51 protein-coding genes, 3 tRNA genes and 1 pseudogene (1 of these 55 running past the window's edge) are annotated in these 57,671 nt (G+C 44.1%); 20 read left to right on the top strand and 35 right to left on the bottom strand.

Annotation, left to right across the window (positions count from 1 at the left end):
* Nucleotides 1-206 carry the 3' portion of a GIY-YIG nuclease family protein gene (locus QZX97_RS01815; protein WP_295649006.1) on the top strand. The gene continues 91 nt to the left of window position 1, outside the view, so 206 of the gene's 297 nt are visible here — the last part of the coding sequence; the start codon falls outside the window, past its left edge; it ends in the stop codon at nucleotides 204-206.
* 137 nt (nucleotides 207-343) lie between these two features.
* Here the strand turns inward: QZX97_RS01815 and QZX97_RS01810 are convergent, their stop codons facing one another.
* The 7 genes from QZX97_RS01810 to QZX97_RS01780 all read right to left on the bottom strand — a co-directional run bounded on the left by QZX97_RS01810 (nucleotide 344) and on the right by QZX97_RS01780 (nucleotide 4,676).
* The gene (locus QZX97_RS01810) at nucleotides 344-934 is read right to left on the bottom strand and encodes a 50S ribosomal protein L25/general stress protein Ctc (protein WP_295649004.1); all 591 of its coding nucleotides are present in this window, start codon (nucleotides 932-934) and stop codon (nucleotides 344-346) included.
* A 110-nt stretch (nucleotides 935-1,044) separates the two neighbouring features.
* Nucleotides 1,045-1,989, bottom strand: coding sequence for a ribose-phosphate pyrophosphokinase (locus QZX97_RS01805; RefSeq protein ID WP_295649001.1), 945 nt, complete (start codon nucleotides 1,987-1,989; stop codon nucleotides 1,045-1,047).
* A 155-nt stretch (nucleotides 1,990-2,144) separates the two neighbouring features.
* Nucleotides 2,145-2,215 (bottom strand) — tRNA-Gln (locus tag QZX97_RS01800).
* Nucleotides 2,216-2,327: 112 nt separating this feature from the next.
* Complete coding sequence (locus QZX97_RS01795; protein WP_295648998.1) at nucleotides 2,328-2,699, bottom strand: hypothetical protein; 372 nt, start codon at nucleotides 2,697-2,699, stop codon at nucleotides 2,328-2,330.
* A gap of 169 nt (nucleotides 2,700-2,868) precedes the next feature.
* Entirely contained in the window at nucleotides 2,869-3,078 is a 210-nt protein-coding gene (locus QZX97_RS01790; RefSeq protein WP_295648995.1) for a hypothetical protein, read from the bottom strand.
* A gap of 109 nt (nucleotides 3,079-3,187) precedes the next feature.
* Nucleotides 3,188-4,144: an acetyl-CoA carboxylase carboxyltransferase subunit alpha gene (locus QZX97_RS01785; RefSeq protein WP_295648993.1), complete on the bottom strand. Its 957-nt coding sequence runs from the start codon at nucleotides 4,142-4,144 to the stop codon at nucleotides 3,188-3,190.
* 40 nt (nucleotides 4,145-4,184) lie between these two features.
* A complete protein-coding gene (locus tag QZX97_RS01780) occupies nucleotides 4,185-4,676 on the bottom strand; it encodes a hypothetical protein (RefSeq protein WP_295648991.1) in 492 nt (163 codons plus the stop codon).
* A gap of 151 nt (nucleotides 4,677-4,827) precedes the next feature.
* Here QZX97_RS01780 and QZX97_RS01775 point away from each other — a divergent pair, with 151 nt between their 5' ends.
* Nucleotides 4,828-5,199: a response regulator gene (locus QZX97_RS01775; RefSeq protein WP_295648990.1), complete on the top strand. Its 372-nt coding sequence runs from the start codon at nucleotides 4,828-4,830 to the stop codon at nucleotides 5,197-5,199.
* Here the strand turns inward: QZX97_RS01775 and QZX97_RS01770 are convergent.
* From QZX97_RS01770 to cls, 3 genes are all read right to left on the bottom strand, one after another.
* Nucleotides 5,196-5,507 (bottom strand): hypothetical protein, encoded by a 312-nt coding sequence (locus QZX97_RS01770; protein ID WP_295648988.1) that lies wholly within the window; start codon nucleotides 5,505-5,507, stop codon nucleotides 5,196-5,198. The genes QZX97_RS01775 and QZX97_RS01770 overlap by 4 nt on opposite strands.
* A gap of 75 nt (nucleotides 5,508-5,582) precedes the next feature.
* Nucleotides 5,583-7,028 carry a tetratricopeptide repeat protein gene (locus tag QZX97_RS01765; protein ID WP_295648986.1) on the bottom strand — a complete coding sequence of 482 codons (1,446 nt, stop codon included), beginning with the start codon at nucleotides 7,026-7,028 and terminating at the stop codon, nucleotides 5,583-5,585.
* Nucleotides 7,029-7,193: 165 nt separating this feature from the next.
* On the bottom strand, nucleotides 7,194-8,645 hold the full coding sequence (gene cls / locus QZX97_RS01760; RefSeq protein WP_295648983.1) for a cardiolipin synthase: 1,452 nt from the start codon (nucleotides 8,643-8,645) through the stop codon (nucleotides 7,194-7,196).
* Nucleotides 8,646-8,861: 216 nt separating this feature from the next.
* Between cls and QZX97_RS01755 the strand changes: the two genes are divergently transcribed.
* The 3 genes from QZX97_RS01755 to QZX97_RS01745 are packed head-to-tail and all read left to right on the top strand — an operon-like array spanning nucleotide 8,862 to nucleotide 11,292.
* The gene (locus tag QZX97_RS01755) at nucleotides 8,862-9,446 is read left to right on the top strand and encodes an XRE family transcriptional regulator (protein ID WP_295648981.1); all 585 of its coding nucleotides are present in this window, start codon (nucleotides 8,862-8,864) and stop codon (nucleotides 9,444-9,446) included.
* 27 nt (nucleotides 9,447-9,473) lie between these two features.
* Nucleotides 9,474-10,211 (top strand): hypothetical protein, encoded by a 738-nt coding sequence (locus tag QZX97_RS01750; protein ID WP_295648979.1) that lies wholly within the window; start codon nucleotides 9,474-9,476, stop codon nucleotides 10,209-10,211.
* 43 nt (nucleotides 10,212-10,254) lie between these two features.
* Nucleotides 10,255-11,292, top strand: a complete 1,038-nt coding sequence (locus QZX97_RS01745) for a tetratricopeptide repeat protein (RefSeq protein WP_295648976.1) — start codon at nucleotides 10,255-10,257, stop codon at nucleotides 11,290-11,292.
* 2 nt (nucleotides 11,293-11,294) lie between these two features.
* Here the strand turns inward: QZX97_RS01745 and QZX97_RS01740 are convergent, their stop codons facing one another.
* The 4 genes from QZX97_RS01740 to QZX97_RS01725 all read right to left on the bottom strand — a co-directional run bounded on the left by QZX97_RS01740 (nucleotide 11,295) and on the right by QZX97_RS01725 (nucleotide 16,778).
* The gene (locus tag QZX97_RS01740) at nucleotides 11,295-12,215 is read right to left on the bottom strand and encodes a hypothetical protein (protein WP_295648974.1); all 921 of its coding nucleotides are present in this window, start codon (nucleotides 12,213-12,215) and stop codon (nucleotides 11,295-11,297) included.
* 123 nt (nucleotides 12,216-12,338) lie between these two features.
* On the bottom strand, nucleotides 12,339-14,690 hold the full coding sequence (locus tag QZX97_RS01735; RefSeq protein ID WP_295648971.1) for a phosphoketolase family protein: 2,352 nt from the start codon (nucleotides 14,688-14,690) through the stop codon (nucleotides 12,339-12,341).
* Entirely contained in the window at nucleotides 14,680-15,888 is a 1,209-nt protein-coding gene (locus tag QZX97_RS01730; protein WP_295648968.1) for an acetate/propionate family kinase, read from the bottom strand. Before QZX97_RS01730 ends, QZX97_RS01735 begins: the two co-directional genes overlap by 11 nt.
* 41 nt (nucleotides 15,889-15,929) lie before the next feature.
* On the bottom strand, nucleotides 15,930-16,778 hold the full coding sequence (locus QZX97_RS01725; RefSeq protein WP_295648965.1) for a universal stress protein: 849 nt from the start codon (nucleotides 16,776-16,778) through the stop codon (nucleotides 15,930-15,932).
* Between the two features lie 221 nt (nucleotides 16,779-16,999).
* Between QZX97_RS01725 and QZX97_RS01720 the strand changes: the two genes are divergently transcribed.
* Nucleotides 17,000-18,523: an acetylxylan esterase gene (locus tag QZX97_RS01720; protein WP_295648963.1), complete on the top strand. Its 1,524-nt coding sequence runs from the start codon at nucleotides 17,000-17,002 to the stop codon at nucleotides 18,521-18,523.
* A gap of 179 nt (nucleotides 18,524-18,702) precedes the next feature.
* Here QZX97_RS01720 and QZX97_RS01715 read toward each other — a convergent pair whose 3' ends face one another.
* From QZX97_RS01715 to QZX97_RS01700, 4 genes are all read right to left on the bottom strand, one after another.
* Nucleotides 18,703-19,305, bottom strand: a complete 603-nt coding sequence (locus tag QZX97_RS01715) for a DUF1684 domain-containing protein (protein WP_295648961.1) — start codon at nucleotides 19,303-19,305, stop codon at nucleotides 18,703-18,705.
* 128 nt (nucleotides 19,306-19,433) lie between these two features.
* Nucleotides 19,434-19,607 carry a DUF3606 domain-containing protein gene (locus tag QZX97_RS01710; protein ID WP_295648958.1) on the bottom strand — a complete coding sequence of 58 codons (174 nt, stop codon included), beginning with the start codon at nucleotides 19,605-19,607 and terminating at the stop codon, nucleotides 19,434-19,436.
* A gap of 127 nt (nucleotides 19,608-19,734) precedes the next feature.
* On the bottom strand, nucleotides 19,735-22,113 hold the full coding sequence (locus QZX97_RS01705; RefSeq protein WP_295648956.1) for a glycosyltransferase: 2,379 nt from the start codon (nucleotides 22,111-22,113) through the stop codon (nucleotides 19,735-19,737).
* The gene (locus QZX97_RS01700) at nucleotides 22,110-23,150 is read right to left on the bottom strand and encodes a hypothetical protein (RefSeq protein WP_295648954.1); all 1,041 of its coding nucleotides are present in this window, start codon (nucleotides 23,148-23,150) and stop codon (nucleotides 22,110-22,112) included. The genes QZX97_RS01705 and QZX97_RS01700 overlap by 4 nt, the downstream gene beginning before the upstream one ends.
* Nucleotides 23,151-23,555: 405 nt before the next feature.
* Between QZX97_RS01700 and QZX97_RS01695 the strand changes: the two genes are divergently transcribed.
* Nucleotides 23,556-23,744 carry a hypothetical protein gene (locus tag QZX97_RS01695; RefSeq protein ID WP_295648953.1) on the top strand — a complete coding sequence of 63 codons (189 nt, stop codon included), beginning with the start codon at nucleotides 23,556-23,558 and terminating at the stop codon, nucleotides 23,742-23,744.
* A 68-nt stretch (nucleotides 23,745-23,812) separates the two neighbouring features.
* Here the strand turns inward: QZX97_RS01695 and QZX97_RS01690 are convergent, their stop codons facing one another.
* The 3 genes from QZX97_RS01690 to QZX97_RS01680 form a co-directional block, all read right to left on the bottom strand.
* Entirely contained in the window at nucleotides 23,813-24,454 is a 642-nt protein-coding gene (locus QZX97_RS01690; RefSeq protein WP_295648951.1) for an START domain-containing protein, read from the bottom strand.
* A 314-nt stretch (nucleotides 24,455-24,768) separates the two neighbouring features.
* Entirely contained in the window at nucleotides 24,769-25,107 is a 339-nt protein-coding gene (locus QZX97_RS01685) for a zinc ribbon domain-containing protein YjdM (protein ID WP_363151743.1), read from the bottom strand.
* Nucleotides 25,108-25,293: 186 nt separating this feature from the next.
* Nucleotides 25,294-25,366 (bottom strand) — tRNA-Phe (locus QZX97_RS01680).
* 171 nt (nucleotides 25,367-25,537) lie between these two features.
* Here QZX97_RS01680 and QZX97_RS01675 point away from each other — a divergent pair.
* Both QZX97_RS01675 and QZX97_RS01670 read left to right on the top strand, forming a co-directional pair.
* Nucleotides 25,538-26,836, top strand: coding sequence for a (Fe-S)-binding protein (locus tag QZX97_RS01675; RefSeq protein WP_295648946.1), 1,299 nt, complete (start codon nucleotides 25,538-25,540; stop codon nucleotides 26,834-26,836).
* Between the two features lie 61 nt (nucleotides 26,837-26,897).
* Complete coding sequence (locus tag QZX97_RS01670; protein ID WP_295664073.1) at nucleotides 26,898-27,689, top strand: (Fe-S)-binding protein; 792 nt, start codon at nucleotides 26,898-26,900, stop codon at nucleotides 27,687-27,689.
* A 60-nt stretch (nucleotides 27,690-27,749) separates the two neighbouring features.
* Here QZX97_RS01670 and QZX97_RS01665 read toward each other — a convergent pair whose 3' ends face one another.
* Complete coding sequence (locus QZX97_RS01665) at nucleotides 27,750-28,232, bottom strand: DUF2953 domain-containing protein (RefSeq protein ID WP_295648941.1); 483 nt, start codon at nucleotides 28,230-28,232, stop codon at nucleotides 27,750-27,752.
* A 58-nt stretch (nucleotides 28,233-28,290) separates the two neighbouring features.
* On the opposite strand from QZX97_RS01665, the gene QZX97_RS01660 reads away from it, so the two are divergent.
* Both QZX97_RS01660 and QZX97_RS01655 read left to right on the top strand, forming a co-directional pair.
* Nucleotides 28,291-28,776, top strand: a complete 486-nt coding sequence (locus tag QZX97_RS01660; RefSeq protein WP_295648938.1) for an ABC transporter ATPase — start codon at nucleotides 28,291-28,293, stop codon at nucleotides 28,774-28,776.
* Nucleotides 28,777-28,820: 44 nt separating this feature from the next.
* Nucleotides 28,821-29,354, top strand: coding sequence for a hypothetical protein (locus tag QZX97_RS01655; RefSeq protein ID WP_295664068.1), 534 nt, complete (start codon nucleotides 28,821-28,823; stop codon nucleotides 29,352-29,354).
* A 7-nt stretch (nucleotides 29,355-29,361) separates the two neighbouring features.
* On the opposite strand, the gene QZX97_RS01650 is transcribed toward QZX97_RS01655, so the two are convergent.
* From QZX97_RS01650 to QZX97_RS01635, 4 genes are all read right to left on the bottom strand, one after another.
* Entirely contained in the window at nucleotides 29,362-30,003 is a 642-nt protein-coding gene (locus QZX97_RS01650; RefSeq protein WP_295648934.1) for an START domain-containing protein, read from the bottom strand.
* A 307-nt stretch (nucleotides 30,004-30,310) separates the two neighbouring features.
* Nucleotides 30,311-32,914, bottom strand: a complete 2,604-nt coding sequence (locus QZX97_RS01645; protein ID WP_295648931.1) for a M1 family metallopeptidase — start codon at nucleotides 32,912-32,914, stop codon at nucleotides 30,311-30,313.
* Nucleotides 32,915-33,072: 158 nt separating this feature from the next.
* A complete protein-coding gene (locus tag QZX97_RS01640) occupies nucleotides 33,073-34,074 on the bottom strand; it encodes a type IX secretion system membrane protein PorP/SprF (RefSeq protein ID WP_295648929.1) in 1,002 nt (333 codons plus the stop codon).
* A 1-nt stretch (nucleotide 34,075) separates the two neighbouring features.
* Nucleotides 34,076-38,515, bottom strand: a complete 4,440-nt coding sequence (locus tag QZX97_RS01635; RefSeq protein WP_295664065.1) for a gliding motility-associated C-terminal domain-containing protein — start codon at nucleotides 38,513-38,515, stop codon at nucleotides 34,076-34,078.
* Nucleotides 38,516-38,855: 340 nt separating this feature from the next.
* Between QZX97_RS01635 and chrA the strand changes: the two genes are divergently transcribed.
* Nucleotides 38,856-39,983 carry a chromate efflux transporter gene (chrA, locus tag QZX97_RS01630; protein ID WP_295648924.1) on the top strand — a complete coding sequence of 376 codons (1,128 nt, stop codon included), beginning with the start codon at nucleotides 38,856-38,858 and terminating at the stop codon, nucleotides 39,981-39,983.
* Here chrA and QZX97_RS01625 read toward each other — a convergent pair.
* Both QZX97_RS01625 and QZX97_RS01620 read right to left on the bottom strand, forming a co-directional pair.
* Nucleotides 39,980-41,449 (bottom strand): TonB-dependent receptor, encoded by a 1,470-nt coding sequence (locus QZX97_RS01625; protein WP_295648921.1) that lies wholly within the window; start codon nucleotides 41,447-41,449, stop codon nucleotides 39,980-39,982. The genes chrA and QZX97_RS01625 overlap by 4 nt on opposite strands.
* Before the next feature lie 176 nt (nucleotides 41,450-41,625).
* Nucleotides 41,626-41,699: transfer RNA gene (locus QZX97_RS01620), tRNA-Pro, on the bottom strand.
* Nucleotides 41,700-41,922: 223 nt separating this feature from the next.
* Here QZX97_RS01620 and QZX97_RS01615 point away from each other — a divergent pair.
* From QZX97_RS01615 to QZX97_RS01595, 5 genes are all read left to right on the top strand, one after another.
* Nucleotides 41,923-45,255, top strand: a complete 3,333-nt coding sequence (locus tag QZX97_RS01615; RefSeq protein ID WP_295648918.1) for a DUF4175 family protein — start codon at nucleotides 41,923-41,925, stop codon at nucleotides 45,253-45,255.
* Nucleotides 45,245-45,679: an ATP-binding protein gene (locus tag QZX97_RS01610; protein WP_295648915.1), complete on the top strand. Its 435-nt coding sequence runs from the start codon at nucleotides 45,245-45,247 to the stop codon at nucleotides 45,677-45,679. The genes QZX97_RS01615 and QZX97_RS01610 overlap by 11 nt, the downstream gene beginning before the upstream one ends.
* Nucleotides 45,651-46,109 (top strand): rRNA maturation RNase YbeY, encoded by a 459-nt coding sequence (gene ybeY / locus QZX97_RS01605; protein ID WP_295664062.1) that lies wholly within the window; start codon nucleotides 45,651-45,653, stop codon nucleotides 46,107-46,109. Before QZX97_RS01610 ends, ybeY begins: the two co-directional genes overlap by 29 nt.
* Before the next feature lie 71 nt (nucleotides 46,110-46,180).
* Entirely contained in the window at nucleotides 46,181-46,690 is a 510-nt protein-coding gene (locus tag QZX97_RS01600) for a glutathione peroxidase (protein WP_295648910.1), read from the top strand.
* A gap of 113 nt (nucleotides 46,691-46,803) precedes the next feature.
* Nucleotides 46,804-48,678 (top strand): M1 family metallopeptidase, encoded by a 1,875-nt coding sequence (locus QZX97_RS01595; RefSeq protein WP_295648908.1) that lies wholly within the window; start codon nucleotides 46,804-46,806, stop codon nucleotides 48,676-48,678.
* A gap of 2 nt (nucleotides 48,679-48,680) precedes the next feature.
* Here QZX97_RS01595 and QZX97_RS01590 read toward each other — a convergent pair whose 3' ends face one another.
* The 4 genes from QZX97_RS01590 to QZX97_RS01575 are packed head-to-tail and all read right to left on the bottom strand — an operon-like array spanning nucleotide 48,681 to nucleotide 51,308.
* Nucleotides 48,681-49,343: a phosphatidylserine decarboxylase family protein gene (locus QZX97_RS01590; RefSeq protein WP_295648907.1), complete on the bottom strand. Its 663-nt coding sequence runs from the start codon at nucleotides 49,341-49,343 to the stop codon at nucleotides 48,681-48,683.
* Between the two features lie 24 nt (nucleotides 49,344-49,367).
* The gene (locus tag QZX97_RS01585) at nucleotides 49,368-50,174 is read right to left on the bottom strand and encodes a phosphatidate cytidylyltransferase (RefSeq protein ID WP_295648905.1); all 807 of its coding nucleotides are present in this window, start codon (nucleotides 50,172-50,174) and stop codon (nucleotides 49,368-49,370) included.
* On the bottom strand, nucleotides 50,171-50,386 hold the full coding sequence (locus tag QZX97_RS01580; protein WP_295648902.1) for a DUF2007 domain-containing protein: 216 nt from the start codon (nucleotides 50,384-50,386) through the stop codon (nucleotides 50,171-50,173). The genes QZX97_RS01585 and QZX97_RS01580 overlap by 4 nt, the downstream gene beginning before the upstream one ends.
* Complete coding sequence (locus tag QZX97_RS01575; RefSeq protein WP_295648899.1) at nucleotides 50,349-51,308, bottom strand: CPBP family intramembrane glutamic endopeptidase; 960 nt, start codon at nucleotides 51,306-51,308, stop codon at nucleotides 50,349-50,351. Before QZX97_RS01575 ends, QZX97_RS01580 begins: the two co-directional genes overlap by 38 nt.
* 41 nt (nucleotides 51,309-51,349) lie before the next feature.
* On the opposite strand from QZX97_RS01575, the gene dusB reads away from it, so the two are divergent.
* Both dusB and apaG read left to right on the top strand, forming a co-directional pair.
* A complete protein-coding gene (gene dusB, locus QZX97_RS01570) occupies nucleotides 51,350-52,342 on the top strand; it encodes a tRNA dihydrouridine synthase DusB (RefSeq protein ID WP_295648896.1) in 993 nt (330 codons plus the stop codon).
* A gap of 129 nt (nucleotides 52,343-52,471) precedes the next feature.
* Nucleotides 52,472-52,858 carry a Co2+/Mg2+ efflux protein ApaG gene (apaG, locus tag QZX97_RS01565; RefSeq protein WP_295648892.1) on the top strand — a complete coding sequence of 129 codons (387 nt, stop codon included), beginning with the start codon at nucleotides 52,472-52,474 and terminating at the stop codon, nucleotides 52,856-52,858.
* Between the two features lie 73 nt (nucleotides 52,859-52,931).
* Here the strand turns inward: apaG and gmd are convergent, their stop codons facing one another.
* From gmd to QZX97_RS01550, 3 genes are all read right to left on the bottom strand, one after another.
* Nucleotides 52,932-54,044: a GDP-mannose 4,6-dehydratase gene (gene gmd, locus QZX97_RS01560; protein ID WP_295648890.1), complete on the bottom strand. Its 1,113-nt coding sequence runs from the start codon at nucleotides 54,042-54,044 to the stop codon at nucleotides 52,932-52,934.
* Nucleotides 54,045-54,137: 93 nt separating this feature from the next.
* Nucleotides 54,138-55,406, bottom strand: coding sequence for an NAD(P)-binding protein (locus tag QZX97_RS01555; RefSeq protein WP_295648888.1), 1,269 nt, complete (start codon nucleotides 55,404-55,406; stop codon nucleotides 54,138-54,140).
* A gap of 128 nt (nucleotides 55,407-55,534) precedes the next feature.
* Nucleotides 55,535-56,923 carry a nucleoside-diphosphate sugar epimerase/dehydratase gene (locus QZX97_RS01550; RefSeq protein WP_295648884.1) on the bottom strand — a complete coding sequence of 463 codons (1,389 nt, stop codon included), beginning with the start codon at nucleotides 56,921-56,923 and terminating at the stop codon, nucleotides 55,535-55,537.
* A 311-nt stretch (nucleotides 56,924-57,234) separates the two neighbouring features.
* On the opposite strand from QZX97_RS01550, the pseudogene QZX97_RS01545 reads away from it, so the two are divergent.
* Nucleotides 57,235-57,671, top strand: a pseudogene (locus QZX97_RS01545) (gliding motility protein RemB); the annotation flags it as partial.

Raw genomic sequence — 57,671 nt, 5'->3', positions numbered from 1 at the left:
TTTGGGAGCATAAAAACGGCGTACATCCCGGTTTTACAAAGAAATATAGGTATAACAAGTTAGTCTACTACGAAGAATACCAATGGATTCATGATGCCATTGATCGCGAAAAACAATTGAAGGCTGGTTCACGGCAAAAGAAAATTGATTTAATAAATAAAGACAATCCTGAATGGACAGATTTAAGTGGGGGATGGTATGATTAACGACTTGCGTGTCGGTTACCTGTCCGCAGAGATTGCCACGCTTCGCTCGCAATGACAGAAAAAGTTAGTCACAAAAAAAAACCCGTCCGATAACTATCGGAACGGGGCTTTTCAAATTCAATGTAGCTTTCGCTAAATTATTTTTTACCTGCAGCGGCAGCAGCTTCCTGCTCAGCCTGACGCAATGCACGTGAGGTAGTTACCGAAACAATGGTATCTTCCATGGCATTGGTAATGGTCATGTTTTTAACTGTTAAGTCGCTAACACGTACCGATTTGCCAACCTCTAAAGTTTCGATGCTCACATCGATGTTATCGATATGGTCTTGCGGTAAAGCTTTGATACGCAGTTTACGTAATTTTTGTACCAGTTTACCACCGGTTTTAACACCCGGCGAAGTACCTGTCAAACGCACTGGTATCTCAATAGTTACCGGTTTTTTTGGATCCAGTTTCAAAAAGTCAACATGGATGATCATTTCAGTCAACGGATGGAACTGAATGTCTTTAATAATTGCCTGTGTTTTTTTACCGGCAATGTCTAAGTCGATGAAATGAACAACGGGAGTATAAACCACCGGTTTCAAATCAGCTACGGACACCGCGAAGTGGGTTTGTGTTTCCCCACCATACAGCACTGCAGGCACAAGGCCATCATAACGCAGTTGCTTGGCGTCTCTTTTCCCTACGTTCTCTCTTAAAGAACCGCTAATAGTAATTGATTTCATTGTTTTTATTTATTTATTGTTAAGTCGATAGACTATACGCCATGGGCCATAGTCTATCTTTTGTATTCTCTTTTATTTACCATGGTCTATCGACCATTGTATATGGACTATCAATCCACCCTAAACAAGTTACTGATCGACCCGTGCTCGTTAACATTCGTTATCGCCTGGGCAAACAGGTCAGCCGTCGATAATACCCTGATCTTGCTGCTTGGCTCCCTCAACTGTATAGTATCGGTAACAATCAGTTCGCTCAATACCGAGTTTTCAATGGTTTCGTATGCCTTGCCCGATAATACAGCATGTGTACAAACCGCCCTTACACTTCGCGCGCCCTTATCCATTATTAAACCGGCAGCTTTTGTTAAAGTACCTGCCGTATCGCAAATGTCATCTATCAGCACTATATCCTGGTCGGTAACATCACCAATCACCGTCATTGATTCAATCTCATTTGCACGCTTACGGCGTTTATCGCAAATCACCACCTCGGCATTAAAAAACTTGGCAAAACCACGTGCCCTGTACGAGCCACCCATATCGGGCGATGCAATGGTTAAATTGCCCAGCTTTAAGCTTTTTATATAAGGCACAAATATTACCGAGGCGTCCAAATGGTCAACCGGTACATCAAAAAAACCTTGTATCTGCGCTGCGTGCAAATCCATGGTCATTATACGGTTGATGCCGGCTGCTACTAATAAGTTAGCCACAAGTTTCGAGCCTATGGCCACACGTGGCTTGTCCTTACGATCTTGCCGGGCAAGCCCAAAATAAGGGATAACCGCTGTAACATAATGTGCCGATGCCCTGCGTGCGGCATCGATCATCATCAACAGTTCCATCAAATTGTCGGTCGGCTGGTTGGTGCTCTGTATCAAAAACACATCGCTCCCCCGTATCGACTCATCAAACGATGGCTGGAACTCCCCGTCGCTAAACCTTGATAAAGTAACACTGCCCAACTCCCTGCCATACGCATCCGCAATTTTATGTGCCAGTGGTTGCGTAGCGGTACCGGCAAATAATTTTACAGGATTGAATTGTAAAGGCATGGTGGGTGTTTATTTCGAAATTCGAAATTTCAATTTCGGATTTTTGAATTTTCATTCAACCCCCAATTTCAAAATAACGATGTCGGATTTATGTTACGCTATTAAAAAAAATTTCGGACTTCGAAATTGTAAATCCGAAATCCGAAATTAAATTGTTGCCCGACCAGGATTCGAACCTAGACAAACGGTACCAAAAACCGTCGTACTACCATTATACTATCAGGCAATCTCCTTCCGTTTCCGAAATGGAGTGCAAATATAAGATGAAATTTCAAAACTTAAAACTAAAGTTCAAAAAAGTTGGGGTCAAGTTTTTGTTATTTGATGCTTAAAAGCAGTTATTGCTTTATATCCACCGAATCTTTCGGCATAATTTTTAAAGTCTCTTTTGCCATGTCGGTTATTTTTATCCATTGCGGGTCTTTTAATAATTGCTCATGTGTTAGTTTCGAGCCGTCATAATGGTCAATCGCATCTATAATTTTTTTTAGTTCGATAGTTTGCAAATATGTTAATCCAGCCTTTACAGCATAGTTTGCAATGAAATTATTGACGTCCGAATCATCAAAAAGCCTTGACATCGTTTCAATATAACTGTCCTGTATATTGGCATTGCTCCCCTTTACCCAATTTTCGTATTGGTAGTCCAGGTCTGATATTGTTTGAATGTTTTCTAATACCAGATGTAACCATAAGTTAATGGGTATCATAGCACTAATTGGGTTTTCTTCTTATTTACGAAATAAACTATCAGGCTAATAATCCAAACAATCAAAAAAGGGATCAATAAAAATGCGATAATTAAGTTCCAAATTGCGTAAAGCATCACAAAAAACAAGGGGACAAAAATCAATAACTCTTTGAAAAATCTTTTATTTGTCAAAAAGGCAAGGAAACCACACCCGCATGTGCAATTAACAATACTATCCATTCTATTAAATTGATTCTTGTTATTCGCCCTGTTTTTATGAGGTAAAAAGCATCTGTAAATTCAGCTCCGTATAAAGAATACCAACCCTTGTCTCCACCATTCAACGGAATAGTAATCACTATTGATAGAAGAATCATTAGCACCAAAAGTACCTTCATAGCTTATAATTAAAACTAAAGCTACAAAAAATATGGATTGAATAAATAGGCGGTTGCTTATTCTTACTGGAAATGCATGCCTCAATTCCCCCTTTAGCGGGTTAGGGGGCTATCCCTCAACCACCACCCCCATACTGCAAAATTTCTCTATACGCTCGCTCACCAGTTCGTCCACATTTTTCTCTTTCAGCGTTTTCAGGTCCTTCAACAGTTGTTTTTTTAACGTAGCGGCCATGGCTATAGGGTCCTGGTGGGCGCCGCCAAGGGGTTCTTTTATTACGCCGTCAACCAGTTTGTTTTTAAACATATCAACCGAGGTCAGTTTCAATACTTCGGCGGCTTTTTCTTTGTTTTCCCAGGTCTTCCATAATATGGTCGAGCAGTTCTCCGGCGATATCACCGAGTACCAGGAGTTCTCCAGCATCAGTACCCGGTCGCCAATGCCAATGCCCAATGCACCGCCCGACGCGCCTTCGCCTATCACGACGCAAATAACAGGCACTTTTAATACCGACATTTCCAACAGGTTCCTTGCAATAGCCTCGCCTTGTCCGCGCTCTTCGGCTTCCAGTCCAGGGAATGCACCGGGAGTATCGATTAGCGTAACTACAGGTTTACCAAACTTCTCGGCTGTTTTCATCAGGCGTAAAGCCTTGCGGTAACCTTCGGGGTTGGGCATACCAAAGTTTCGGTACTGCCTCATTTTAGTGTTGATCCCTTTTTGATGACCGATAAACATTACCGTTTCGCCGTTCAGGCTACCAAAGCCCCCTACAATGGCTTTATCGTCGCCTACTGTACGGTCGCCATGCATCTCAATAAAATCATCGCACATCAGCTCTAAATACTGCAGGGTATAGGGTCTTTCGGGGTGGCGCGATATCTGTACCCGCTGCCAACCGGTCAGGTTGCTGAATATTTTCTTTTTGGTCGTTTCAAATTTCTCTTCCAGCTCGGCCAGTGTTGCGCTCATGTCAACCTTGGTCTTCTCTTCTACCTGTTTTATCTTGTCGATCTGTGTTTGCAGGTCGGCTAAAGGCTTTTCAAAATCGAATGTTATTTTCATCTCTTCAAATAATGGCCAAAAGTAAATAATTCAAACCGTATTATGGTTGTTGTAATTGCTCGTACTTTTTTAATTGTTCGGGTGTCAGCAGGTCTTTCGTTTTTAAATACGTTTGCAGCATGGCATTGCGCAATTCGCCAATATCGCCGCCATAGCGGTTGGCATAAAAAATCAAAGCGCCATCGGTAATTTGTTTCGTCCTGAAAAGTTCGTTCAACGTATTCTCGTTTTTGATGATCAGACTCCCCATCTCCTTCATTTTGCGTGCCAACTCCTTGTTCATGGCGGTTATTTGCGTTGCTTGGTCAGCAGTAAGTGCCAATTCCTTTTTCAGGATGATTACTTTTTTTGGCGAAGGATAATGGTTAAGTATAGCTATACGGTCCAGGTTGTTGATATCAACACCATCATAAAAGCCCTTATATTGTTCGTATCCTAACGATTTTGCCGATGCCGACAGACTATCTGCCGATGTCTGAGCAAAACAGGTTGTAGCAAAAACGATAAAAAAACAGGTCACAATTAGCTTCATTGCGGTAAGGTAATATGCCCCAAATATAACCGATTAACCAATTAATCAAATGATAGGGCCTAAAAAGCCCTGTTTTGCTTTAAGCATTAAGAATTTTTTTATCGTGGCACATTAGTTGCCTTGTATATATTACTAATTTAAGTGAGAAAGAATGATGTGTAAGAGAATATTAGTACTTGATGATGATGTGCATATCCTATCGGCACTGCGCGATGTTTTGGAATACAGCGGCTACGAAGTGAGTACATTGAACAGGGGGGACGAGGTGTTTGAAAAAATACAGGCATTTCATCCCGACCTGATCTTGCTCGACGTAATGCTTGCCGAAATGGACGGGCGCGACATTTGCCGAAACATTAAACAAAAAGCCGGCACCGAAAATATCCCTATTATCCTTATTTCGGCCACGCATAACCTGTCCGAATGTTTACATAGCGCTGCCCCGCCCGATGATTTTATTGCAAAACCTTTTGATGTGATTACGCTGCTCACCAAGATAGAGCACCAATTGGATGCGGCCTAAACAGCGACTTCGTGGTCAATGCGCGGGTCTTCGGGTAATATTTCCATCTCAGGGAAGCCCATGTGGCCGGCATACCACTGTATAGCCGATATTACTTCCAAGGCTTCGTCGGCAGTAACATTTACGGTTTCAAATGCCAACAAGCAACCGTCTAAGTAGCCAAACAGTTGTATTTCGTTATGGTCGGGCACGAAAGGCATGTCGGCCAACCTATATACATTGAGCCTCAAACCACTATCCCTCGAATAAATGAGCTCGGGCGACAGTAAATCAGGACCTATACGCAGCAGGTACACGCTTGCTTTCATACCATGCCAACAAAGTATTTGCCTTATAGTTTAAATAAATGATGTGTTTTTTTTAGCAACCGCAGATATTGTATCTCAGTTTAAAAAAGCTTCGCTTATTTGGGTGTTGTAAACGATGTTCAGTTCGGGTGTATGTTTATTGCCGTAAACCACTTTCAATACATTTTGTCCGGGCGAAACCTGTATCACGGCATGGTATTCGTATTCAAAATTGCCGGTCTGTACATTTTTCGGTAATTCTTTCGAGTCGAGTATGCTCATCTTGTCACCAGCGTTCATTGGCTGGTCGTTAACCATTAACTGGATGTTTTGCTTGCTGATGGGCTTGGTCGACGATATTTTTACGCGGATGGCCAATTGTGGTTTGCCCGATAACTGTATGGTGCCTTTGTACAATTTGTTCACATCCTCCACCGGCGATATCCATTCCAAATTGGTAAACTGGCTTACCGGGTGTTTCCTCAACCCATACATGGCTTCGTCAAAATATTGGTAGTAGGGTTTATAACCTATCCCGCCTTTCGCAATGGCTTTGTTGTAACTGGCTATGGCGTGGTTATAGTTTTTCGATAAAAAATAAGCGTATCCCAAGCTGTTATATGCCCTCGCATCTGTAGAATCAATCGATATGGAAGTGCACAATGCCTTTACAGCCTCTTTATAATCGCGCAGGGTCAATTTCAACTCGCCCAGGTTAAGCAGCGTATAGGCGCTTTTGGCATCCAGCGTTAACGAAGTGGTATAATCCGTCAAGGCTTCTTCATACATGCCCAATTTAAATTCGGCCATGCCCCGGTTGGTATAACCTTTCGGCGATTTCGGGAAAAACTCAATGGCTTTTTTGTATTCGCGGATGGCATCCTCATAATTGCCCAACCAATAGTTAACCGATCCGGTGTTGATGCAGGCATATTCGTTGCGCGGGTTAATAGCCAAAGCTTTGTTAAAATCGGCAAAGGCATCACCGTATTGCCCGAGTTTCATCTTTTCGTAACCCAGGTTATTATACGCCGTGCAATTTTTAGGGTCAAGTTCTATTACTTTTTTGGTATCCTCAATGGCCTCGTCAAAGCGGCCCAGTTCACTTTCGGCATTGGCGCGGTTAACATAGGCGTTAATATAGTTCACGTTAACAGCAATCGCTTTATCGTAATCGTTTATGGCGTTTTGGTATTCCTTTAGTTTTTTATAAGCATCGCCCCTGCTAATGTGGTAAAAAGCATTTCCGGGCAAAAGCCTGATGGCTTTATCGTAATCAACAATGGCCTCTTTGTAGCGCTCAAGGTCGTAATAGGCCAAGCCACGCACCATATAGGCCTGCGCGTTGGCCGGGTTGGCAGCAATCGCCTTGTTGCAATCGTCAACAGCTCCTTTATAATCAGCTTGGTTTTCCTTGTCGATAGCGCTGCCTACAAGTGGCCCATTGCCATCCGGGGGCACATTTTGGGCATGCACCGCACCCGCAAAGGTGAATGTAAGGAGGATAACTATCCCGTACACCGGTTTTAGTGAGTGCAGCATGTGTTAAATAAAAAATTCAGCTCCGGTTTAAAAAATTGGCCCGATTAACTATTGTGTTGATTACAAGTACTAATGCAAAGGTATATAATTTCTATTATTATTAAATCAATAAAAATCGCACTTAAATTTAACGTAAAATTTCGGATTTGATTATCCGCCAACGCATTAAAGCAGCGGCGATAGCAGGCGGGCTATTCTTTCGGGGAGTTGTTTATAAATGCGGCGTTTGTTCCAGCGTTCGGGGTCAATTTTAACTGCATCTTTTAAGTCATTATAAAAAGCATCGCGCAGTTGTTTTGCTATACCCTCATCGTATATCATGCTGTTCACTTCAAAGTTTAGTTCAAAGCTCCTATGGTCCATATTGGCTGTGCCGATGATGGCCAGTTGCCCATCGGAAACCAACGTTTTGGCATGTACAAATCCTTTTTCGTACAAATACACCTCAACGCCCGAATCGAGCAGTTCGGCATAATATGACCGGGCAGCCGCGCCCACAAACGCTGAATCTGATTTTTTGGGCACCAAAAGCTTCACCTTAACCCCGCTTATGGCGGCTACGTTCAAAGCATCCAGTATACTTTCGCCGGGTATAAAATAGGGGGTGGTAATCAGCAACTCATTTTCGGCTATACCTATGGTCTGCAGCAACGAAAACATAATGGTCGGCGTATCCGAGTCCGGCCCGCTGGCGGCAATTTGCACAAGCGCCCTGCCTTTAGGGCTTGGTTTGGTACAAAAATAATCCTTGTTAATGGGCAACTCCTGCCCCGCGCAAAAGTTCCAATCGCATATAAACAGGTATTGCAGGTAATAAACACCCGGCCCGGTAATTTTTACATGGGTATCACGCCAATACAGTTGTTCCGGTTTATCCGGACTGTTAATGTAGCGGTCGGCCACGTTGATACCGCCTGTAAAGCCGATACAGCCATCAACAACAATTATTTTACGGTGGTTGCGATAATTAACCCGGTTGGCCAGGGCCATAAAATATATCCGGTAAAACGGGTAAGCCTCAACCCCCGCTTCAATTAATTGCGGCACAATTTTTTTTCGGATAGAGCGGCTGCCAAAATCATCGTAAATAAAACGGACCTGTACACCTTCGGCAGCTTTTTGCATCAAAATATTAGCTATTTGATTCCCGATCTCCTCGTCCTCAAAAATATAATATTCAATGTGTATATGGTGTTTGGCGTTCTTCAACGCTTCAATCACCACCGGGAATTTATCTTCCCCATTCAGCAATAATTCAACTTCGTTATTTGAAGTAAGCGGGCTGTCGCTGTCCTTCAATAAAAAACGGGCCAGTTTTTTATGTTTCTGCACCTCGGGTTCCGCAGTGTCCCAGGCTTTTTCCGAATCAAGGTTTATTTTTTCCCTTACTTCGTTCAACAGGTTACCATCGTTCAGAATTTTTTTGCTATACAGCTTGTTTTTGCGGTAGTTGGTGCCCACCACAAAGTATATCGTCGCGCCAATAACCGGGATGAATATCGCCACCAGTATATAAGCGAGCGTTTTTGTTGTGGATGCGGTATTATAAATAATATGCAGGCACACAAAAAAGATGATGATGGTATAGCCTATTTCGGCAACAAGTATCCAGTTCATAATTGAGGGTACGACGTTATAATGGTTGGTTTATGTGCTTGCCCTTTTTCAGGACTAATGTATGAAATTGTAAATTTAGTACCACAACCGCTTGACCGCTTAAGTAAAGCTAACGCCGGTAGGGCGCAATGGTTTTTCAACCCATTAGGTAAATAGTTATATTTGGAAATAAAAGATAAACCTTGTTCATCTTTGCCATGAAAAACTGAGATTGTTATGCCCGACGATACCCACCTATTAATAGAAGAAAAGATACAGGCAAAAAATTTCCTTCACCTTGGCGACCGCATCCGGATTTTGCGCAAAACCCAAAACCGAACCTTGCAGGAGATAGCCGACCAAAGTGAGCTGTCAAAAAGCATGATTTCGAAAATCGAAAACAACCGCACCGTACCTTCTGTTGCTGCCATCGTTAAAATAGCCCGGGCACTGGGCACCAATATATCAAACCTGCTCGAGCAGGAAGCCGGTACCAGGGCCATATTTACGCCGCAACAGGAATCTATAAGCAAACTAACCCTTACCGAAAAAGGCTACTCTATTTTTCCATTCGCCTCAGGTTTTCACAAGAAAAAAATGCAACCCTTTTTGTTTACAGCCAAAAAGGGCGAGGTGGTACCGCACCAGCTATCACATGAGGGTGAGGAGTTCATATTTATTATCGAGGGCGAAATGGCCATGAAAGTGGGTGATACCGAGTACATGTTAAAAACCGGCGACAGCCTGTATTTTAACTCACTGCAAAAACATGGTATTACACCCGTTTCGGCAACCGTGCACTATATTGATGTGTTTGTATAAAATGAACCAGAAACCAAAATCCAAACCATGAAAATCAAAATCATTGGCTACGCTATTATTGCTGCATTTCTAATGCTTTCGTTCAACATGAAAAACACAGGCGAAGGTGTATTAAGGATAATGTATGCCAAATATGCCGGTAAATGGCATCGTGCGCTTACCTTCAGGCAAACCACCGAGCGCTACCGCAACGATTCGCTGAAAAGTACCCAAACCTGGCGTGAGTTGATGTTGTATCCCGATAAGTTACGTATCGATATTGAACCTTTCGCCAACAATAACACCATCATTTTTCGCAACGACTCAACATATAGAATTGGAGGCGGCGAATTAAAAGCATCTTCCGGACAGGGTAACGACCTCATATTTTTATTGGGCGGCATGTATTCCTACCCCATCGAAAAAACAATGGAGAAGTTTAAAGTATTGGGGTACGACCTTACAAAAGCCCACGAGGATACCTGGAAAGGAAAACCTGTTTATGTGATTGGCGCCAACGATAACACGGAGAAAATAAACCAGATTTGGGTAGATAAAACCGACCTGTACCTGGTGCGTATGATAGAATACAACAAAACAGGCAAAGAAGAGGCCTTGTTCGACGACCACCTTAAATTGGATGCCGGCTGGACCGAAACCAAAGTCCACTTTTACATCGACGGTAAACTGTTGCAGGTAGAAAGTTATTTCGACTGCAAAGCCTTAGCGGGATTGGATGAACACCTGTTCGACCCCTACCACTATGTAAAATTACCATCGCAATAGCAATTTGTAACCCGCTTCCGCAGCATTTTTGTAATTTTATTGCATGAAAAACCTACGTAATTTAATCCTGGGAATAGGTGTGCTTTGTATCGCCGTGTTATCGGCAAAAGCCCAGGATGGCAGCCCAGCCAGCGATTTGGTAAAACAAGGGATAGCCTTATACAATCAAGGTAAATATGCCGATGCCATGGCCAAATACAACGAGGTATTAAAAACCGACCCCGAAAACGCCTACGCCAACTACGAAATGGCCTACTCGCTTTACATGGGTAAGAAATCACAAGACGCTGTACCCTACCTCCAAAAAGCTGTAAAAGCCACAACGGGTAACATTGGTGCAGCGGCGTACTCATTATGGGCCAGTATTTATGATGAAGCCCGCGACACTAAAAACGCTGTGGCCATGTACCGCGAGGCCATCAAGATCGACCCCAATTACCCTCAGATATATTATAATTTCGGCATCGCTTACTTTAGGAACCAACAATACCTGGAGGCTGAAGAATGCGCCATTGAAGCCATTAGGCGCAACCCTGCAAACGCCAGCAGCCAACGTTTGTACGCTCTCGTTACCTTTCATCAAAACAAACGGGCCAATGCCTTATTGGGCTTTTGCAGCTTTTTGCTGTTGGAGCCAACAGGCGCCCGTGCCGCAGAAGCTTATGGCAATATACAGCACATTATACAAGGCGGCGTACTGACGGATGCCGCAGGCAAAACAACCATCACCATCCCAAGCGACGAGGATAAAGAGAGCAATACCTTTAACCTGGGCATACAGTTGGTTACCGCATCGGCAAAAACAAAAAATCTGGCCGGCGCCGACCTGCTGGAATACGAATTGAAAAGCATTTTCTCGTTTGCGGGAGAACTATCTGCAAAGAAAACCGACAGGAGCTTTTTTGATAAGTTTTTTGTTGAATACTTTTATAAGCTATCACAAACCGACAATATGCCCGCCTTTACCCGTACTATGATGCTGAGCGATACCAAAGGCGATAGCGCCAAATGGTTAAAAGACAACGCCGCGCAGGCAGCAGCTTTGAATGATTGGATTAAAAATACAGATAGAGGACTGTAGTCTTACTTTAGCACCTTCACATTCTTAGCCAACGTATATTTGCCCCAAAAATCGGTAGGGCTTAGCATACTGGCAAAATCAGCCATGCCGCGGGGTATATTACCGCCCTGGGGCATTCCGCCACCACCACCGCCTCCACCACCACCAAAACCACCTCCTCCACCACCAAAACCACCTCCTCCACCACCCGGTGGCCCTCCTCCTGCAAAGGCTGCCGCTTCAGGGAATATCGCTTGTATCTGTATGCCCGGTAACTTGATGTTATAAGCAAATGAAGCATCGCCTTCGGTGGATAGGTGTAGGTATTTAAGCGGCATGGCCAACTCTACTACCAAATTACCTTTATTGTCAAAATCGGCACGGGCCTTAATACCATATTCGTTGTAAATGGATATCAGGCTGTCGGGTACATCCTTTACAAAACCCCATAATTTAATTTGTTTGGCGGCACTCACTGCGTTTTTGCGCATAGTAGCAATCGCTGCCGAATCAGGTGGTCCGCCCTGACCACCGCGCATGCTGTTTCGCATGCCCATTATCTGGCTGCGCAGAGCCGCCACATCAACAAAAGGAAAACCTATTACAAAGGCATCCTTATCTTTCTTTTTTCCGGCAGTGTTGATGGTAATATCTATCCCGCCGCCCAATATCTTGTTGTTGTTGGCCTGGTTAGTCGATTTGATGACCAAATACAAATTCGCATCATCGTTGGCCATGGTATAAAAAATATCCGTGGCGTTGTTATACGCCTGAAACGTGTCGCCCCATTCGTTTAACTTGCCGTCTATTTTCACCCCGAGCGGTGCCCATACGCTGCCGTCCTGCACGGCGTTCAGTTTTTGGCCGTATGCCGATAAATTTATCAGTCCGCATAGCGACACAATTATCGCGACGCTGTTTAATGCTTTGGTCGTCTGTTTCAAAATAGTTTGGATTAACAAGTAGACCAATATAGCAAGATTTATCGGGTTTTAAAATTGAAAAGCAAAGCATCTACAAAATCAAATCCCATGCTTTTAAACTATAGGCAAGCCCGTAACTATTTCTTAATTAACCCATTTCCAGTTTTTTATTTCGGGCATATCATCCAGGTATGTACAGATATAGTCCTCATGTTCCTTTAATTTGGTTTCGCAAAAGGACAGGAAACCACCCGCTTCCTGGTGTAACCGTGCAACCCTTTTTACAGCCTCCATCGCCAAATGGTACCTGCTCATTTGGTTCAACACCACCATGTCGAACGGTGTAGTCGTCGTACCTTCTTCCTGGTACCCCCTTACGTGGAAACGTGCCGGGTCGGGCCGGCCATGCACCAGATCGTGAATGATACGCACATACCCATGGAAAGCAAAAATTACCGGTGCGGCGTCGGTAAACAGCTCCCTGAACAATTCTTCGCTCATACCATGCGGATGATAGGCCTGAGGCGATAACGACATCAAATCGACCACATTGACCAACCGTACTTTCAAATCCGGAAAATGTTCCCTCAACAACATTGCGGCGGCAACTGTTTCGAGCGTAGGCACATCTCCTGCACAGCCCAATACCACATCGGGGTCTTGTCCCTTGTCCGTACTTGCCCATTCCCAAACCGAAGCACCCCGGGCACAGTGTGCAACCGCTTCATCCATAGTGAGCCATTGCAGCTCGGGTTGCTTGCCTGCCACAATCACGTTTACATAGTCTTTGCTGCGCAGGCAATGGTCGGTAACGGCCAATAGCGTGTTGGCGTCCGGGGGTAAATATATCCTGGCTACCGCGCTTTTTTTATTCACAACAGTATCAATAAAACCCGGCCCCTGGTGGCTGTAACCATTATTGTCCTGCCTCCACACATGCGAGGTGAGTAGATAATTGAGCGATGCCAGGGGTTTGCGCCATGGCAGCTCGCGCGAGGTCTTGATCCATTTGGCATACTGGCTCACCATCGAGTCGACAATGGTAACAAAAGCCTCATAGCAGGGAAAAATACCATGCCTGCCGGTAAGCAAATAAGCCTCCAGCCAGCCTTCGCAAAGGTGCTCACTCAATACCTCCATTACCCGGCCATCGGTTGCCAGTTTTTCGTCTTTTGCAATGATGGTTTCCATAAAACGACGGTTGGTCACTTCAAAAACAGCCTCCAGCCTGTTCGACGTGGTTTCATCCGGGCAAAAAAGCCTGAAGTTTTTGGCTTCCGCGTTAAGCGAAAAAATATCGCGCAGGTATTTCCCTAAATTTCGGGTGCTTTCGGCCTCCACTACACCGGGTGCCGCTATTTCAAGCGCATAACTTTTAAAGTCGGGCAAGGCCAGCTCTTTTAATAATAAGCCACCGTTAGCATAGGGCGATGCACTCATACGTTTAATGCCTTGCGGAGCCAGCGCGGCAAGTTCGGGCACCAGTTTGCCGCTTTCGTCAAACAATTTTTCAGGCTGATAACTGCGCATCCACTGTTCCAGGTATTTCAGCTTTTCGGGGTCTTCACGTACCCCTGTTAAGGGCACCTGGTGCGCGCGGAAAGTTCCTTCAATCGGCACACCTTTCCACTCTTTTGGCCCTGTCCATCCTTTCGGTGTGCGCAAAATCATCATTGGCCATTTCATGCCACCCGTTGGCCCGCCTGTGCGTGCCCTTTGTTGTATCAGTTTTATTTTTTGATAAACCTCGTTCAATGTGGTAATCATTTGCTCGTGCACGGCCATTGGCTCATCGCCTTCAACAAAAAACACCTCGTACCCGTAACCATTAAACAGCGACCTCAAATTGTCGTCTGCCATTCGCGCTAATACGGTTGGCCCCGATATTTTATAACCATTTAAGTGGAGTATCGGCAACACCGCGCCGTCCGTTTTCGGGTTTATAAAAGCAATGGATTTCCAGCTCCCTTCCAGCGGTCCGGTTTCAGCCTCGCCATCGCCAATCACACAGGCGGCAATCAGGTCCGGGTTATCCAATACTGCTCCATAAGCATGTACTAACGAGTAGCCCAGTTCGCCACCTTCATGTATCGAACCGGGGGTATGGGCGCTGGTATGGCTTGGTACACCGCCCGGCGTTGAAAATTGCCTGAACAGTCCCTTCATCCCATCTTCGCTTTGCGGAACTTGCGGGTATATTTCCGAGTACGTAGCTTCCAGGTAAGTATTGGCAACTATGGCAGGCGCGCCATGCCCCGGTCCGCATATATACAATATATCGGCTCCTGTATCGGCAATCAACCGGTTAAGGTGCACATATACCAGGTTTAATCCCGGCGATGTGCCCCAATGGCCCAGCAAACGGGGTTTGATATGTTCGGGTTTTAGCGGCTCTTTTAACAGCGCGTTGTTCTGTAAATATATCTGCCCCACGGCCAGATAATTAGCGGCCTGCCAGTACCTGTGCAGGTTTTCTACGTTGGTTTTATCTTTCATGGTGGTGTTGATGTATGTTTTGTTCTTTTATAAAAGTTTGGCTATGCGTGGCAATCATCCGCTCCTCGTTGGTCGCAAGCACGCATACCTTCACCTTACCCTCAACTTCCGAAATCACCTGGTGCCCGTCTTCGTTCGCCACTTTGTTAATGCTGATGCCCAAAAAATCGAGCCCATGGCAGATGTATTTTCGTATGATTGATGAGTTTTCGCCGATGCCGCCGGTAAACACCAGCGCGTCAAGTCCGCCCATTGCAGCGGCCAGCGCACCTATTTGTTTTTTTGCCTGATAACAAAATGCCGTAACAGCCTCCCGGGCCTTTGCATCTGTATGCTCGTCTTTTAGTAAAATTTCCATGTCGCCGGTGCCGGCAATAGCTTTTAACCCCGATTGTTTGCTGAGCAGGTCATCTAATTGTTCCACACTAAGCTTGTTTTGTTTCAGCAGAAAGAGGGCAACACCGGGGTCAATATCCCCCGAACGTGTGCTCATCACTAATCCGCCAACCGGGCTTATCCCCATGGTGGTATCGATGCTTACCCCGTTTTTCACAGCAACCATACTGGCACCATTTCCCAGATGGGCAATAATTATTTTCTTTCGGGATAGTGATGCATTTATCCGCCACAGGCTCTTCATGATGTATTCGTACGAAAGACCATGAAACCCATATCTGATTAAACCCTGGGCCCTGTATTCATTGGGTAAGGCATAATATTTAGCGCAAGGCGGTAATCCGGCATGAAAAAAAGTATCGAAACATGCTACCTGCGGTATACCCGGGAATGATTTTATCACGGTTTTAACAACCGCTATTTCGGTTGGCAAATGGTTTGGTGCGAGATAGACCAGTTGGTCGAGGCTTTTCAACAACGCCTCGCCGATGAGCTCCGGCTTTCTATGATCTGGTCCGCCCTGCACCATGCGATGGCCAATGGCAGCAAGCGGATAAAGTCGCTTGTTGCTTTGAAACCAGTTGATAACTTCATCAACAGCAGCATAACTATCCTGACCGGCTATTGGATAGTTTACAAGTACTTCTCCATCACGCCCGGTTATTTTGAAATCCCATCCCACCAATCCTTTTGAGGCAACCTTTCCCGACAGCGTTTGCTCCAAACTCTGCGCATTGAACAAGCCAAACTTCAAGCTCGACGAACCACAATTGAGTGCTAAAATATATCTTGAAATTTCCATGTTTAACACTTTTAATAATTGTAACCAGGCGTCTAAATATCCTATGAAGGAAATACCAACAAGGGGATACAGATACGTTCTGCCATTTTTTGGGTGTGGCTGCCTTTAAAAAGGTTTTCGAAAAAACCATGGGGCCTGTGCACCATTACCAGCATATCCATCTCGCCTTCGGCGCAAAGCTTTTCAAACCCGGTTACCGAGTGAGCGCTTTTGATTACTTTCGAAAATATAAACGGATAATCTGCCTTAGCCGACAGTTCGGCCAAAAATTGTGATATCCAAACCTTAAAGTTGTCTTTATGGTTCTTTTCGTTGTACACGTGGGTAATGTAAATCTCCGCCTTTAACAGCTTAGCCATGGGGATTAGGCTGTAAATCAATTCCAAGTCCCTTTCCGGGAATTTAAAGTCGGTAGCAAAAGCTATTTTTTGTGGCGTTTTTATGTGCACATGGGGCGGCACCAGCAATAAAGGGGCATTTACATTGTCGATCAAATGTTTGGTATGGTTGCCTAACAACAGGAAATCCACTCCCTGATGATGTGTACCGGTTACCACCATATCTGCCTTTTTTTCGGCGAGGGTGTTTACGATAACTTCTATTGCGCTCCCTATCTCGTTCACCAGTTCGATAGCCGGCTTAAATCCCTCGGTATTGCTGTGTTCCAGCCTTTTTTTCAGATCGTTCAGCTCCTTTTCGTCATCTTTTAAAATCTTATCGTAATCGTCGGCAGGCCAAACAACCATACCGGCTTGTGGAACTTCCGACGGAACTATAAAGGCATTGCACAACACCACATTGGCATTGATATGCCTGGCTAAATTATAACCATATTGAACAGCATGATTGGCACCGGCCGAAAAATCTGTTGAGCAAAGTAATGTTTTCATCGTTATATAATTTAAGCTCTTACGCATATAAAGCTGGTGAATTTCAGCCGGTTAAATAATGATGACGGTCATATCAGGATATGATGTCGCGACTGTTGCAAAACCTTGTTTATTGCGTTGCTTCTGTCTGTAAATCAATCCTGAAAAAAGTTTAGCAATCGATTGCAATCTCAAGTTTTTTACCTGATATTTACCTCAACCAATTGTCATACCGCCTGCAAATGAAAAAGATAGCCCTCGTTATTTTAACATGCTTGTTTATAAAAGCCCACGCGCAAACCACAACAGCCCAATACCCGCAACCTGTAAATTTTACGGCCGAACAAGACCATAAAAACATGATGGACCAGCTCGGCATCAAAGCCCTCAGGCCCGGCCCGAGTGGTAACGAGGCCGATGCCAACCATGCCAACTATAACGAAGCCCTGGCCAACCCTTACCCAAACCTGCCCGATGTGCTCACGCTCAAAAACGATCAAAAGGTTACCACGCCTGCTATGTGGTGGGACCAGCGCCGTCCCGAAATTGTGGAAGACATGGAGCGCGAAGTATATGGACGCATCCCCAAAAACGTGCCCAAGGTAACCTGGGCGGTTAAGGTTACTGACCGTGAATTTTTTGGCTTCACCCCTGTAATCGCCAAACAGCTGATAGGCCATGTCGATAACTCGGCCTACCCCCTGCTCGATGTCAATATCGCCATGACGCTCGTTCTGCCCGCCAACGCCAAAGGCCCGGTGCCCGTGCTCATGATGTTCGGCCGAAGTGCCCTGCCCGCTCCTGCGCAGCCCGATGCCGAAAGTCTCGAAAAGATCAATAATGCCATCAAAGACCTGCTTGAAAAAGACCATCCCGAACTCAAACCCATATTTGAGCGCTACCCCGCTTACGCGCCCCTGGTGGCGGCAGCTTCACCTTTTGGTTTTGGCGCGCCGCGACCTGCCGGCGACCCGCCTACGGTACAGCAACTCATAGCCGCCGGCTGGGGTTATGTAATGATAGACCCAACCAGTTTCCAGGCCGATAACGGCGCCGGCCTCACCAAAGGCATTATTGGGCTGGTAAACAAGGGCCAACCCCGCAAACCCGACGATTGGGGTGCACTACGCGCCTGGGCATGGGGCGCCGCACGTGGATTAGATTATTTAGAAACTGAACCAATGGTTGATGCCAGGCACGTGGGCATAGAGGGTGTATCGCGCTACGGCAAAGCAGCATTGGTTACCATGGCTTTTGAGCAGCGCTTTGGTATGGTGCTGGTAGGTTCGTCGGGCGAAGGTGGTGCCAAATTGAACCGCCGCAACTGGGGCGAAGCCGTGGAGAGCCTTACCGGCGGAGAGTATTATTGGATGGCGGGCAACTTTATGAAGTACGGCGCATCCGACGCGACCTTTGGCGCTAAAACCGCTGCCGACCTACCCGTCGATTCGCACGAACTCATCGCCATGTGCGCCCCGCGGCTTACCTTTATCAGCTACGGCGTTCCCGAGCAAGGCGACGCCAAATGGCTCGACCACCAGGGCAGTTATATGGCCACCATAGCCGCCGGCCCTGTGTTCAAGCTGCTTGGCGCGAAAGACCTCGGCGTATCCAACGATTACCATACCGAAAAGATGCCGCCCGTAAACACCGGCCTGCTCGACGGCCAACTGGCCTGGCGCCAACACGACGGCGGTCATACTGATGCCCCTAACGTAAAGTACTTCATCCAATGGGCGGATAAGTTCATGAAGTACCAGCGTTAACAAACGCCACGACTCATGTAAAATCCGCTATTATTAAAGGGATTATAATGGCTTTACTCTGGTCTTTTCTATGAACTATCAGCCACTAAAGAAAGCTGGCACGCTGTACCTTTGCTTGCTGAGCACATGTGCCATTTACAATGCCAAGCGCATCAAACACCCAACTTATTTTATTATTACTACTTTTTCTCCCCTGCAAACAGTTTTTCACCAGCTTCAACGGCAATATCAAGGTGGTTTTCGTCTGGCGGTTTGGGGCATGAGTACCGTCCGCTAAAGGCGCAGTAAGGGTTATAGGATCTGTTAAAATCAATCACTACGCTGTTTGTTTTAAAGTCGCTTTCGTGCATATCGATATAACGGCCGCCGTGATAGGTGTCTTTGCCATTGGTGGCATCGGTAAATGGCAAAAACAAGTAGTCGCGGTATTCCGATATTTTCGCCAATGCCAAGTTGCGATAGACCGTAAGTTGTTGCACTTTTCCATTTAAAGTAAATGTTAACCTCGCATAAGCGACATATTGGCGCCCAGTGCCGGCAAACACAGGCATGATAAAAGGGGAAGGATTTACCAAGATTTCCGCTTTTGCTTCAACTCGATAAGTACTGTCGGCATCGTAAAAACGCAAAAATTGCAGGTCCTCTTTATTCAGCGGCGAACTTTTGTCAGTTAAAAAGTCGGCCATATAACCTTTACGGAAAGTATCAACCTTCGCTTTAAAACTTTGCCCAAAACTATTGAGGCTTAACAAGCATATCAAAACCAAAAAATACTTTTTCATCAGGCTATTAAATTATGCCGGCAAGATACACTTTAGGTACAATATTTATTAAACTAAAATAATTTCAAATCCGTGGGTTATCTGAAAATTATAATGTCAAACGCATATACGCCAATCAGGGCGTAGTTTTATTTCTTCAAATAGAGCGCAATCGCGTCGGCCGAAACACCAACCGCCCTAACGGCCGATTTTAGCCTTTCGGGGCTTACCCCAAATTTATTTGCCCAATACTCTAACTGGTAGTATTCGGCAACATCTACAATATTGTTGTATGGGTTTGTTGTCATGATATCAGTATTCATTTTATCTTATCGTTGATATACAAATAACAATGCGCGATAAAAAAGGTTTGCACAGCAGTTTTTTGAGCAGCCGGGCCTATAAAACAAAAAAGCCTTCAGCTTTACACTAAAAGCTTTCTGTTTTTTACTATCGGATATTAACCAAATGTCGGGTTTTGATGTGGCCGGTATTTTGTTGTTCGGTTCGTAATAGCTTTTCAATAGTCAATCTCGCCATCAGGTAACTAACGGTCGACTCGGCACCCTGGTTAAGGTTCACATTGTTTTCTTCCAAACCGTCATAGCATCCGCCCGTGCAGGGGTTATAAATAATTTGCTGCAAATGGTTATTTCCCAAAAACCAATCAAAAGCCATGTTTATTTTACTGCGGTAACCCTCATCTTTAAACGCATCGTAAAATTTACCCAGCGCCATAATCGCGTAAGCAATATCAATGGGTTGCTCGCCGCCGGGTGTTTTTTGTATAAACTCGTTTTCTTTATGCAACCACCCCTTGTTCGAAATTACTTTAATACCATTTTCGGTAAACGTTTTTGATAATAAAAAGTCGAACGAAGTTTTCGCGATCTCCATATAAATCGGGTCGCCGGTGGCCAGGCCTGCACATAGCATGGCCTCGGGCAGTGTACTGTTCGCGTAGGTAAGGTAGCTTTCAAACCAAAGCCATTGCGGGCCTGCCTCATGCCTGTACATTTGCACCAATCGGTTTGCAAGTTCTTTTATCAAGGGTATATGGCCGGTGTCGTTATCCCGTAAGGTAGCGTAGTAAAGGCCTTTGATGATAAAAGCCATCGCACGTGTCGAATGGATCTTATTTACATTGAGCAAAGCCTTTTGCATAACAAATTCGGCGGTTGCAATTAATCCGGCAGGCAGCAGCTTTCCGGTCGAAAGCAAATACCCCAACGCCCATATCGCCCTGCCGTTCGAATCCTCCAGGTTTGTGGTATAATTTTGTGCGGTAAATCTTTGTTGTTCGTCTACATAATTCAAAAAATCACCATTGGGCTGCAGGCAATATCTTATAAAATTTAAGTAGATGTCGATGTATATCATGTCGGCATCATCATGCATCAGTTCAAAATGCTGGCACATAGCTACCATTGCCCTTGCATTATCATCTAAGGTATAACCCGACTCCATATCCGGATGATTGACCTTCGAGAATTGGATCATACCGAAATCGGTGGTCAGTTTTTTTATATGGTCAAGGTTCAAATCGGGTATATTGCTTTGTAATATCATCTTGCCCCCGCCAATCTTTTCAAACAAGGTGGCATGGGCTATGGCAGCGTTTTCCCACGCGGTTGATGCCATACGGTGCAAACCATTCGAGCTGATGTCTTTTCTTAACTGTTCGTCGTTCAACAGGCCGATAACCGCATTGCTCAATTGCCGCGCGTTCTCAAAATCAATAATGATCCCTGTACCATCTTTTAATATTTCCACCGCATGGGGGATTGGTGTCGAAACAACAGGGCAACCGCTGCTCATGGCATACGAAAACGTGCCGCTTACCGCCTGGTTCGGGTTTTTCGAAGTGAACAAATAAATATCCGTTAGCTGCAAATACTCCAAAAGTATGGGCAACGGCAAAAAGGAGTTGACAAATTGCACGTGTGCTTGTAAATGTAGCACTTCCACTATTTCTTCGAGCAGGTTACGGTATTTTTCACCGTCATGTTTTACCACGGTAGGGTGTGTTTTACCTATGATAAGGAATAATACATCGGGATGGTTTTTAACGATTGCCGGCAGCGCTTTCAAAGTGGTTTCGATACTTTTGCCCGAGCTGAGCAGGCCAAAGGTGGATAGTACCGTCTTTCCCGATAGGTTGTATTTAATTTTGAGCAATTCTTTGTTTAAATACGGCACCAGGTGTGTACCGTGCGGAATAAAGGTCATCTTTTCCTTTGGTACACCGTAATCACCGATCAGTATCTTTTTGGAAGAATTGGTCATCACAATAATAGAGCTTGCAATAGCTGCTATTTTTTTTACGTTGAGTTGTAAAATCTGGTTTGGCTTAGGCAACACCGTATGAAAGACAATGATGACGGGTTTGGTCAGCCAATTTAAAAATTGGTGAAAAGCATCCTCGCTCTTTTGAAAAAAGCCAAATTCATGCTGAACTACCACCATGTCTATACCGGGGTCGCGGGCTATGTTATCGGCTAATTTTACAAAATCATCCTGGTCATCGGTATTCAGGGTATATTTTATTTCGTTTATGTAAGTATGCTGCTCATCATCCGACCCCACCGCGCAAATTTGTATATTAAACGAACCGCTGTATTTATTGTTGAGCGCCTTTATCAAATCCTGCGAATAAGTGGCTATGCCACACTCGCGTGGCGGATAGGAAGTAATGAATAAAATACCGGGCAATTTATTGGCACGGGCACCGGGTTTGATCCGCTTAGGCCGGACGATATGCAGGTGTTCTTTTTCCCGGCCGTCAACCAGCTTAATATTCGTGCGCTGTGTTTGAAACTCGTTGATCATTTCGGTTTTGGATTAAGCAGCAATTCTCTCAACAAGCCCGATAAACTCACCGATGCACAGGCAATCTGCTCATCGGCAGCGCCATAGTAAATATAAAGTGTGTCGTCAAACAAGGCGGTACCTGTTGGGAAACATACGTTGTTCACTTCGCCCCTCAGTTCCCACTCCTGGTCGGGTTTAAATAAAGGGTATGGCAGGCGGGCGATTTCTTTTACAGGATCTGCAAGATCCAGCAATGCCGCGCAAGCCGAGTAAACATAACCTGTCACACTATCGTGTACGCCATGGTAAATCAACAGCCATCCGTATTGTGTCTCTATCGGGGGACAGCCCCCTCCTATATAACTTACTTCGTGCTCATATTTAGGTTTAAGCACTATAAATTTTTTGAAGTTTAAAAAATAGTTTCGCCAAAATTCGGGTGTCAGTTCATCAAAATTATTTGTCGATACAATAAGTTGAATTTCGGGCCTGATGCGGTGCAGAAAACATAATTTGTTATTTATTTTTCTTGGAAAAAAGATCACATTTTTATCCCACAGCAACATCTTTTTGCCATCCTTTTTACTGGCCCCGCTGTTATTGTTAAGCCGGGTATATTTTTCGTTAATGGGGTCATCAAATTCCGCCAGTTGGCTAAACTCGTGGTAGGTTATCTGGGGTACTATTATTCCTTTTTTATCAAAATGTTTTAGGTCTTTCGATACTGCCAATGCCCCTAACGCGTTCACGCCATCATAAGCAGTATAAGTGAGATAGTACAGGTCTTCGATCTTTACAATGCGCGCGTCTTCCATCCCCTGCGATTCATAAGCAAATTCCGGACTTAATATCGGTTTATCCCATCGTTCAACAACGGTTAAAGGCCCCTCTAATTTACAATAGCCTATGCTGGAGTGGTTACCTTTGCTCACTGCCCTGTAAAAAAGGTGTACAAATTCACCTTCGCGTATGGCGGCAGGGTTTAATACGCCTTCGTTTTCAAAATCAAGTGCAGTTTTGCAAAGCACTAAGCCTTCTTTTTTAATTGCTATCATAATTTACTCCTGAACTTTTTTTAAAAATGTACTGTGGTAAAGTATTGGATACTGATGGTTGTCGAAATGCGTGGTTTTCTGACTTTCTTCAACCCTATGAACGGTGTGGATAAACCGATTTGAAGTTCAAAAGATACAGTGGTTACTGATCACGTACTATATAAAGCTTATTTATCGAAATAAGTTTCACTTACTAAAATAAAAGCATTTTTTTTTCTTAATAGTAAAATCACTGCGTGTCCAAGTTTCAACTTTGTCCGCCTGCTGTCCGAAATTTTCAAACTTCGGACGAAGATGCTTGTTTCTCCGACTACAGACCCTGTCCGAACCAAAAATCACCCGGCCAAAAACAATAGAAACTTATTTTGATCTGTATTGTTAGCCTATCATCAAAACCTCCATACAATGAAAACCTTAACAGTCCCCGGCGACCCGCATACCATGCGCGCCATTATGGTGCCTAAAGCAGCAGAAGAATTTCACGATCACGAAACAGTACGCTTAAGCTCGCCAGACGGCAGCCAAACCACCGAAAAAACGATATTCCGCATAGTCGACTGCGGAGAAGATAAATGGGAATTGCAGTTTGAATAACAACCTTCACCGTTACGATAATATCGGGCCGGCGATGGTATTTAAGTTAAAATTACTGATATTCAATATTAATGGGCAAATGCAAACTCGATGTTTTTGTACGCCGACTTTTGCAATTGTACTTTTATACCTGCGAAAATTTTGAGCGGCCCTTCGGTAGCGAACATATTGACCAGCCAGGAAGGTAGTGATCCTCCGGGATCAACATGGATGCTATATTCAACTTTGATCTGATTGGTACCTATTGGTGTAATTATCCATTTGCCTTTTGAATCAATAATCCTTACAATACCCTCTTTTACAGGTATAAAACCTGCTACCGCCGGCCCGTCAATAGTTATTACTTTGGTATCAGGATTTTGTGTAACAATCAAATGTGCTACAAAATCCCTGTTGGCCGCGGGCCAGGGCAAACTCACTTCCGAATAATAATAAAGCTCGGACGCAGAAACCTGTTTTATAAGTTTACTCGATTTAGTATGATAGACCCAATCGGGCGAGGTATTCACATCCATGATCAGTGCCACCAACTGGGCAGCTGTTGCATTGAACATCGCTTCCACTTTAATTGCTTTAATTGTTGAACCCGGTACCCCGCCGGTATAGATCTTTATCCCTTCCCTTTCAGTACTTAGTTTCCAATCGCATTGAGCAGCTACTACCACCGCTTTCAACACCAGCATTAACGCTACTAATAATGTTCTATACATCTTATACAAATGTTAATTGTTTGTGAGCTTGCTATAAGCCTAACACGACACAAATTAACATCACAGATTATACTCAGCTATTCATCTAAATGTCAAAATTATTCAATCGATTGATTAATGTTTCTCGTTTGACAAATGAGCAAGCTTATGATATTCACCTGATAAATGCCCCTTTTAAAAATTTACAGATTTCAATGAAAATCATGTTTCATTTTTTTCCTATCGTCGGTCCTATCATCGCAGTATCCAAACAAAAAAGCCTTCAGAGTTGATCCGAAGGCTTTTGACTTTTTAATTTTGACTTTTTACTTATTCTATGCTTTTTTTACAAACTCCGATTTTAGCGCCATGGCGCCAAAGCCGTCTATCTTGCAGTCGATATTATGGTCGCTGTCAACCAGACGGATATTCCGCACCTTGGTACCGGCCTTAATACTTTGCGATGTGCCTTTTACCGGCAGGTTTTTTATGGTAACTACCGAATCGCCGTTTTGCAGCACATTACCGTTGCTATCTTTTACCACAAAGCCATCGGCAGCCGCTATCTCTACTTCCGCCTTCCATTCGTGGCCACATTCCGGGCAAACCAGCAGGTCGTTCATTTCATAGGTATATGTTGATTTGCACAGCGGGCAAGGGGCGAGTTCCATGATATTAAATTTTTGCAAAGATAACTAAACGCATTTAATAGCCTACCCGAGTCGTTCGATTTTATAAACCGGACCTATAGGAACCCGCTATTCTAAGCTTACAACTTCGAACAAAGATGCATGTAGTGTGCGACTACATAAAACAAAAAAGCCCTTAGACTCACGACTAAAGGCTTTTGACTTGTTTTGTGGTATCAGCTGGGATCGAACCAGCGACACAAGGATTTTCAGTCCTTTGCTCTACCAACTGAGCTATGATACCATCCCGATTGGGGACTGCAAATGTAGCGTGTTTTTTTATTTATCGAAACTTTTTTTCAAAAATAACCTCTACCGCCCAAAACGACCCTTTTTCAACAAAATCTAATTTTAAAAAACCTTTTGCATTTCCATTCATTTATCTAATTTAGATTTTAAATACTATGCATGCATAATGATATCACAAGCCTTGTTCATCATCATACTGGCTGCCGCCATTTATCTGTTCAGTAAAAACGTTGGCAAAATAAGGCGCAACATACTGCTGGGCCGCCCCGCCGACCGCAGCGACAACCCTGCCCTGCGCTGGAAAACCATGGCCAAAATAGCCCTCGGCCAAACAAAAATGGTAAAACGCCCGGTAGCCGCCATACTGCACTTTTTTATTTATGTCGGCTTTATCATCATCAATATCGAAGTGTTGGAGATACTCATCGACGGTGTATTTGGTACGCACCGCATTTTTTCGGCACCATTAGGCGGTTTGTATAATGTGCTCATCGGTTCGTTTGAGGTATTGGCATTGTTGGTGTTGATAGCCTGTATCGGCTTTTTAAGCAGAAGGAACATAGTCCATCTCAAACGTTTCAGCGGGGTGGAAATGACTACCTGGCCCAAATCCGACGCTAATTATATCCTCATCATCGAGATACTGCTCATGACAGCCTTTCTCACCATGAACGCCGCCGACGGTAAGCTACAGGCCCTTGGCGTTGGGCATTATATCCATGCCGGCGGCTTCCCGATCAGCAGTTTTCTTGCTCTTTTGTTGCCCGATAGTGCCAACGCCCTCGAAATGATAGAGCGTGGATGCTGGTGGTTCCATATCGTCGGTATTTTGGCCTTTTTAAATTACCTGCCATACTCCAAGCATTTCCATATTTTGCTGGCTTTCCCAAATACCTATTATTCCAACCTGAACCCTAAGGGCAAGTTCGAAAATATGCCATCGGTTACCAACGAGGTAAAGGCCATGCTCGACCCGTCGTTCACTCCGCCCGCCGCTGAAATAAGCCGCTTCGGTGCCAAAGATGTTACCGACCTCACCTGGAAAAACCTGATGGAGGCCTATACCTGCACCGAGTGCGGGCGTTGCACATCGGCTTGCCCGGCCAACCAAACGGGTAAGCTGCTTTCGCCGCGCAAAATTATGATGGATACCCGCGACCGCATTACCGAAGTAGGCAAAGGCATCGACGCGCAGGGAAAGGATTTCAAGGACGATAAATCACTTTTGGATAATTATATCAGCCGCGAGGAGATATGGGCCTGTACCACTTGTAATGCCTGCGCCGAGGCTTGCCCGGTAAACATCAACCCCCTCGAAATTATTGTGGAGCTTCGTCAATTCATCGTAATGGAAGAAAGCCAGGCCCCTGCCAGCCTCAACAACATGTTCGGCAACGTAGAAAATAACGGCGCCCCCTGGAAATACAGCAATGCCGATAGGTTGAATTGGGCGAAAACTGAATAAGGAACAAGGATAAAAGAGCAAAGATATTGGCATTACCAATGAACTAATGACAAATGAACCAATGAACGAATTAACAGTACCAACGATGGCCGAATTAGTCGCCGCGGGCAAACAACCCGAAATACTGTTTTGGGTGGGATGTGCCGGCAGTTTTGACGAGCGCGCCCAAAAAATAACCCGCGACATCTGTAAAATACTGCAGCATGTAGGCCTGAGCTACGCTGTTTTAGGCACCGAGGAAAGCTGCACCGGCGACCCTGCCAAACGCTCCGGAAACGAGTTTTTGTTCCAGATGCAGGCCATGGCTAATATCCAGGTGCTTAATGGCTATAACGTCAAAAAAATAGTTACCGGCTGCCCGCATTGCTTCAACACCATAAAAAACGAATATCCGGGTTTGGGCGGTACTTACGAAGTAATACATCATACCCAGCTTATCCAGCAACTGATTGATGAGGGCAAACTGAAAGCCGAAGGCGGCGAAAGTTTTAAAGGCAAAAAAATAACCTATCACGACCCATGTTATCTCGGTCGTGCAAATGGCGTGTACGAAGCTCCGCGCAAAGCACTCGAAATATTGGATACCGAACTGGTGGAAATGAAGCGCTGCAAAAGCAATGGCTTGTGCTGCGGTGCGGGTGGCGGGCAAATGTTTAAAGAACCCGTAAAAGGCACCAAGGATATCAACATCGAACGGATTGGCGACGCAATAGAAACCCATGCGCAGGTTGTGGCCGCAGCATGCCCATTCTGCATGACCATGTTGAGCGACGGCGTAAAATATTTTGAAAAAGAAAAAGAGATACAGGTACTGGACATTGCCGAAATAACGGCCCGCGCCAACGGCTTGTAAAGATTTTTTGTTTGATTTGGATTTTTGAGTGGCCTCCCGGTTGGTTATCGGGGGGCTTTTTTATTGGGCAGGGCTATTGGCTTCGTCCTTTAGCCGCATTAATATATTGCGCAGGCTGTCCAGGCGTTCGGCTTGCATGTTTTTTACGGGCAGGCTCATTAAATTAACCATCTTATCCATATCTCCTTTTCGGTCGTTATAAGTTTGACTGATAATGTCGTCGTCCACGGTCAATAAATCGAGCCTGCCTGCTTTGGCAGTCCCCCAATAATTCATATCCCTAAACCTGCCCAGACTAAACGAGTAGTATTCCTGTTTGCCTTTGGCATAGGTTTTACGCAGGCGTACAAAAAAATCGGGGGTAACGCTTATTTCCCATTTTTTTAGTTTTGCATCGCTACGAGGGTCAAAGCTCTCAGTTAAACAACGGTTGGCCCAGGCGGCAAGCAATGCGGTATCGGCCGCTTTTTTAAAGCAGAACAACGGCAGCAAGCATATCATTAGGGTCAGTATATTTGCTGCACGTTTATATCTTTCAACCATTGATATCAACATGTAACTGCAATATACTAAGCTTAATTAATAATTCATAAATTTGCATATGAACTTTTCAGAAAATTCGCGTATTTGGGTGTACCAGTCAAATCGCGAGCTAAACGATTTTGAAGTAAAAAGCATTGAAACCATTCTCGACAAGTTTACCATTGGCTGGACGGCGCACAACCACCAGCTAAAGGCCAAAGCCATAGTAAGATATAACCGCTTTATTATTTTAGTTGTAGATGAAAGCCAGGCCGGTGCCAGCGGATGCTCTATCGATAAGTCGGTTAATATGATGAAATTGCTGGAGCAGGAGTTCAACATCAACCTGTTCGACAGATTTAACATAGCCTACCGTACAGTTGATGGCATTTCATCCGTTGCTCGTAACGAGTTTGAAGAACTCATCAAAAAAGGTACAGTTACACCTGAAACTATTGTTTTCAATAACCTTGTAAGTACCTTAGCCGATTTGGAAACAAAATGGGAGGTGCCTTTTAAGGATAGTTGGCACACGCCGGTGTTCGGTAGTTTGGTTACGGCTTAATTTGATACCTTTATCAAAGCCTTACCAACCCATCCAACCAAATCATGACCGTTAAAAGCCTGTTCAACATCATTCTGAAAGTTATCGGGATTGTATTTATTCAAAATATAATCGGCGCTATTTCTACCGTCTATTCAATTTCGATTATTTATACTTCGCAATTTAAAATATGGAGTATGTTTTTCGTCGTAATTGGTGCCTTAATTGCTTTAATCGCCTACATACTGCTTTCCTTTGTACTTATTTTTAAAACGAGTTGGGTAATCGGCTTATTAAAATTGGAAAAGGATTTTGACGAAGAAACTTTGCCCCTCAATATTAATGGTAAAGCTATTATTAGTATCGCCATTGTTGTTATAGCCGGCTGTACGTTGATTTGGGATATACCCAACCTGTTTCAGCAACTAACTAACATCATGAGAATGCAAATGATGCCGGCCCTGCTAAGCAAAGGCACCGATTATTATACATACTCAAACCTTTTACTGGTAATTGGCAAGATTGTACTTTCGGTGTTATTGATAATCTTCAGAAGGCGTATCGAAACTTTTATAGGGCGGAGTACTGTAAATGAGTAAACCGTGCCTATTTCTTCCCTGCAGCCAAAATTGCGGGCTGTGCTTTTTTGAGCAGTTCGCGCAGTTTGACGAAAGAGTTGTATGGCCCAATGGCCAAGGTCGCGTTTACCAACCATGCAGGTATGGAGCCTCCGGGGTCAATGCTAAAGGTATAGTCCACCTTTATCTTACTATCACCTACCGGGGTTACCACCCAATTAGCCAACGAATAAGGGATACGTATAAAGCCGGCTTTAGCGGGCATATAGGTAGGCAGGCTTTTGGCTTGCATGTTCAGCACCTTGGTTTCGGGGTTTTGGTCTACCGTCAGCTGTACGATTAAATCACGGTCCTTAATAGGCCAGCACAAATGCGCTTCCGAAAAATAAATGATTGTTTGAGCGTCCACCCGCTTAATGAGCGCCGATTTTTTGTTGCCATATACCCATTCTGTATAATTGCCTACGTCTTGTAAAGCTGCAATCAACTGGTTTTCGGTAGCATCCAAAGTAGTTACAACGCGTAGTTCTTTTAAATTACCGGTAAGCGGTTTGCGCGAATAAACCTGTATACCGTTATCGTCCTTCTTAAGTTCCCAATTACCTTGGGCAAACATAGTAGAAACACATAATAACAAGGTGCTTGTCAACAACAGCAATTTTGAAGTCATGGCTATGGCTGGTTGAAGGTAAGTTTATAAATATTGAAACCTGATGCTCCGTATAAAAGGCTGGCGCTGCTCGAGTTTTGCGGGTTGTTGTATATGCTGATGCGGCGCATGATAACGGTCATTTAAATGTGGTGTTTTGTCAAACAAATGTAACATTTTAAACGCCTATAATTTGTATTGTAGTATCAAATCAGTAAACTATTTAAATAAAAAACAAAAAGGGTGATTGTTATCATAAAAAAGCCGGCACCATTTCCTATTTTCAGGAATGATGCCGGCTAAGGTTATCGGAAATTGATTTTCCCGATTATTTGAAAACGTCGTTTGATAAGCCGGTATTTACCGATGCGCTTTTAACATTGAACTCTATAGGCTGACCTACCACGACTGTTTTTTCGGTATAAGGTATTTTAACGCCGCCGTCAATTGTGCGGTAGTCGCTTAATTCGATGGTTGTTTTGGATGGCATTTCGAATGATTCCTTCACCTTTAAACCTGTTTTTTGGTCGTAATAGTATTTTGCCTTAACGCCTTCGGGCGTGGTTACCGAAATCAGATAAGCCAATTGGTTGTTGATCACTTGCAGCGATGGGTCTAACACCATGCTATACCCCGATTTATTGAAATCAATCTCCGGAAACAATTTATAAAGAGCCTTAAGAGCACCTTTCGACTCAGGGCTAACGGGCGCCGGGTTGTTCAATTGTTTGGCTGTTATACTGTCGCCGTTTATCACCATGTGCATAACCACCAGGTTGTTGTACGATGGTACGCTCACATCGCCTAAAAACTTGTCGGCTCCTTTGTATTTAGTTGCCCTTACCACGGTAAGGCCTTGTACAGCACCCTCCGACCTGATAGAGATGTCGTTGATGGCTTTTAACTTATCTTCGCCACCAACGGCGTCGAGATAATTTTTAACCACGGTGGCCGCTGTAACACCTTTTGCGACTGATACGCCGCTAAAGGCATTGTTATCGGGGTTAACATCGGGTAATACATGGTCGGGGTCGGTAACGGCGTATAATATTTTTGACGACGATTTGTAAGTAAACGTCCATTTACCGCCGCGCTGCCAAACTTCAGCCGGCAATTTAACGGTACCCGTGTTGCCATTTTCTTCTTTGATGAATACGGTTACCGGCATAGCCATTTCGCCTAAGTTCTCTACAGTGATGAGCGAACCTTTAGTTGGGTCGTTGGTGATGTAACTAATGGCTTTTACCGATTGGTCCAGTTTCCATGTGGTAAAAAACCATTCGTGCCAAAACCAGCTCAGGTCTTCGCCTGCGGCGTTATCCATCGAGTGGAAAAAGTCCCAGGGTGTTGGGTGTTTAAATGCCCAGCGTTTAATATAGGTACGGAAAGCATAGTCAAAACGTTGCTCTCCCAATATTTGCTCACGCAATATCGTCAAGCCAAGCGAAGGTTTTTCGTAGGCCGCGTAGCCTAAAAAGTTAGCTTGTATTACATCAGGGGTATTCATAATGGCATCTGCATCGGGTGCAAACATGCCGGGTGCTTCTTTTTCAGCATCGGCCGGGGTATAATATTCGCCTTTATTGAACACTTTGGTATCCACTTTATTGATAAAAGTGTTAAAGCCTTCGTCCATCCAGGCATATTTGCGCTCGTTCGAACCAACAATCATCGGGAACCAATTGTGGCCAAACTCGTGGTTGGTAACCTCCCATAAAGCGCCGTTCTGGTTGTCGGCCCCGCAAAAAACAATACCGGGGTATTCCATACCGCCTACTATGCCGGCCACGTTGGTAGCCACGGGATAAGTATATTCGTACCACTCGTCCGAGTATAGTTCGATGCAGCCTTTAACATATTCGGTCGATCGTCCCCACGAGTTGTTGCTCCGCACCTCTACCGGGTAAATCGATTGGGCAAGCGCTTTCTTTCCGCTTGGCAGGTTGATCCTTGCGGCATCCCACATAAAGGCTTTGGATGCGGCCCATGCTACGTCGCGCGTATTTTTGCAAAGAAAGTGCCAGGTCAAACTTCCCTTTTTAGGATAAAAGTTAGGGTTCAATACATCGGCCGAGTCTTTAATCATCACGGTTTTATCACTGTTTTTAGCGGCGGCTAAACGGCTCATAACGGTTGGAGTGAGCACTTCGGCAGGGTTCAATAAAGCGCCCGACCCCGCCACCACCATATTGGCCGGAGCGGTAATGGTATAATCTATGTCGCCATACTCCAGATAAAACTCCGATGCGCCCATGTACGGGATCACGTTCCAGCCGGTAACATCGTCATACACTTCCATGCGCGGGTACCATTGGGCTATCTCGTATATCCAACCATTTTTGGTCAACGAGCGACCCATTCGGTCGGTACCATATTCCGGCACATCAAATGCATAGTCGATCAATATTTGTAGCTTGCTTCCGCCGGCCTTTAAGGTATCGTTCAGTTTTATCTGCATGCGGGTATCGGTTATCACATAATCTACCTTAACCTGCTTGCCATTTTTTATCACATAAACCGACTTTATTTCATCGCCTTCGGTAAATTTACGGTTGGTAAAACGGCCGCCGGTTACCGGGCTTGTAGCCTCGCCACGCGAATCCTGCCGATAAATATTTTGGTCAACCTGCAACCATAAAAAAGTGAGCCCATCGGGGCTGTTATTGGTGTAGCTGATCAGCGTTGAACCCGTAACGCGGTGTTTCGCCGTGTCTAAGGTTACATTAAGTTTGTAATCGGCACGGTTTTGCCAGTACTTGGCACCCGGCGCGCCCGATGCTGCACGGTACTCATTGCCCTTATCGGGATAAAACAATGGCGTAAATACTTTATGCTGGTCGTATTTGACCTTTTCTTCTTCGGCTTTCTGGGCGCTAACGCTAAATACGTTGGCAACTAATAAAAGCGATAAAACAATTTTAAAATACTTCATAATTCGGTCAGTTTTTGTGTTTTTAAAGCAAGTTATAAAAGATTTGGATGGTTTGGAAATATGCGTATTGATTGATCGTGTATTTTGACGAAATAGTGAATATGAAAGGTTTGCGTGTTTGACGTCGTAATATGCTAAAATGTTACAATGCGTTTTTATTACCAGGTATGACGCGGACTGGTGGTATTGTAATTGTTGTTCAAAAACAGGCCTATCATAATCTCGTGTGTACCGTTAGTCACTGTGCTCAGGTCCGATGTGGTATGATCATAAGCATAACCAACCGTCAGGAAAGAGCCGATATTAAAACCAAAGCTCCCCGAAATAGCATCGCTCTTGCGATAAGCACCCCCTATCCAAAAGTTATCCCGAAAAGCCATTTTAACGTTTGCGTCATAGGTTAGCGGATCAGGGTCCTTCGGTTTTATCATCATCGATGGTAATAAGGTAACATCATCGTCCATATAAATCTTTACGCCTGCGGTAAAAAAATATTGGGCGTAAGTCGCGCCTTGGTTATATACCGGGTTGCCTGTGAAACTTATGGTGCGTGGTATCAATTGCTGTGCCGACGCGCCAATAAAAAACGACGGACCGTACGCCCACACGCCAAGCCCCGCTTCTGGTATATATTGGTTGTTGCTGCCCTGGCTTATGGCAGGGTCCAGCGGGTTCACCAAAACAAGCTGACTAATATTCAGGTTGATGTTGTTGATGCCAAACGAAGCACCCGCGGCAAAGTTGAATTTATTGGTAACACGTATATGGTAGGCATAACTGGCATCAATGTGGGTCTGCTTAAACTCGCCCGTCTTATCGCTTACCACACTGAACCCTAACCCGCTATGGCTGGCCGAAGCACTGTAATCGTCGGGCCGGCCCATCGGGTTTTGGCTATTGGTTAGCATTTGGGTATAATCGTTCAGTGTAAAGTTCTTGTTCAAGGGCACGCTCAGCGTAACATAGGCGGTAGTTGGCGCCCCCTGCAAGCCCGACCATTGACTACGGTAACCTGTTTTAACGTCCCAATAACTTTCTATGCCTGTAACGGCAGGGTTTATCAAACCTTCGTTAAAGGTATATTGGGTATACTGTGGCAGTTGCTGCGCGCTCAACCGCCATGCAGATAGTAAAAAGAACAGGATCAATACTTTCTTCATACTATTTAATCAGGTTAACAGTGCCGGATAAAATACCTAATACATCCTTTGTATCAATGATGTAGTAATATGCTCCCACAGGCAATACCGTACCATTGTACTTTCCATCCCAAGGTGTGGGGTAGCCTACAGAGGAAAATACCATTTGCCCCCTGCGCGAGAATACTTTTACTGAACAATTTGGATAATTAATTAAAAAAGGAATATCCCAATTATCATTAACACCATCGCCATTGGGCGTAAACGCGTTGGGCACAATATTGCTTGCTACGGTAATGGTTCCCATCGTAATAATAGTAATGGTTTGCGTCGCGGTAGCAGGCAGGTAATTTGCGTTACCCGGCTGGGTAGCCGTAATGGTAGCCGTGCCAACGCCTGTTATTTTTAACATCGAACCATTTATTACAGCAATAGTAGGATCTGATGAGCTGAGCGTTACCGGCAATCCTGAATCGGAAGTAACAATTAGCATAATATCGGGGCTGCCCATAGTTTGCGTTGCAATCGGCGCGAACGTAATAATTTGCATTGCTCTATTGATGATCAGTTTTTGCGACACGGGCGCTACATTGACATAGCCCGGCTTGTTGGGCACAGTAGCCGTGATGGTATCAGTACCGGCGCCCACAATATGTATCTTTCCATTCACTATAATGGCTACTGCCGGGTTGGAACTGGTGTACATCACAGGGTCGCCCGAATCCACCGTTGCTCCCGGGTCAACATCGGGGCCACCATAGGTTAGGTTAGATATCGGGCCAAAGGTGAGCGCTCGTTGCGCTGCAATAACAGTAAGCACGCCCGGTACATAAGAAATAGTGTAATTAGGATCAACCGCACCTGTAACAGTAATAGGATAAGTGCCCGGTAACGAACTGACGGTTGCTGTGGTACTAATGGTTGGTTGTATAGTCAGGTTCGCAAATGATTCTCCGTTAACAAAACCTGTGTAGGTTACGATAAAAACAGGATTGGGCGTACCATAAGCCCTGCTCACACTTACGGGTGCCGAAATAGTTAGCGGCACAGGCAATACCGTAACTGTTTGGATAACCGATACAGCAGGCAAATAGGTTGAATTGCCGGGTTGCGTTGCGGTGATAACTGTAGTACCCACGCCCACTACATGTATATTTCCTCCAGCCGTAACAGTAGCTACCGCCGGGTTGCTGCTGGTATAAGTAACAGGCAAACCCGAACTTGCCGTAGCGTTTGGCAAAAAGTCCGGGTCTCCGTAGTTCTTAGTGATTGTGGTCGAATTACCTCCGGTAAAAGTAATAGTTTTTGGACTGGCCACGGCAATGGTTACCGTAGTAACACTGCTGCCAGCTGCGTTGTAGCCCGTAATGGTATAAACCGTTGCCGGCGAAGCTACGGTAGGCGTCCCGCTGATAATGCCAGTTGTTGGGCTAAAGCTCAATCCGGTTGGTAGTGTCTTATCGATGGTGTAGCCGGTCAATATTATCTTCCTGATTTTGTTTCCTACGGTTTCAGTAATATACATATTACCCAAACCATCTAACGTAACGCCTGATGGATAGTTAAAGCTTGCCGATAAACCTACTGCGTCTATTGATGAAGCTGAGCCGTTACCTGCCAGTGTACTCACCAAGCCAACAGGTGTAATTTTCCGAATTAGGTTGTTAAACTCATCAGCGACGAAAATATTACCGCTAACATCCACAGCAACCCCAAAAGGTTGGTTAAAACTTGCAGATGTTGCTAACCCGTTAGCATTGCCAATACTTCCACTTCCGGCAACAGTCGTAACAACCCCCGTGGAGGTTATCTTCCTGATCATATGATTGTCTTGATCTGCGACATATAAATTACCCGCCTGATCAATAGCCAAGCCTGAACAGCCATAAAAACCGGCTGCCGTACCCGTTCCATTTACAGCTGATGTTACACCACTTCCGGCAAAAGTACTGACAACGCCCGAAGGTGTGATTTTCCTCACCATATTGTTCATTCTATCGGCTACATACAAATTGCCAGCTGCGTCGAATACCAAACCCGCCGGGCTGCTAAAACTCGCGATCCCTGCGCTTCCGTTGTTAGAGCCTTGCAAGCCATTACCCGCAAATGTACTAACAGCACCAGTCGGCGTAATTTTCCTGATTAAATTATTGGTTTGGTCACCCACATAAACATTTCCTGTACCGTCAACAACTACGCCTCCCGGATAATTAAAACTAGCCGATGTACCAACAAAATTGCCTGTCCCAGGGAACCCACTTCCTGCAAGCGTACTAACAAAAGCCAAGGAGCTGATCTTTCTAATTGCATGATTGAAACAATCGGCTACGTAAAGGCTACCAGAAGCATCGATTGCCGCACCATAAGGGTGATCAAAACTTGCGGCATTACCTGTCCCATTTATAAACGCAGATGCGCCGCTCCCCGCAAAAGTGCTCACCTGCCCATAAATTGTTGCAGGCACCGCTCCACCTGTATTAACAGGCAATAAAGGCGTTATGGCTGCACCGGTTATGTAATTTTGCGGCGTTTGATAATATATATTTGGCGCAGTCAACAATACAAAGCCCGGTGATGAAACCGCACCACCCGGCCCGGTTACCGATACATTCCCAGACATTGCCCCTATCCCCACTACCGCCGTAATGGTTGTGGCCGAAACAATGGTATACGATGTTGCCATCACCCCGCCAATACTGACCGAGGTTACACCAAGCAGGTTTGTTCCTGTAATGGTTATTGTTGACCCGGAAACAGATGATGACGGGCTGAAAGATGTTATTGTTGGCACTCCCGACTGTGTAGTAAAACTCAGTATTGCCCCGTTTGCGGTACCACTTCCGTTTACCCCATTTATCCTGAAATAATAATTGGTATTTGGTATTAAGCCCGTCAGTACACTCGTAAAACTTACATTGCCTGTACCAGAGGCAATCGGACTTACACCCGAGCTTAGCGTTGCAATCGTCGACCCCGCAAGATTTGAGGCAGTGCCGTACTCAATGCTTACGGTCGTAATGCTTCCATTATCGTTAACGATGCCGTTTAAAGTAGCGCCAGTAGCCGTAACCGCTGTAGCGGGCTGAGTTGTGACAATAGGCGAAAGTGCATCCGTAAAGGCCCAAGCTGCACCTGTATTTACGTTGTCGCCCGTGCCACCCACTATCAATGTATTTCCATCTGCACTAACAGCAACCGACTCGCCTTGCAAGGCTGTTGCTGTGCCGCCCGTCCCTACTAGTTTGTTTCCTTGCTGTGTCCAAGAAATGCCGGCACGGCTGTACACCCAAACAGATCCCTGATTGTTATTATCATAGTGCCCGCCAACAATGGCGATATTTCCATCAGCACTTAAACTAACCGAAAAACCTTGTTGCACTATCGACCCACTACTACCTGTACCCACCAATTTATTGCCCTGTTGTGCCCAAATAGTACCACTACGGCTGAACACCCATGCGGCGCCAAGATGATTATTATCGATATACCCTCCAACCAAAGCTGTATTTCCATCAGCGCTTAGAGCCACCGAAACGCCTTGGTTTGCCGCTCCTACATTTCCGGTCCCTACCAACTTACTTCCTTGCTGTGTCCAGCTTCCCGCATTTAATGTATAAATCCAAACGGCACCCTGGCTCGAGTTATCGACATATCCGGCAGCACAAATGGTATTGCCGTCGCCACTGATGGCAACCGCATTGCCCTGAAAAGCCGCGCCAGAATTTCCGGCGCCTACAAGTTTATTACCTTTTTGCGACCATACACTATTGCTTCGCGTAAATACCCATACCGCACCTTGGTTGCTATTATCGCCGGGTCCTCCAACTATCGCAGTATTCCCGTCAGCACTTATCGATACTGATGCCCCTTGGCTTGCTCCGGCACCCGTGTACCCGGTGCCAATTAGCTTAGCCTGTTGTGTCCATGTGGTACCGCTCCGCGAAAACACCCACGCTCCTCCTGGTGGCGTATCCATATAGCCGCCAACAACAACTGTATTACCATCGGCACTTATCGCAACAGATGTACCCTGTTCGGCCTGAGCTGCCGAACCGGTACCTACAAGTTTGCTCCCTTGCTGCGTCCATATCCCACCACTGCGCACGTATACCCAAACCGCTCCTTGATTGCTATTGTCGGTAAAGCCGCCTAAAACCGCTGTGTTCCCATCAGCGCTTAAAGCCACTGAATAACCTAATCCGGCCCTTATGTTATTTGTACCCAATAGCTTGCCGCCTTGCTGTATAGCCGGATATGAAGTTGCTACTACCGAAAAAGCTCCTGCGGCGGAACCGGCACCCCCGGCTGTAGTTAAGGATACATTTCCTGTTACCGCTCCGGGCATTACCATGCCTACCAATTGGGTGCCGGTATTCGATATCACAATTGCTGTCGCCCCGCCAATCGAAAATGCAGTCGGGCTATTTAAATTAGTTCCATTAATGGTAACCAGAGTTCCCACGGGGCCTGAAGAAGGGCTAAATGAAGAAATATTTGGCGCCTGCGCTATAACTCCTACACTAATTAACAACCCCAAAAAAATCAGCAAGGTTAAACGCATTTCTTCCTTTATAATAATAATGCTATAAATATAATTTCTTTATATGATAAACGTAGTTAGTCAACAAATAAATCTTTTCATTTTAACAGGTTAACATTCTTAAAAGCAACCTTTTTATTTTTTCGTAACATTTGGTAACAAAACCTTATTGTTAACTTTAAATTGTTGCATCATTTTTTACGATATTGCCTCCATTTTAGTAAATAACGATAACCTACCCATTTAACATAACGGGCAAAATATGCCGGACGAGAAAAAAAACCTGAAAGAACTTGCTGTTTTCTTTTTACGATTAGGCTTTACGGCCTTTGGCGGCCCCGCAGCACATATCGCCATGATGCGTCAGGAAGCCGTGGTAAAGCGGGAATGGATGAGCGATCAACACTTCCTCGACCTGGTGGGCGCAACCAGTTTGATACCCGGCCCAAACAGCACCGAAATGGCCATCCATATTGGCCAGGAACGTGGCGGATGGCGCGGGTTGATTATCGCCGGGCTGTGTTTTATTTTGCCTGCCGTGTTGATTACCGGCTGCATAGCATGGTTGTACAAACTTTATGGGCAATTACCCCAAATACAACCTTTCGTTTACGGCGTAAAACCCGCGGTCATTGCGGTAATTATAGCGGCTATTTACCCATTGGCAAAAAAGTCCCTGCAAACCGTTGAATTAGGCGTCATCGGCGCCACGGCCATCGTTTTATGTTTGTTAGGCTTTTCGCAGATATTGGTATTGTTTGGGGCCGGCTTTGTGGCTATGGGGCTCGCGGCCATCCGTATCAAAATGAAAGGCTCACCAATGACACTGCTGCCACTTTTTCTAGCAAATAATACTGAGTTTTTCAGTCCGAAGAACATTAGTTTGTTCCTCTCTTTTTTAAAAATCGGCGCCATTCTTTACGGCAGTGGTTATGTACTGTTCGCTCTGCTCGATTCGGAATTGGTTAGCAAAGGCATCATATCGCACCGGCAACTGATAGATGCCATTGTAGTTGGCCAATTTACGCCCGGGCCTGTGTTCTCATCGGTTACTTTTATCGGCTATCAGGTAAATGGCATAAGCGGCGCTATAATTTCTACCATTGGTATATTTTTACCCTCGTTCCTGTTTGTTGCTTTGCTAAATCCGGTGGTGCGCATCATGCGCGGCTCAACATTGTTCGCAGCGTTTTTAAACGCGGTCAATGTAGCCTCAATAGCCTTGATACTGGTTGTTTGCTATCAGTTGGGCAAAGATAGTCTCACTAACTGGCGCGAAATTTTGATAGCGCTTTGTAGCGCGGTAATCCTATTCAGGTTTAACAAATTGAATAGTGCGTTTATTATTTTAGGTGGGTCCGTAGCCGGGTATTTATTGCTAATGGGTTAAGCCTTGTTGGCAGCCGAAGCAACTTCTTTTACCGGTTCAACCTCGCACGGGTAACCAAACAGACAACGGTCTTTTATCATGGTAGCAACCTCGGCAGGCACGTATGCCTCCCAACCCTCGGCGCCTTGCTTTATCAGTTCTAATACTTTATCGGTTTGTATGCTCAGGTTCTGCTCGTTATAATGCCTGATGTCTTCAATTTTATTGTTGGCAATAAGGTAACGATACAAATCAATCAGGTGTGCCGGCGGATGAAACCTCAGACAGTTCCATATCACCCCATCGCGAAGGGTGGGGTAGATAAACAGCTTCACATTTCGGCTGAACAGCGTCGCGAACGACTCCAAAATGCCACCCTGCAAATCCTGATAATGCTCTTCCGAAAAAATATACTCCAGATTAGGATAACCTAATACCACACCCATTTTTAATCTTGTTATTTTGGATAAGTAGGACACCAGTTTGTAATACTCATGAAAGTTTGAAATCAATACCGTTTGCCCCAGTGAGCAAAGGATATCTACCCTGTCAAGGAAATCTTTTTCATCTATCTCGTCAGTTGGGTTGGCATCGCGTTCCTTTAATGCCTGCAGGGTTAACTCGGTAATCACTACCACATTGGCGCTGTCAACCTCAGGTTCCTGCAAAAACTGTTTAACACCCGTGCTCAGCATATCCAAATGCACGTTGATAATAGGACGGAAACGCCCGCGTATCACAACAATATGCTTTTTGTACAGCACTTCGCTGGGTTGCTGGTTCTTGCCATCGGGGCCAAATACCGCCGCATCGGTAAATCCGTATTTTACCAGATGAAGGCTCATCAAGCGGTTATCTACCTTGGTAAAATCGGGACCCTCAAAACGTATCATATCGATTTGTATGCGGTCTTTCGATAAGTCGTCTATCAGCGAAAGCAAAAATACCGGCGGATTTTCGTGATAGTAAAAACAGGCATACATCAGGTTTACGCCCAGAATACCTACTGCCTGTTGTTGCAAATTATTGTCGTTGTCCAGCAGTTTTACGTGCAGCACTACATCGTTATACTCGCCGTTGGGTGTGAGTTGAAAACGCACCCCCATCCAGCCATGCCCCTCATTGGTTTTATGGTAATTAAGTGCCGAAAGTGTATCCGCAAACGAAAAGAAAGTGGTCGTATCGCCGCGTTGTTCGGCCAGGCGCTCTATCAATAAGCCATACTCATGGTCGAGCATTGATTTCAATCGGTTCTCGCTTACATACCGGCGCACTTGTTGCGCGCCGTATATGGCATCCGAAAAGGTCATATCATAAGCCGACATGGTTTTGGCAATAGTACCCGATGATGCCCCGGCTTTAAAAAAATTGGCCGCAACGTCCTGCCCGGCACCAATTTCGGCAAACGAGCCATAAATCTTGGGGTCCAGGTTAATTGCAAGCGCTTTTTGTTTAGTCCCAATTTCTTTATTATGAATGGTTTGCATGTTATTGCCCTTTTGTTTTTTGCATTGATAAGATGCATAAAAATACGGTTTTTTACAGAAATGGTCAGGATAAATTACAAAAAGCCACGAAACGGGTTTCATTTTTGAATTGAATATTCAAAAGCTCCAAAATTAAAAAAAGCCTTAACCATTGTTAAAGCTTTTTCCGATTCAAGTCGGGATGGCGGGATTCGAACCCACGACCTCCAGCACCCCATGCTGGCGCGATACCGGGCTACGCTACATCCCGAAATTAAATATAAAACCCTATCAAAATGACCTGCAAACACGGCCCTCCCGACCAAAGTCGGGACGCGATACCGGGCTACGCCACATCCCGAAAGGGCAACAAATTTATAAAAAATAGCACATCAAAAAATATACAAATAAAATCTTCTTGGTGTTGATAGAAATATGCGACAATTATTATCGTTTTAAACAAACTTTATTATATTAGCATACTAAACTTGCCTATGTCCGCAAACAGTAATTATGAGCTGCTGATTCAAAAGATCGACACCTTTATACGCAGGTATTATCTCAATAAACTGCTCAGAGGTGCTATTTTTTTGGGTGCGACTATTTTTACTGCTTACATACTTACTGTATTAAGCGAGTATTTTGGCAATTTTAGCATCATATTGCGCAGTTGCCTCTTTTTTGGCTATATTTTGCTCAATCTCGGTGTATTTTTTTGGTTGGTTTTCCCGCCGCTGTTGGCTTATTTCAGGTTGGGCAGTGTCATATCGCACGACGAAGCTGCCGAAATTATTGGAACTCATTTTACCGACATACAGGATAAACTGCTCAATACCCTCCAGCTAAAACGTCTAGCCGACGAAACACCCGGCCAACGCAGCCTTATCGAGGCCAGTATCGACCAAAAAATCGGGGCGTTAAAGCCTGTAAGCTTCCCTTCGGCCATTCGTATCAAAGAAAATACAAAGTATCTGAAATGGGCAATCGCGCCATTGGCAATAATTGTGTTATTGGCTTTTACCGTTCCTTCGGTATTGACCGATAGTACCGAAAGGCTGATCAAACACAACCAATACTTCGCACCAAAAGCACCGTTCCAATTCGTTGTTACCAACGCAAAATTGGCAGCTGTGCAGGGCGACGATTTTAAATTGGACCTTAAACTCACCGGCGATAAGTTTCCGAACGACGTATATCTCGAAACCGGCAACAATACGTTTAAGCTCGACAAGGAGAATATTGGCAAGTTTCATTATATCTTCTCCAACCTGCAGCAAAATGTCCGTTTTAAACTGAGCGGTAATGATTTCGAATCGCAGGAGTATGAGATAAGCGTTAACCTCAAACCATCGCTGTTACATTTTGATGTGGATTTGCAATACCCTGCCTATCTGCATAAAGCAGCAGAGCATGTAAACAACGCCGGCGACCTGAACATCCCCGAAGGTACTACCGTGCATTGGCAATTGCACACCCAAAATGCTGATGCCGTTTTATTCGAAATGAACAATCATGCGGATTACCTTAAACCGGCTGATAATATTTTTGTACATAACGAACGCGTGTTGTTGCCAACAACCTATACGCTCAAAGCCGTTAACCGCGCGGTAACCAACGGCGATTCGGCATCGTATCGCCTCAATGTAATAGCCGATCAGCCACCTACGATCTCGGTTGAGGAAAAACAAGATTCCATCAGTTCCAAGGCATTATATTTTAATGGTAATATCCAGGATGACCATGGTTTTTCGTCACTCACGTTTCACTATAAGGTGGATGCTCATAATAACCAAAAGCCGGCAATGATAACCAAGACCGTGAAAGCCGATTTGAGCACCACACAAACCGGATTTTTCTATTTTTGGGACTTGAAAGAACTTGGCGTTAAACCCGGCGATGAGGTTACTTATTACTTTGAGGTTGCCGATAACAATGGTGTAACCGGCCCCAAAACCGCGCGTACCCCCGAACGCGCTTTGCGGATGCCAACTGAACAGGAACTGAACAAAGCCCTTGATGCCGGTACACAATCTGTTAAAGAGAAAATGCAGTCGGCCATTAAGCTATCCGGAGAAGTTGAGCGCGATGCGCAAAAACTTAACCAAATGTTGTTGAACAAAAATTCGCTTTCGTTCGATGAAAAAAAACAAATAGAAGACCTGCTCCAAAAACGCAAGGAACTGGAAGACCTGGTACAGGATATACAGAAAGAAAACAAACAAAACTTATACAACAGGCAGGAGAACAAGCAGGAAGACGCGCAGATAATGGAAAAAGAGAAACAGATAAAAGACCTGTTCGACAATGTACTGGACCCAAAGACCCGCGAACTGTTAAAAAACCTGCAACAATTACTGGACCAGAGCCAAAAAGACCCAGCTCAGGACCAATTACAAAAAATGCAGACCGACAGCAAAACGTTGAAAAAAGAGCTCGACCGCATGCTGGAGTTGTATAAACAACTGGAGTTCGACCAAAAACTCAACCAGAATATTGACAAGCTGAACAAGCTGGCCGAAGACCAAAAAAAACTATCCGACCAGAGCAAACAACCAAACAGCGACGCGAAAGATTTGCAGCAACAACAGGATAAACTGAACCAGGATTTTAAAGATGTAGAAAAAGCTTTGGATGAACTGCAAAAGAAAAACGAAGACCTCGACCAGAAAAACAACTTCGATAACCCAAAAAAACAGGAGCAGAGTATTGACGACAAGATGAACAAAAGCTCGGACAAGCTAAGCAAAAACAACAAACAAGATGCATCCAAAGAGCAACAGGATGCAAGCCAGGAGATGAAACAGATGGCCGAAAAGATGCAGCAAGACGAGCAGGACAGTGAAGAGAACGCGGCTGAGATAAATGTGCAGGAGCTGCGCGAGCTGATTAAAAATCTGGTAAACAGTTCATTTGATGAAGAAAAAACTATGCAAACGCTTCGTGGCATCAGTCCGAACGATCCGAGTTACATCAGCTGGACAGAAAAACAAAAAGATATCAAGGATAATATGAAAAATGTGGAAGATAGTTTATATTCGTTGAGTAAACGTGTTCCACAAATACAATCAACAGTAAACAAAGAAGTTGCAACCATAAACACCAATATCGACCAGGCTATAGCCAGTTTGGGCGACAGACGTACGGGCGAAGCCAACCGAAATCAGCAATATGCCATGACCTCCATGAACAATTTGGCACTAATGTTGGCAGAGGCTTTGGAAAATATGCAAAATTCGATGAAGAATGCCAAAAGTGGCAAGGGCAAAAAGAAATCATCGTCCATGTCGCAATTGCGCAAAATGCAACAACAGTTGAACCAGAACATGCAAAAAATGCGCGACCAGTTGCAACAACAAGGCAATCAGGGCAAATCGGCACAACGGCAAGGACAGGAAGGCATGAGCGAGCAGCTGGCTAAAATGGCCCGCGAGCAGCAACAAATAAGGCAACAATTGCAGCAATTTAACAATGAGCAGATGAAAAGCGGGGGAAAAAACGCGGGCGATTTGGATAATATTGCGAAACAAATGGAACAAACTGAAAAAGATCTCGTAAACAGACGAATATTGGATGAGACTTTGAAAAGGCAACAGCAAATACAAACCCGGCTATTGGAAGCTGAAAAGGCTGAACAAGAGCAGGAGCAGGATAAGCAACGCGAAAGCAACGCCGGCAAAGACATCCCTCCGGGTTACATAAAAGCTCTGCAAAACTACCAGGTAATGAAAAACAAACAAACAGAACAGATACAGACCGTACCCCCGGCCTTGAACTACTATTATAAATCTAAAGTGAAGATATATTTTGATCAAATTAATGGCAAATAACATGGAAGAAGCCAAAATAGATACGGGGGCACTGTTTACTTTGCAACTGCCATCAAAAATGGAAAGCCTTAACGCGCTTGAAAAGCTGATTGAAGACTTAGCCGACAAGTATAGCATTGCCGATGACACTTTTGCCAATATGATGACCTGCTTAAACGAGGTTTTTATAAATGCTATTGTACACGGTAATAAATTACAAGCCGATAAAAAAGTTATTGTTAATGCCGAAGTTGACAACAAACGCATTATATGGACTGTTACCGACGAAGGCACGGGCTTTGATTATAACCACTTGCCCGACCCTACCGCAGCCGAAAACCTCGAGAACCTGACCGGTCGTGGTGTATTCATCATCAAACAACTGGCAGATCAATGTATTTTTAATGCTGCCGGTAATGAGGTTGAGCTGCATTTTAAGATATAGGAATGCGCATACCTGTCTTTTTTTTGAAGAGGATATAAAGTTTAAACCTAAAAACAAAACAGCCCTTCGCCAATGGATAAACGAGACCATTGTTAACGAAGGGGCCTCGTTAAGCGAAATCAATTATATTTTTTGCTCGGATGTGTACCTCATAGGGCTCAACCAGCAGTACCTGGACCACGATACCTATACCGATATCATTACGTTCGACAACTCCGAAATCGAAAAAAGTATTGCCGGCGATATATTTATTTCCGTCGACCGTATCCGCGAAAACGCGCTGACCTTTGGGATAGATGCCACACACGAACTGCAACGGGTAATGATTCATGGTGTTTTGCACTTGCTTGGTTATAAGGATAAAAGCAAAAAAGACAAAGCTTTGATGACACAGAAAGAGGACTTTTATCTTGACAAGGTAAAATTTTAGCTACCAGTTAGTTTTTTATAGTGATTCCGTCAAAAATCAGTAAAATTGTTTCAATTAAAAAAACTTAAAAAATGAAAACACTTGTTGTCCTGTTCATTATGTTATTTGTGGTGCCGGCATCGGTTTACGATTTCAAACTAAAATCTATCGATGGGGTGGATTTCAGTTTGGCAAAATACAAAGGCAAAAAAGTACTGGTTGTAAATACCGCTTCAAAATGTGGTTATACCTACCAATATGAGCAATTGCAAAAATTAGCCGACAAGTACAAAGATAAATTGGTTGTGGTAGGTTTCCCGGCAAACAATTTTGGCGGTCAGGAGCCGGGCACAAACCCCATGATAAAAGAGTTTTGTACAAAAAACTTCGGCGTAACCTTCCCGCTAAGCCAAAAAATAAGTGTAAAAGGCGACGACATCGACCCGTTGTTTAAATATCTTACCGCAGAGGCCAACCCCGATTTTACAGGCGAAATAAAATGGAACTTCGAAAAATTCCTGATTGACGAAAACGGCAAATTGATACACCGTTATCGCTCAACAGTTGAGCCGCTCGACCCGCAAATAACCAAAGAACTTTAAAAACGAAAAGCGCTTAACAAGCGCTTTTTTTATGCCATTGCCTTCCTCTGTTATCACTACATCAAACAAAAAATCAAAATATTCATTATATTGACTTCGGGTTCCATTTATTCATGATGTTAAAACACAAAATTCTTTTTATACTGCTGCTTGTATCGGTCGCAGGTTTCGCCCAAACAACCTTAATAGGCCCGTTAAATATTGAGGCCGCGTATAATAAAGGCACGCGCTCATACAGCGGCGCGCCCGGTAAACTGTACTGGCAAAATTCGGCCAGCTACAACATTAAAATAAATTTTGAGCCAACTACACGCATCCTGAACGGAACGGTTGATATTGACTACACCAACAATAGCCCCGATACTCTAAAACAATTGGTTTTTAAATTATACCCCAATTTCTTCGAGAAAAGCTCGTTGCGCAATTTCAAAGTCGAAGCAGCTGATTTGACAGATGGCGTAAAGCTCAATAAAATGAGCATCGACCAAAACAATCAGGATTTATCAAAGCTATCCATCGATGGTACCAATATGAGGGCCGATATTAAGCCTCTTTTGCCGCAAGGAAAGCTACACGTAACCATTGATTATACATATACGCTCAACCGCACATCGCATGTACGCACAGGTCAGGTTGACTCAGGCACCTATTTCATCGCTTACTTTTTTCCTCGCATAGCAGTTTATGATGACATCGACGGTTGGAACAAATACCCCTATTTAGGCAACGAAGAGTTTTATAATGATTTTTGCCATTTCAATGCCGAAATTACCGTACCCGGCACGTATGCCATTTGGGCTACCGGCGATTTAAAAAACCCGGAAGAAGTATATACCGATAAAATCATTAAACGCATACAACTGGCCGAAAAGACGGATACGGTAACCGACATCATTACCCCTGCCGACTTGAGCAACGGCAGCGTCACCCAAAAAAAAGCATTCAACACCTGGAAGTTTGAAGCCGATAATGTTCCAGATATGGCTTTTGCTTTAAGCGATCATTATATATGGAAAGCGGCAAGTTTGGTTGTCGATTCGGTTACTGGCCGCCGCACGCGCACCGATGCGGTTTTTAACCCTATCCATAAAGATTTTTACGAAGTGGCGGGGTACGCCCGTAAAACGGTGGAGGCGATGAGCTTCACCTTCCCTAAATGGCCCTACCCTTACCCGCACGAAACCGTTTTTGATGGATTGGACCAAATGGAATACCCCATGATGTGCAACGATAACCCGCTCGAAAAAGTGGCCGACGCTATTGAACTGACCGACCATGAGATATTTCACAGCATGTTTCCGTTTTACATGGGCACTAACGAAACAAAATACGGCTGGATGGACGAGGGTTGGGCCACCATTGGCGAATGGGTGATAACGCCCATTATAAACCCTGCTATAGTTGATGATTTTGCTGTCGACACTTACGAAAGCGATGCCGGAAAGGAAGATGATGTACCCATCATTACCCTTACCCCACAGCTGGCGGGTACCAGCTTTATAACCAACAGCTACCCTAAGCCGGGCTTGGGTTACCTGTATGTAAAAGATATGCTGGGCGATGCCTTATTTACCAAAGCGTTGCATTATTACATCGAACAATGGCACGGTAAGCATCCCATGCCCTACGATTTTTTTAATTGTATGAATACCGGATCGGGCATCAACCTCAATTGGTTTTGGAAAAACTGGTTTTTAGACCGTGGCACGCCCGACCAGGCGATAACCAAGGTAACAGCAAAAAACCACAAGGAATATCAGGTAATTATTACCAATATCGGCACGAAAATGGTGCCGGTTGACCTGACTATACATTACGTCAACGGCACCACAAAAAAAATTCATCGTGATGTATCATGCTGGAAGAACGGCAATAAAGCCATTGCCGTTGATTTTGTTGCGGATAAAACCGTTTTGAAAATTGAATTAGGCGGCACTTACGATGCAGATGTAAACAAGAAGGATAACGTATATATCATTACCAAATAGTATCAGGCTTTTAGCTCTGCTAAAACGGTAATACCGCCTTTAACAACTTCGTCCAAGCCAACGTTTACCTTGGTGCCCAGCGGTAAAAAAATATCTACCCGCGACCCAAATTTGATAAAGCCAAATTGTTCGCCCTGTTTAACCACATCGCCTTCCTTAACATACCAAACAATGCGGCGCGCCAATGCACCGGCTATCTGGCGGAACAAAACGATTGTCCCTTTGCTGTTTTCGATGGCGATGGTAGTACGCTCATTTTCGGTTGATGACTTTGGGTGCCACGCTACCAGATATTTGCCCGGGTGGTAACAAAAATATTTTACCATACCACCAATTGGGTTACGGTTGATATGTACGTTAATGGGCGACATGAAAACCGAAATTTGTATGCGTTTGTCTTTTAAAAACTCTGTTTCCTCAACCTCTTCTATTACCACAACTTTGCCATCGGCCGGGCAAAGTACCTGTTTATCTTTGGTAGTAATATTGATTGCAGGGCTCCTGAAAAACTGGAGGATGATAACAAAAAGCGCAAACGACAATATATAAATTGCCCATTTTAAAAATACGTACTGCGGACAATAAAACTGCAGCAACGCATTTAATACAAAAATGAACAATATGCATAGCGCGATAGAGGTATAACCTTCTTTATGGATAGTCATGTAATTGAATTTAGTGCAAAATTACTAATTTGTAATTAAGTAAAGGTAAGCAAAAACGATAGGGGCCGATAAAAACAAGCCGTCGAACCTATCCAACAGGCCGCCATGCCCCGGCAACAAACTGCCCGAATCCTTGGCATGTACGCTTCTTTTTAGCATCGATTCTACCAGGTCGCCCATGGTGCCAAAGCATGATATAAGGATGGCCATTGATGCCCATTGCCGCCATTCTATATCTTTAAAGTAGTAGGAGATAAGGATACTGATGGCAACGGTAAACAATAATCCGCCTATAAAGCCTTCCCAAGTCTTCTTTGGCGAGTGCCTTTCGAACAACTTGGTTTTGCCGAATAACAGGCCCACAACATAGGCCCCCGTATCGTTCGACCAAAGGAGCAGCAAAAAGACCAGCGGAAAATGGTTATTATAAACTTCGCCCGTAATAAATGCCAAACCGAAAAAGAAACTGAATGGAGCGATGGCGTATACCAGCCCCAAAATAGTGTAGGCTATGTTTACAAAAGGCGTTTCGGAGTGTTTATACAATTCGGCTATAAAAATGCTGCCCAAAACCGGTATGATAACCAATAACCATTTCGAATCGATATGGAGTATATAATGTAGTCCTATCCCGGCGAATATGCACCCGCCGCCGATTAAACCGGCAACCCTGTTGGGGTTTATTGTCTCCGATTTGACGATTTTGTAAAATTCATTTAAGCACAAAAAGCTAAGCAATGTAAAAAAAGCAGTGAAAATATATGGCCCGGTTAGCACCGATGCCAGCATAATAACAACAAAAAAGAAGCCGGTTATGGCACGAGTTTTCATAAATTAAGCGTTTGGTTCAGGATGATAAGCTCAATGGCTTTACTAAAATCTTCCTGATGTATATATACCTCGATGTTTCCAAAGGAACGGTGCGACAAATCTTGTTTGTTAAATAACACACTGGCTATCTGGTGCTCAAAAAGCACTTGCTTTACAATCTCCGAACGGTAGTAATCACTCGAAGTGTAGATTTTTACCCAGTCCCTTTCCATTTTGCTCAACTAACTTATTTTTAGTTACTGATACCTTTTGGTAAACAAAAAACAAAAATACGGTAAAAATCAAGCTTAATGTTCCAATAATGTAATTATAATGGCTCGAGTCGGGGTCGAAACTAATAATTTTTTGCTGAAACAGATAAGTGAGCACCACATCGGTACCATTGTTTATAAAATGGGCCAATACACCCGTCCAAATGCTGCCGCTCCAGTAAACAAAATATCCAAAAAAAACGCCTAATACCATCCGGGGCAAAAAGCCAAAAAATTCCATGTGGAACGCGCTGAAAATAATGGCGGCTATCCATATACCCCAATGGTGATTTTTGGTCCAACTGGTAAAAATACTTTGAACGCATCCCCTAAACAAAAACTCTTCGGCTATGGCAGTTAATAACCCAATTTCCAAAACGGCAAATAACATGCTGCCAAATGTTTTCATTTGCAATAGGGCCTGCATTTCGGTCGTGGCAGCATCTTCCTTATCACGCATCCATTGCTGCAGCCACTTTAACGAATGCGGCAACACCATTTTCTGGTTCATGTCGATCAAAAACTCCATAAAGGGCATCGAAACCAACATCACCAAAAGCACCAACCCAAAAAAAGCAGGAGCAATTTTGATAGCAGGTTTAAGATAAGCCTTTGGCTCGTTTACCACGTATCGTGCAAAAACAACCGGCGCAATGAATAACGGGATGGTTGTGCTCGCTATCTGCAATATCCAAATCGAGGTGGTTACGTTTGGTGCAGTAGTATCAAATGCCATTATCTGGTTTATGGTGCCCAAACCATAAAGAACGGTAACCAACGCCATTCCAATCAATGTGCCAGCTATCATCATACCCAGGCTTATGCCTATCAAAACTAAAAATTGCATGCTCGGGTGCATCTTGCTCGGGGCCTCTACTGTCATATAAGTTAATATTTGTATTTTTGCAGCGTTTAAAGATACTCATGTCTGTTCAAATAGGAAATATTGATTTAGGGAAATTCCCTTTGTTGCTTGCGCCGATGGAGGATGTGAGCGATCCGCCCTTCCGTTTTGTATGCAAACAAAACGGTGCCGACATGATGTATACCGAGTTTATCTCATCCGAAGGCTTGATACGCGACGCCGCCAAAAGCCTGAAAAAACTGGACATTTTTGAATATGAACGCCCAATAGGGATACAAATATTTGGCAGCGATATCGATTCAATGCGCAGGGCAACCGAAATTTCAACCCAAGCCAACCCGGACCTAATGGACATCAACTACGGTTGCCCGGTAAAAAACGTGGCCTGCCGCGGTGCCGGTGCAAGTTTGTTGCAGGATATTGATAAAATGGTTGCCATGACGAAGGCTGTTGTCGAATCGACACACTTGCCGGTCACAGTAAAAACCCGTTTAGGTTGGGACGACAATACGAAAAATGTATATGAAGTTGCCGAGCGCCTGCAGGACGTTGGCATAAAGGCGTTGACCATACATGGCCGCACGCGTGCACAAATGTATAAAGGCGTTGCCGATTGGAGCTTGATAAGCGAGATAAAAAAGAACCCCCGGATACAGATACCTATATTTGGTAACGGCGATATCGATTCGCCCGAAAAGGCTGCCAACTGGCGCTTGGAATACGGCGTTGATGGGATGATGATAGGTAGGGCCGCTATTGGTTACCCTTGGATTTTTCGCGAAATCAAACACTTTTTTGAGACCGGTGAGCATATGGATAAACCCACTATTGCAGAACGAGTTGAAGTATGCCGCACACATCTTGAAAAATCAATTGAGTGGAAGGGTCCCAAAACAGGGATTTTTGAAATGCGCAGGCATTATTCGAACTACTTTAAAGGTCTCGAAAATTTTAAAGAAACCCGCATGAAACTGGTATCATCCGAAAACATTGGCGAGATATACGAGCTTTTACAAAGCGTGCAGGAAAAGTTTTCATTAGAAACTGCTTAAATTATTACCGCGATAATTTATACCTCAATAAAAACGTTGAAACATTATTGAACAAAATGATCTTTATATGATGCGGAAGTTTCACTAAAGTGAATTTTTTATTTATGTTTGAATTATAAGTTTCATGATATGATCAATACAATTACTGAAGGTGTTAAGGTATCTGTAGAAACCATTTACCAGCCGGAATACTCAAACCCTGCCAACGATCATTTTATGTTTGCCTATAAAATCAACATCGAAAACGTCGGCAATTTTGCAGTGCAGTTGTTACGCCGCCATTGGACCATCTTTGATTCGAACGGCACCAAACGCGAGGTTGAAGGCGAAGGTGTTGTTGGCGTGCAACCAATTATCGAACCCGGCGCTTCGCATGAATATGTTTCGGGCTGCAACTTAAAAACCGACACCGGCAGCATGAAAGGCGAATACCAGATGCTGAGGCTGATGGATGACTTTTTGTTCAACGTTAAAATACCCGAGTTCTATTTAATAGCACCGTACAAATTGAATTAAGTGATATCCGATATAAAAAGAAAAACCCGCTACAAGGTGGGTTTTTCTTTTTATTCTATCTCCGAATGGAATACTATTCGAATTGATTCTTTATATCGTATCCGTATTCTTTGAGTAATTTTTCTTTAGTAAAGTGGTCAACATCTGCTTTCACCATTTCGTGCACCAGCATAGCAAGGTCGTATTTTGGCTTCCAACCCAGTTTGGTATTTGCTTTTGTGGGGTCGCCAATTAACAAATCCACCTCGGTTGGGCGAAAATACTGTTTATCTACAGCCACAACCAACTTGCCCACCGGCAACTGGTACTTTGCATTTGAACACGATACCACGTATCCTTTCTCGTCAGCACCCTCGCCTTTAAATTCAACTTCTATCCCTACCTCTTTGAACGACATACGCACAAATTCTCGAACGCGTGTGGTAACCCCTGTGGCTATAACGTAATCTTCGGCTACATCTTGCTGCAGTATCAGGTACATTGCCTCTACATAATCCTTGGCATGGCCCCAGTCGCGTTGTGCATCCAGATTACCCAGGTACAACTCGTCTTGTAGTCCCAATGCTATTTTGGCCACGGCACGTGTAATTTTACGGGTAACAAAAGTTTCACCGCGCAATGGGCTTTCATGGTTAAATAATATACCGTTACAGGCGTATATGCCATAAGCCTCACGGTAGTTCACGGTTATCCAGTAAGCGTACATTTTTGCTACGGCATAAGGTGAACGAGGGTAAAATGGGGTTGTTTCCGATTGCGGCACGGCCTGTACCAATCCGTACAATTCGGATGTCGATGCCTGATATATCCGCGTTTTCTTCTCTAAGCCCAATATCCGGATGGCTTCCAATAATCGAAGCGTACCGATACCGTCAGCGTTAGCGGTATATTCGGGGGTGTCAAAACTCACCTTAACGTGCGACATGGCACCCAGGTTATATATCTCATCAGGCTGTACCTGCTGTATAATCCTGATTAAGTTTGTCGAGTCCGACAAATCGCCGTAGTGGAGCTTGAATTTTACATGTTTATCATGTGGGTCCTGGTATAAATGATCTATACGATCGGTATTAAACAACGAGCTTCTCCTTTTAATACCATGTACTTCATACCCTTTAGCCAATAACAACTCCGCCAAATAGGCACCATCTTGCCCGGTAATCCCTGTAACTAACGCTATTTTCATCCTATTCTAATAAACTGTCTTTTTATAACACAACAATTGTCGCTTGCAAAATAACACAAAAAAAGCAACTAAACCATTGCGTTGCGTAATATATCAGGTTTTTTCTATCAGTATTTTACTTAATGCCATGGCACTTTCAATGCATTTGTCCATATTGTAATACTCCCATTCGGCAAACCTGCCTAACAAGTAAATATGGTTTGCCGCAAGTAGATTTTTTAAAACCTCTATCTTACTGCGTGTATCTTTTTGCTGTATAATGTATGAGTTAGATTCGTAATTAAATGCTAATGCCTTTAAATTTCCCGGCAACAGCGCTAATTCCTTCAACATATCTTCCTCACTGTGTTTACCCGAAAACTCCACCACACATGTCTTTCTATTTGAGCCTTCGTTATTAGAAGGGCTAAAGTTGCCGGTATATATGATTCGATGCGCCTTAAATTTTTCTTCAGGAAGATATAGCCACGATATGTCATTGTCGTCCGTTTGGCACAAAACATTTGATGTTCCGTTTGAGGGTAGTTTGGAAACCTGATACAAAGCATCACTCAATTCTGCGTTGTCAGTTTCAATTATTGAGGATAATATCCTTACATCGCCACAATACACCAATACATCTGCATCCTGATCGTTGTTGACGGATACCCTACCGGATTTATATTTTATTGACTCCACATTGGAGGATGTTGCAATATTCAAATTTTCGGCCAGGCGATTAACAATGAATTGCGACCCATCCCTCACGGGATAATAAAACCGGGCGTGCACCATTTCAGTTTCTTCGAGTTTTACAATATTACTAATGATTACGTCATCAATATTGGGCATGGGCAATTTGCCGTCCAACCATTCCAACGGTACTTTACTGATGTCGGTATTCCATATTTTTGTGTTGTACGGGCCGAAATACAAGCGGAACAAGGTTTCACCAAAATTCCCGATCAAAAAAGATTGGAAATCACCATACGCATCAGGTGTTTTATACCCGGCTTTGCTGATGGCGAGCAACTCTTTTACAATATCCTTTACCAAATGAGGAGGGAGTTGATACAGAAAATTTTCGATGGGATAACCAATCAGCTGGCCTGAGAAAAGTATTTTGGCATTCCTAACGGCCAACAAAAACTCTTTTTCCTTGTCAAAGTGCTCCCAAAACCATTGTGTTACTTCGGGGTTTTTGCTGTTGAAAACATGGCCGCCAACTCTATGGAACAAATTGCCATCAATGCGGTCGCATTTTATCAAGCCACCAATCATTGCCGACCGCTCTAAAACCTGCACATCATATTCTTTGGCCAACAAATGGCTGATGCTCAAGCCCGAAATGCCCGAACCGATTATAATGGCTTTTCTTTTCATTAATATTTAAACTTAATTGGGGTGGTTATAAATTTGAAAAACATGATAACAGATACCCTTGACATACCCCTCAATATATAAAAAATATAGGATTTTAGTTTCCAAGTGTTAGATGTAAAACACCTCAACTATACCGTGGTTTTAACCATCATGCTATCTTTCTTTTTGTCAAGCAATTCAAACTGGGAGTTTTTGCTTACAAATTCGGGAACAATCATCTTCATTTTTTCTACCAACGCGGTATTGTTGTTTTGCTTGTTCAATGCAATTAATTCGTCAATATCGTCAATAACCTGTTGATATGGGTAGGTAATCACCTTGGCTATTTTTATTTTTTCGTGGTGCGTAGGTAAAGTAAGCTCTTCCTGGTTAAGCAGCTCTTCGTGCAACTTCTCGCCCGGCCTTAAACCGGTGTAGGTGATTTTGATATCCTTATCTGGCACCAGCCCGGCTAATCTTATCATGTTCATTGCCAAATCTGATATCTTAACCGGTTTGCCCATATCAAATATGTAAATCTCGCCGCCAACACCCATTACGCCGGCTTCAAGCACGAGTTGAACGGCTTCGGATATCGTCATAAAATAACGCATGATTTCAGGGTGTGTAACGGTGATTGGTCCGCCCTTTTGTATCTGCGACCTAAAACGCGGTATTACCGAACCGTTTGAGCCCAGAACATTACCAAAACGAGTTGTAATAAAACGGGTCTTTATCACCTCATTATTAGCTATATGTTTGCTTTTTAATGATTGTATATAAATTTCCGCTATCCGTTTGGTGGCGCCCATTACATTTGTCGGATTTACGGCTTTATCAGTCGATATCATCACAAACTTTGATGCGCCAAAAGCAACGGATAAATCGGCTACATGTTTAGTACCTAAAACGTTGGTGAATACGGCTTCCGATGGGTTATCCTCCATCATAGGCACATGCTTATAGGCAGCTGCATGAAACACCATTTCCGGACGATAATTCAAGAAAAGGCCCTTCATACGCTGATAATTCCTGATATCGGCGATAAAAATCACGCTCGGTACATCGGGATAATTTTCTTGTACCTCCAATTGCATATCGTGCAATGGCGACTCGGCCTGATCACACAAAATAACCATTGCCGGACCGTAAGTCATTACCTGCCTCACTATTTCGGAGCCGATAGATCCGGCAGCCCCGGTTATCAAAACACGTCGGCCCCTTATATCTTCAGAAATTGTTGTCGTATCTATGGTTATGGGCTTCCGTTGCAGCAGATCTTCAATCTTCAGGTCTTTAACCTGTTGCATATTTAGCTTACCATATATCCATTGCTCGGCAGGGGGCACCGTAAGTACCTGAATATTTAATGCCAAGCATTCGTCGAGTGCCGATTTTTTTGCATCGTCTTCAAGATTATCGTTCGTGATAATCATTTTTTCGACGTTGCGCTTTTCCATCAATTCGGCCATCCTGGCCACCGAATACACCCTTATTTGTTCGATTTCCTTATCAACTTTACTAAGGTCGGCGGCCACAAAAACAACCTGTTAATTATATTGTTTATTTTTGTCGGAACAGTCAATTGGCTTTGCTGTTCTATTGTGTCATTTTACATTATGCTATGATAAATACCTGTTTTAAAAAAGGCACATTATCGATCATTTGTTTTTTTGTGTTTGCTCTTACGTTTCAAGGCTATTCACAATTGGTGTATCAACCTTATTCGTACCAATTCTATCAAAAACTTAATACGGGGTTATATTCTCCTAATACAGCTTTGCACACTTCGGTCAAACCGTTTTTGATTCCCGACTCCGGTGATATAAGAACAGTTTATGATTCGTTGTTGAGTACAGAACAACACGCAACAAAAAGAAGCTGGCTACACCGCATACTGTTTGATCAGCACCTGGTTGACGTAAAAAACAAGGATTACACTTTTTACTTTGATTATATTACCGATCTGCAGATAGGCCGCGAGTTTACGGCGGGTACCGCACCTAATTTAAATACCCGGGGGTATCAGGCAGGCGGAACTATTGGCAAAAAATTCTTTTTTTATACAAGCGGGTACGAAAACCAGGGGGCTTTTGCCAACTATGAACAGAACTACATCAATACCTTAAAAATCATCCCCGGCGAGGGGCAAGACCGGACGCTTATAGGCCAGTCGACGATAAAAAACACTAACGATTGGTCGTACGTTACCAGCCTTGCCGGTTATGCCCCTAACAAATTTTTAACAATTGAATTAGGGCAGGATAAAACATTTATTGGTGATGG

Origin of the sequence: uncultured Mucilaginibacter sp. (genome assembly GCF_903893715.1) — a bacterium.
Classification (GTDB): domain Bacteria; phylum Bacteroidota; class Bacteroidia; order Sphingobacteriales; family Sphingobacteriaceae; genus Mucilaginibacter.
The sequence above is the reverse complement of the archived record's forward strand: the minus strand, read 5'-3'. Positions and strand labels throughout refer to the sequence as shown.

What these genes read in the sequence shown, in the direction of transcription:
- QZX97_RS01810 (WP_295649004.1), bottom strand. Translation starts at nt 934, where the DNA reads ATGAAATCAATTACTATTAGCGGTTCTTTAAGAGAGAACGTAGGGAAA.
- QZX97_RS01805 (WP_295649001.1), bottom strand. Translation starts at nt 1,989, where the DNA reads ATGCCTTTACAATTCAATCCTGTAAAATTATTTGCCGGTACCGCTACG.
- QZX97_RS01795 (WP_295648998.1), bottom strand. Translation starts at nt 2,699, where the DNA reads ATGATACCCATTAACTTATGGTTACATCTGGTATTAGAAAACATTCAA.
- QZX97_RS01790 (WP_295648995.1), bottom strand. Translation starts at nt 3,078, where the DNA reads ATGAAGGTACTTTTGGTGCTAATGATTCTTCTATCAATAGTGATTACT.
- QZX97_RS01785 (WP_295648993.1), bottom strand. Translation starts at nt 4,144, where the DNA reads ATGAAAATAACATTCGATTTTGAAAAGCCTTTAGCCGACCTGCAAACA.
- QZX97_RS01780 (WP_295648991.1), bottom strand. Translation starts at nt 4,676, where the DNA reads ATGAAGCTAATTGTGACCTGTTTTTTTATCGTTTTTGCTACAACCTGT.
- QZX97_RS01775 (WP_295648990.1), top strand. Translation starts at nt 4,828, where the DNA reads ATGATGTGTAAGAGAATATTAGTACTTGATGATGATGTGCATATCCTA.
- QZX97_RS01770 (WP_295648988.1), bottom strand. Translation starts at nt 5,507, where the DNA reads ATGAAAGCAAGCGTGTACCTGCTGCGTATAGGTCCTGATTTACTGTCG.
- QZX97_RS01765 (WP_295648986.1), bottom strand. Translation starts at nt 7,028, where the DNA reads ATGCTGCACTCACTAAAACCGGTGTACGGGATAGTTATCCTCCTTACA.
- cls (WP_295648983.1), bottom strand. Translation starts at nt 8,645, where the DNA reads ATGAACTGGATACTTGTTGCCGAAATAGGCTATACCATCATCATCTTT.
- QZX97_RS01755 (WP_295648981.1), top strand. Translation starts at nt 8,862, where the DNA reads ATGCCCGACGATACCCACCTATTAATAGAAGAAAAGATACAGGCAAAA.
- QZX97_RS01750 (WP_295648979.1), top strand. Translation starts at nt 9,474, where the DNA reads ATGAAAATCAAAATCATTGGCTACGCTATTATTGCTGCATTTCTAATG.
- QZX97_RS01745 (WP_295648976.1), top strand. Translation starts at nt 10,255, where the DNA reads ATGAAAAACCTACGTAATTTAATCCTGGGAATAGGTGTGCTTTGTATC.
- QZX97_RS01735 (WP_295648971.1), bottom strand. Translation starts at nt 14,690, where the DNA reads ATGAAAGATAAAACCAACGTAGAAAACCTGCACAGGTACTGGCAGGCC.
- QZX97_RS01730 (WP_295648968.1), bottom strand. Translation starts at nt 15,888, where the DNA reads ATGGAAATTTCAAGATATATTTTAGCACTCAATTGTGGTTCGTCGAGC.
- QZX97_RS01725 (WP_295648965.1), bottom strand. Translation starts at nt 16,778, where the DNA reads ATGAAAACATTACTTTGCTCAACAGATTTTTCGGCCGGTGCCAATCAT.
- QZX97_RS01720 (WP_295648963.1), top strand. Translation starts at nt 17,000, where the DNA reads ATGAAAAAGATAGCCCTCGTTATTTTAACATGCTTGTTTATAAAAGCC.
- QZX97_RS01715 (WP_295648961.1), bottom strand. Translation starts at nt 19,305, where the DNA reads ATGAAAAAGTATTTTTTGGTTTTGATATGCTTGTTAAGCCTCAATAGT.
- QZX97_RS01710 (WP_295648958.1), bottom strand. Translation starts at nt 19,607, where the DNA reads ATGAATACTGATATCATGACAACAAACCCATACAACAATATTGTAGAT.
- QZX97_RS01705 (WP_295648956.1), bottom strand. Translation starts at nt 22,113, where the DNA reads ATGATCAACGAGTTTCAAACACAGCGCACGAATATTAAGCTGGTTGAC.
- QZX97_RS01700 (WP_295648954.1), bottom strand. Translation starts at nt 23,150, where the DNA reads ATGATAGCAATTAAAAAAGAAGGCTTAGTGCTTTGCAAAACTGCACTT.
- QZX97_RS01695 (WP_295648953.1), top strand. Translation starts at nt 23,556, where the DNA reads ATGAAAACCTTAACAGTCCCCGGCGACCCGCATACCATGCGCGCCATT.
- QZX97_RS01690 (WP_295648951.1), bottom strand. Translation starts at nt 24,454, where the DNA reads ATGTATAGAACATTATTAGTAGCGTTAATGCTGGTGTTGAAAGCGGTG.
- QZX97_RS01675 (WP_295648946.1), top strand. Translation starts at nt 25,538, where the DNA reads ATGATATCACAAGCCTTGTTCATCATCATACTGGCTGCCGCCATTTAT.
- QZX97_RS01670 (WP_295664073.1), top strand. Translation starts at nt 26,898, where the DNA reads ATGAACGAATTAACAGTACCAACGATGGCCGAATTAGTCGCCGCGGGC.
- QZX97_RS01665 (WP_295648941.1), bottom strand. Translation starts at nt 28,232, where the DNA reads ATGGTTGAAAGATATAAACGTGCAGCAAATATACTGACCCTAATGATA.
- QZX97_RS01660 (WP_295648938.1), top strand. Translation starts at nt 28,291, where the DNA reads ATGAACTTTTCAGAAAATTCGCGTATTTGGGTGTACCAGTCAAATCGC.
- QZX97_RS01655 (WP_295664068.1), top strand. Translation starts at nt 28,821, where the DNA reads ATGACCGTTAAAAGCCTGTTCAACATCATTCTGAAAGTTATCGGGATT.
- QZX97_RS01650 (WP_295648934.1), bottom strand. Translation starts at nt 30,003, where the DNA reads ATGACTTCAAAATTGCTGTTGTTGACAAGCACCTTGTTATTATGTGTT.
- QZX97_RS01645 (WP_295648931.1), bottom strand. Translation starts at nt 32,914, where the DNA reads ATGAAGTATTTTAAAATTGTTTTATCGCTTTTATTAGTTGCCAACGTA.
- QZX97_RS01640 (WP_295648929.1), bottom strand. Translation starts at nt 34,074, where the DNA reads ATGAAGAAAGTATTGATCCTGTTCTTTTTACTATCTGCATGGCGGTTG.
- chrA (WP_295648924.1), top strand. Translation starts at nt 38,856, where the DNA reads ATGCCGGACGAGAAAAAAAACCTGAAAGAACTTGCTGTTTTCTTTTTA.
- QZX97_RS01625 (WP_295648921.1), bottom strand. Translation starts at nt 41,449, where the DNA reads ATGCAAACCATTCATAATAAAGAAATTGGGACTAAACAAAAAGCGCTT.
- QZX97_RS01615 (WP_295648918.1), top strand. Translation starts at nt 41,923, where the DNA reads ATGTCCGCAAACAGTAATTATGAGCTGCTGATTCAAAAGATCGACACC.
- QZX97_RS01610 (WP_295648915.1), top strand. Translation starts at nt 45,245, where the DNA reads ATGGCAAATAACATGGAAGAAGCCAAAATAGATACGGGGGCACTGTTT.
- ybeY (WP_295664062.1), top strand. Translation starts at nt 45,651, where the DNA reads ATGAGGTTGAGCTGCATTTTAAGATATAGGAATGCGCATACCTGTCTT.
- QZX97_RS01600 (WP_295648910.1), top strand. Translation starts at nt 46,181, where the DNA reads ATGAAAACACTTGTTGTCCTGTTCATTATGTTATTTGTGGTGCCGGCA.
- QZX97_RS01595 (WP_295648908.1), top strand. Translation starts at nt 46,804, where the DNA reads ATGATGTTAAAACACAAAATTCTTTTTATACTGCTGCTTGTATCGGTC.
- QZX97_RS01590 (WP_295648907.1), bottom strand. Translation starts at nt 49,343, where the DNA reads ATGACTATCCATAAAGAAGGTTATACCTCTATCGCGCTATGCATATTG.
- QZX97_RS01585 (WP_295648905.1), bottom strand. Translation starts at nt 50,174, where the DNA reads ATGAAAACTCGTGCCATAACCGGCTTCTTTTTTGTTGTTATTATGCTG.
- QZX97_RS01580 (WP_295648902.1), bottom strand. Translation starts at nt 50,386, where the DNA reads ATGGAAAGGGACTGGGTAAAAATCTACACTTCGAGTGATTACTACCGT.
- QZX97_RS01575 (WP_295648899.1), bottom strand. Translation starts at nt 51,308, where the DNA reads ATGACAGTAGAGGCCCCGAGCAAGATGCACCCGAGCATGCAATTTTTA.
- dusB (WP_295648896.1), top strand. Translation starts at nt 51,350, where the DNA reads ATGTCTGTTCAAATAGGAAATATTGATTTAGGGAAATTCCCTTTGTTG.
- apaG (WP_295648892.1), top strand. Translation starts at nt 52,472, where the DNA reads ATGATCAATACAATTACTGAAGGTGTTAAGGTATCTGTAGAAACCATT.
- gmd (WP_295648890.1), bottom strand. Translation starts at nt 54,044, where the DNA reads ATGAAAATAGCGTTAGTTACAGGGATTACCGGGCAAGATGGTGCCTAT.
- QZX97_RS01555 (WP_295648888.1), bottom strand. Translation starts at nt 55,406, where the DNA reads ATGAAAAGAAAAGCCATTATAATCGGTTCGGGCATTTCGGGCTTGAGC.